Source organism: Marinobacter sp. L-80, assembly GCF_056859395.1.
Window position 1 is genome coordinate 1 of the sequence record NZ_JBSXOI010000064.1, and the last position, 57,671, is coordinate 57,671.

The 57,671-nt window shown below is 53.6% G+C and carries 55 protein-coding genes and 1 tRNA gene (1 of these 56 running past the window's edge); 21 read left to right on the plus strand and 35 right to left on the minus strand.

Translation table 11 applies throughout. The features are described from left to right. From AC13E3_RS09960 to AC13E3_RS09985, 6 genes are all read right to left on the minus strand, one after another. On the minus strand, positions 1-203 hold a 203-nt coding region (locus AC13E3_RS09960; protein WP_482901975.1), incomplete at its 3' end, for a hypothetical protein. Between the two features lie 44 nt (positions 204-247). Then, complete coding sequence (locus AC13E3_RS09965; protein ID WP_482901976.1) at positions 248-463, minus strand: hypothetical protein; 216 nt, start codon at positions 461-463, stop codon at positions 248-250. A gap of 25 nt (positions 464-488) precedes the next feature. Further along, on the minus strand, positions 489-728 hold the full coding sequence (locus AC13E3_RS09970; RefSeq protein ID WP_136630274.1) for a hypothetical protein: 240 nt from the start codon (positions 726-728) through the stop codon (positions 489-491). A gap of 326 nt (positions 729-1,054) precedes the next feature. Beyond that, entirely contained in the window at positions 1,055-1,720 is a 666-nt protein-coding gene (locus tag AC13E3_RS09975; protein ID WP_008175529.1) for a site-specific integrase, read from the minus strand. 566 nt (positions 1,721-2,286) lie between these two features. Further along, positions 2,287-3,030: a hypothetical protein gene (locus AC13E3_RS09980; RefSeq protein WP_482901977.1), complete on the minus strand. Its 744-nt coding sequence runs from the start codon at positions 3,028-3,030 to the stop codon at positions 2,287-2,289. A 250-nt stretch (positions 3,031-3,280) separates the two neighbouring features. Next, positions 3,281-3,535 (minus strand): hypothetical protein, encoded by a 255-nt coding sequence (locus AC13E3_RS09985; RefSeq protein ID WP_482901978.1) that lies wholly within the window; start codon positions 3,533-3,535, stop codon positions 3,281-3,283. Between the two features lie 232 nt (positions 3,536-3,767). Here AC13E3_RS09985 and AC13E3_RS09990 point away from each other — a divergent pair, with 232 nt between their 5' ends. Both AC13E3_RS09990 and AC13E3_RS09995 read left to right on the plus strand, forming a co-directional pair. Further along, positions 3,768-4,463, plus strand: a complete 696-nt coding sequence (locus AC13E3_RS09990; protein ID WP_482901979.1) for a helix-turn-helix domain-containing protein — start codon at positions 3,768-3,770, stop codon at positions 4,461-4,463. Beyond that, on the plus strand, positions 4,460-5,185 hold the full coding sequence (locus AC13E3_RS09995; protein ID WP_482901980.1) for a nucleotidyl transferase AbiEii/AbiGii toxin family protein: 726 nt from the start codon (positions 4,460-4,462) through the stop codon (positions 5,183-5,185). Before AC13E3_RS09990 ends, AC13E3_RS09995 begins: the two co-directional genes overlap by 4 nt. A 59-nt stretch (positions 5,186-5,244) precedes the next feature. Here AC13E3_RS09995 and AC13E3_RS10000 read toward each other — a convergent pair whose 3' ends face one another. From AC13E3_RS10000 to AC13E3_RS10040, 9 genes are all read right to left on the minus strand, one after another. Next, positions 5,245-5,724 (minus strand): hypothetical protein, encoded by a 480-nt coding sequence (locus AC13E3_RS10000; protein ID WP_482901981.1) that lies wholly within the window; start codon positions 5,722-5,724, stop codon positions 5,245-5,247. Beyond that, complete coding sequence (locus AC13E3_RS10005; protein WP_482901982.1) at positions 5,724-6,092, minus strand: DUF7673 family protein; 369 nt, start codon at positions 6,090-6,092, stop codon at positions 5,724-5,726. Before AC13E3_RS10005 ends, AC13E3_RS10000 begins: the two co-directional genes overlap by 1 nt. Then, positions 6,079-6,687, minus strand: a complete 609-nt coding sequence (locus AC13E3_RS10010) for a hypothetical protein (RefSeq protein ID WP_482901983.1) — start codon at positions 6,685-6,687, stop codon at positions 6,079-6,081. The genes AC13E3_RS10005 and AC13E3_RS10010 overlap by 14 nt, the downstream gene beginning before the upstream one ends. Positions 6,688-6,701: 14 nt before the next feature. Further along, complete coding sequence (locus AC13E3_RS10015; protein WP_011783264.1) at positions 6,702-7,112, minus strand: hypothetical protein; 411 nt, start codon at positions 7,110-7,112, stop codon at positions 6,702-6,704. A 114-nt stretch (positions 7,113-7,226) separates the two neighbouring features. Beyond that, positions 7,227-9,950 (minus strand): DEAD/DEAH box helicase, encoded by a 2,724-nt coding sequence (locus tag AC13E3_RS10020; protein ID WP_482901984.1) that lies wholly within the window; start codon positions 9,948-9,950, stop codon positions 7,227-7,229. Further along, entirely contained in the window at positions 9,947-11,917 is a 1,971-nt protein-coding gene (locus AC13E3_RS10025) for a site-specific DNA-methyltransferase (RefSeq protein ID WP_482901985.1), read from the minus strand. The genes AC13E3_RS10020 and AC13E3_RS10025 overlap by 4 nt, the downstream gene beginning before the upstream one ends. A 30-nt stretch (positions 11,918-11,947) precedes the next feature. Beyond that, a complete protein-coding gene (locus AC13E3_RS10030; RefSeq protein ID WP_286715065.1) occupies positions 11,948-12,724 on the minus strand; it encodes an MBL fold metallo-hydrolase in 777 nt (258 codons plus the stop codon). A 257-nt stretch (positions 12,725-12,981) separates the two neighbouring features. Then, a complete protein-coding gene (locus AC13E3_RS10035; protein ID WP_482901986.1) occupies positions 12,982-14,238 on the minus strand; it encodes a tyrosine-type recombinase/integrase in 1,257 nt (418 codons plus the stop codon). A 55-nt stretch (positions 14,239-14,293) separates the two neighbouring features. Continuing rightward, entirely contained in the window at positions 14,294-14,608 is a 315-nt protein-coding gene (locus AC13E3_RS10040; RefSeq protein WP_482901987.1) for a hypothetical protein, read from the minus strand. Between the two features lie 823 nt (positions 14,609-15,431). Here AC13E3_RS10040 and AC13E3_RS10045 point away from each other — a divergent pair. Next, positions 15,432-16,175: a tyrosine-type recombinase/integrase gene (locus AC13E3_RS10045; protein WP_482901988.1), complete on the plus strand. Its 744-nt coding sequence runs from the start codon at positions 15,432-15,434 to the stop codon at positions 16,173-16,175. A gap of 138 nt (positions 16,176-16,313) precedes the next feature. Here the strand turns inward: AC13E3_RS10045 and AC13E3_RS10050 are convergent. Then, positions 16,314-16,389: transfer RNA gene (locus tag AC13E3_RS10050), tRNA-Phe, on the minus strand. A gap of 96 nt (positions 16,390-16,485) precedes the next feature. Further along, entirely contained in the window at positions 16,486-22,029 is a 5,544-nt protein-coding gene (locus tag AC13E3_RS10055) for an LPD23 domain-containing protein (RefSeq protein ID WP_482901989.1), read from the minus strand. Positions 22,030-22,157: 128 nt separating this feature from the next. Between AC13E3_RS10055 and AC13E3_RS10060 the strand changes: the two genes are divergently transcribed. Further along, entirely contained in the window at positions 22,158-23,042 is an 885-nt protein-coding gene (locus AC13E3_RS10060; protein ID WP_482901990.1) for an EAL domain-containing protein, read from the plus strand. Between the two features lie 11 nt (positions 23,043-23,053). Here AC13E3_RS10060 and AC13E3_RS10065 read toward each other — a convergent pair whose 3' ends face one another. Continuing rightward, on the minus strand, positions 23,054-24,661 hold the full coding sequence (locus AC13E3_RS10065; RefSeq protein ID WP_482901991.1) for an EAL domain-containing protein: 1,608 nt from the start codon (positions 24,659-24,661) through the stop codon (positions 23,054-23,056). A 12-nt stretch (positions 24,662-24,673) separates the two neighbouring features. Next, positions 24,674-25,231, minus strand: coding sequence for a hypothetical protein (locus tag AC13E3_RS10070; RefSeq protein ID WP_482901992.1), 558 nt, complete (start codon positions 25,229-25,231; stop codon positions 24,674-24,676). 104 nt (positions 25,232-25,335) lie between these two features. On the opposite strand from AC13E3_RS10070, the gene AC13E3_RS10075 reads away from it, so the two are divergent. Then, positions 25,336-25,824 (plus strand): hypothetical protein, encoded by a 489-nt coding sequence (locus tag AC13E3_RS10075; RefSeq protein WP_482901993.1) that lies wholly within the window; start codon positions 25,336-25,338, stop codon positions 25,822-25,824. Further along, positions 25,821-26,423, plus strand: a complete 603-nt coding sequence (locus AC13E3_RS10080; protein WP_482901994.1) for a hypothetical protein — start codon at positions 25,821-25,823, stop codon at positions 26,421-26,423. Before AC13E3_RS10075 ends, AC13E3_RS10080 begins: the two co-directional genes overlap by 4 nt. A 7-nt stretch (positions 26,424-26,430) precedes the next feature. Here the strand turns inward: AC13E3_RS10080 and AC13E3_RS10085 are convergent, their stop codons facing one another. The 5 genes from AC13E3_RS10085 to AC13E3_RS10105 all read right to left on the minus strand — a co-directional run bounded on the left by AC13E3_RS10085 (position 26,431) and on the right by AC13E3_RS10105 (position 30,213). Next, positions 26,431-27,717: a tyrosine-type recombinase/integrase gene (locus AC13E3_RS10085; RefSeq protein ID WP_482901995.1), complete on the minus strand. Its 1,287-nt coding sequence runs from the start codon at positions 27,715-27,717 to the stop codon at positions 26,431-26,433. A 250-nt stretch (positions 27,718-27,967) separates the two neighbouring features. Next, entirely contained in the window at positions 27,968-28,255 is a 288-nt protein-coding gene (locus AC13E3_RS10090; RefSeq protein WP_482901996.1) for a hypothetical protein, read from the minus strand. Positions 28,256-28,278: 23 nt separating this feature from the next. Next, entirely contained in the window at positions 28,279-28,491 is a 213-nt protein-coding gene (locus AC13E3_RS10095; RefSeq protein WP_482901997.1) for a hypothetical protein, read from the minus strand. Beyond that, a complete protein-coding gene (locus AC13E3_RS10100; RefSeq protein ID WP_482901998.1) occupies positions 28,481-28,738 on the minus strand; it encodes a hypothetical protein in 258 nt (85 codons plus the stop codon). The genes AC13E3_RS10095 and AC13E3_RS10100 overlap by 11 nt, the downstream gene beginning before the upstream one ends. Positions 28,739-28,986: 248 nt before the next feature. Beyond that, positions 28,987-30,213, minus strand: coding sequence for a DNA methyltransferase (locus AC13E3_RS10105; protein ID WP_482901999.1), 1,227 nt, complete (start codon positions 30,211-30,213; stop codon positions 28,987-28,989). A gap of 189 nt (positions 30,214-30,402) precedes the next feature. Between AC13E3_RS10105 and AC13E3_RS10110 the strand changes: the two genes are divergently transcribed. From AC13E3_RS10110 to umuC, 8 genes are all read left to right on the plus strand, one after another. After that, on the plus strand, positions 30,403-30,921 hold the full coding sequence (locus AC13E3_RS10110; protein WP_482902000.1) for an antitoxin Xre/MbcA/ParS toxin-binding domain-containing protein: 519 nt from the start codon (positions 30,403-30,405) through the stop codon (positions 30,919-30,921). After that, on the plus strand, positions 30,918-31,445 hold the full coding sequence (locus AC13E3_RS10115; RefSeq protein ID WP_482902001.1) for an RES family NAD+ phosphorylase: 528 nt from the start codon (positions 30,918-30,920) through the stop codon (positions 31,443-31,445). The genes AC13E3_RS10110 and AC13E3_RS10115 overlap by 4 nt, the downstream gene beginning before the upstream one ends. Before the next feature lie 2 nt (positions 31,446-31,447). Beyond that, entirely contained in the window at positions 31,448-31,690 is a 243-nt protein-coding gene (locus AC13E3_RS10120) for a hypothetical protein (RefSeq protein ID WP_482902002.1), read from the plus strand. 215 nt (positions 31,691-31,905) lie between these two features. Beyond that, entirely contained in the window at positions 31,906-32,973 is a 1,068-nt protein-coding gene (locus tag AC13E3_RS10125) for an RNA-guided endonuclease InsQ/TnpB family protein (RefSeq protein WP_482902003.1), read from the plus strand. Between the two features lie 295 nt (positions 32,974-33,268). Next, complete coding sequence (locus AC13E3_RS10130) at positions 33,269-34,810, plus strand: hypothetical protein (protein ID WP_482902004.1); 1,542 nt, start codon at positions 33,269-33,271, stop codon at positions 34,808-34,810. Positions 34,811-34,817: 7 nt separating this feature from the next. Beyond that, the gene (locus tag AC13E3_RS10135) at positions 34,818-36,602 is read left to right on the plus strand and encodes a hypothetical protein (protein WP_136631071.1); all 1,785 of its coding nucleotides are present in this window, start codon (positions 34,818-34,820) and stop codon (positions 36,600-36,602) included. A 328-nt stretch (positions 36,603-36,930) separates the two neighbouring features. Beyond that, positions 36,931-37,365, plus strand: a complete 435-nt coding sequence (locus tag AC13E3_RS10140) for a LexA family protein (RefSeq protein ID WP_482902005.1) — start codon at positions 36,931-36,933, stop codon at positions 37,363-37,365. After that, positions 37,362-38,648 (plus strand): translesion error-prone DNA polymerase V subunit UmuC, encoded by a 1,287-nt coding sequence (umuC, locus tag AC13E3_RS10145; RefSeq protein WP_482902006.1) that lies wholly within the window; start codon positions 37,362-37,364, stop codon positions 38,646-38,648. Before AC13E3_RS10140 ends, umuC begins: the two co-directional genes overlap by 4 nt. A 5-nt stretch (positions 38,649-38,653) precedes the next feature. Here umuC and AC13E3_RS10150 read toward each other — a convergent pair whose 3' ends face one another. Then, positions 38,654-40,048, minus strand: a complete 1,395-nt coding sequence (locus AC13E3_RS10150; protein WP_482902007.1) for an ankyrin repeat domain-containing protein — start codon at positions 40,046-40,048, stop codon at positions 38,654-38,656. A gap of 292 nt (positions 40,049-40,340) precedes the next feature. On the opposite strand from AC13E3_RS10150, the gene rdgC reads away from it, so the two are divergent. After that, positions 40,341-41,552 carry a recombination-associated protein RdgC gene (rdgC, locus tag AC13E3_RS10155; RefSeq protein ID WP_482902008.1) on the plus strand — a complete coding sequence of 404 codons (1,212 nt, stop codon included), beginning with the start codon at positions 40,341-40,343 and terminating at the stop codon, positions 41,550-41,552. Between the two features lie 376 nt (positions 41,553-41,928). Here the strand turns inward: rdgC and AC13E3_RS10160 are convergent, their stop codons facing one another. Further along, positions 41,929-42,312, minus strand: coding sequence for a hypothetical protein (locus tag AC13E3_RS10160; protein ID WP_482902009.1), 384 nt, complete (start codon positions 42,310-42,312; stop codon positions 41,929-41,931). Positions 42,313-42,424: 112 nt separating this feature from the next. After that, the gene (locus AC13E3_RS10165) at positions 42,425-43,306 is read right to left on the minus strand and encodes a hypothetical protein (RefSeq protein ID WP_482902010.1); all 882 of its coding nucleotides are present in this window, start codon (positions 43,304-43,306) and stop codon (positions 42,425-42,427) included. Between the two features lie 553 nt (positions 43,307-43,859). On the opposite strand from AC13E3_RS10165, the gene AC13E3_RS10170 reads away from it, so the two are divergent. Then, positions 43,860-45,116: a tyrosine-type recombinase/integrase gene (locus tag AC13E3_RS10170; protein ID WP_482902011.1), complete on the plus strand. Its 1,257-nt coding sequence runs from the start codon at positions 43,860-43,862 to the stop codon at positions 45,114-45,116. Between the two features lie 14 nt (positions 45,117-45,130). Here the strand turns inward: AC13E3_RS10170 and AC13E3_RS10175 are convergent, their stop codons facing one another. Beyond that, complete coding sequence (locus AC13E3_RS10175; protein ID WP_153637468.1) at positions 45,131-45,442, minus strand: hypothetical protein; 312 nt, start codon at positions 45,440-45,442, stop codon at positions 45,131-45,133. A 192-nt stretch (positions 45,443-45,634) separates the two neighbouring features. On the opposite strand from AC13E3_RS10175, the gene AC13E3_RS10180 reads away from it, so the two are divergent. Beyond that, complete coding sequence (locus tag AC13E3_RS10180) at positions 45,635-46,003, plus strand: histone-like nucleoid-structuring protein, MvaT/MvaU family (protein WP_136630405.1); 369 nt, start codon at positions 45,635-45,637, stop codon at positions 46,001-46,003. A gap of 124 nt (positions 46,004-46,127) precedes the next feature. Here AC13E3_RS10180 and AC13E3_RS10185 read toward each other — a convergent pair whose 3' ends face one another. Further along, positions 46,128-46,469, minus strand: a complete 342-nt coding sequence (locus tag AC13E3_RS10185) for a YebG family protein (RefSeq protein WP_482902012.1) — start codon at positions 46,467-46,469, stop codon at positions 46,128-46,130. Between the two features lie 122 nt (positions 46,470-46,591). Beyond that, positions 46,592-47,353 carry a DNA/RNA non-specific endonuclease gene (locus AC13E3_RS10190; protein WP_482902013.1) on the minus strand — a complete coding sequence of 254 codons (762 nt, stop codon included), beginning with the start codon at positions 47,351-47,353 and terminating at the stop codon, positions 46,592-46,594. Positions 47,354-47,433: 80 nt separating this feature from the next. Here AC13E3_RS10190 and AC13E3_RS10195 point away from each other — a divergent pair, with 80 nt between their 5' ends. From AC13E3_RS10195 to AC13E3_RS10210, 4 genes are all read left to right on the plus strand, one after another. Then, the gene (locus AC13E3_RS10195) at positions 47,434-48,057 is read left to right on the plus strand and encodes a hypothetical protein (protein WP_482902014.1); all 624 of its coding nucleotides are present in this window, start codon (positions 47,434-47,436) and stop codon (positions 48,055-48,057) included. 143 nt (positions 48,058-48,200) lie between these two features. Beyond that, a complete protein-coding gene (locus tag AC13E3_RS10200; protein ID WP_482902015.1) occupies positions 48,201-49,325 on the plus strand; it encodes a secretion/conjugation apparatus DotM-related subunit in 1,125 nt (374 codons plus the stop codon). Between the two features lie 8 nt (positions 49,326-49,333). After that, positions 49,334-51,913 carry a type IV secretory system conjugative DNA transfer family protein gene (locus AC13E3_RS10205; RefSeq protein ID WP_482902016.1) on the plus strand — a complete coding sequence of 860 codons (2,580 nt, stop codon included), beginning with the start codon at positions 49,334-49,336 and terminating at the stop codon, positions 51,911-51,913. Positions 51,914-51,955: 42 nt separating this feature from the next. Then, positions 51,956-53,383, plus strand: coding sequence for a hypothetical protein (locus tag AC13E3_RS10210; RefSeq protein WP_482902017.1), 1,428 nt, complete (start codon positions 51,956-51,958; stop codon positions 53,381-53,383). Between the two features lie 34 nt (positions 53,384-53,417). Here AC13E3_RS10210 and AC13E3_RS10215 read toward each other — a convergent pair whose 3' ends face one another. The 5 genes from AC13E3_RS10215 to AC13E3_RS10235 all read right to left on the minus strand — a co-directional run. Further along, complete coding sequence (locus tag AC13E3_RS10215) at positions 53,418-53,996, minus strand: hypothetical protein (protein ID WP_482902018.1); 579 nt, start codon at positions 53,994-53,996, stop codon at positions 53,418-53,420. Positions 53,997-54,003: 7 nt separating this feature from the next. Continuing rightward, positions 54,004-54,600: a hypothetical protein gene (locus tag AC13E3_RS10220; RefSeq protein ID WP_482902019.1), complete on the minus strand. Its 597-nt coding sequence runs from the start codon at positions 54,598-54,600 to the stop codon at positions 54,004-54,006. A gap of 214 nt (positions 54,601-54,814) precedes the next feature. Continuing rightward, complete coding sequence (ltrA, locus tag AC13E3_RS10225) at positions 54,815-56,206, minus strand: group II intron reverse transcriptase/maturase (RefSeq protein WP_482902020.1); 1,392 nt, start codon at positions 56,204-56,206, stop codon at positions 54,815-54,817. Positions 56,207-56,721: 515 nt separating this feature from the next. After that, positions 56,722-57,348 (minus strand): hypothetical protein, encoded by a 627-nt coding sequence (locus AC13E3_RS10230; protein ID WP_136631010.1) that lies wholly within the window; start codon positions 57,346-57,348, stop codon positions 56,722-56,724. After that, positions 57,345-57,671 carry the 3' portion of a hypothetical protein gene (locus tag AC13E3_RS10235; protein WP_482902021.1) on the minus strand. 387 nt of this gene lie beyond the right edge of the window, so the window shows 327 of its 714 coding nt (coding positions 388-714); its start codon lies off the right edge, out of view — the gene reads right to left on this strand; the stop codon is at positions 57,345-57,347. Before AC13E3_RS10235 ends, AC13E3_RS10230 begins: the two co-directional genes overlap by 4 nt.

Here is a 57,671-nt window from a genome sequence, read left to right on the forward strand (position 1 = left end):
ACCGGCTTGGAAACCCAAACGCCGATACCGATTGAAATGAGACACCCCGCAACAAACATCAGTCGCACCCAGACGCTGAAATCTGTTTGTAGACCCAGAATCGCCATAACGATAAAAGCGACAAAGTTAATTGGAAACAAAGCTTTGAATCTCGCCATGTTTCTCGAAGTCGGGTTGCCACTACCTGTCAATATTCTCTCCATAGATCACCCTTGTAGCTACCTTTGATCGAATTCCCATCAGAAATTTAGCTGTATGCGCCGCCGATCAGTCGCGTCAAAAGCGTCGATCCATGCAACGCCCAAAACAAGCTGGAACCACCAGTGAGGAGGCATGCTACGGACCAAAAGATCATCGCTTCCGGCAGCAAAGAATCAAATGACTCGCTCAGGAAGAACAATCCTCCGGATATGCCGGCCAGTCCTACTAACACCCCCAGCGCTCGCAATACCTTGTCGAACATATCCACGCTCCGTATTCCCATGCTGTTACTGATTAGGTACGACGCTGGCCTTGCTCAACCAAGCGCCAAACGTGGGTACCGGGGTCGGGGCCATACGTTCTTTGCCGCCCGGTACACGCCAGAAGACCTCTCCTAGCACGGTACGGTGATCAAACTGGCTGATCTCAAGCCCTGATACTCTAGTAACTTCCCGTCGCTTGCCGTCTCGTTCAAACGTCTTTCCAACAAGGGACTCTGCTTCTTCAATGCTTTTCAGCGCCATCATTGCCTCCGGCCCGGTTTCCCATCATTTGCCACAATCCGAACACAAGTGTATTTCCTGGTCGCCCTTGGTGAAGGTGTGGCGGTTAGAGCCCCGGCACAATGGGCACGACTCCAAGACTTGACACCCCGAGCGATTCAGCTTGGCCGTATATCCGTTTGTTCGCATGGCCATAAGAAATGGGGTTCGCTTCATGTCAGTGACAGCATCTGTGCGATCAAACGCTGGAATCCCGGCATCCTTTTCCTGCGCGATTCTCTCCGAAAGCTGCTGTCGAGCAACCTCTATGTCCTCAGGTGTTGGTGATGCGTTTATCATTCTTCGGATTCCTATTGTGACACCCGCACTCGGGCGTAAACGTCTTTGAACACCTTTTCCAGATCCTGGATCGCCGGGCGCGTCTTCCTGTCTATGGTCTCTTTCTGCTTGATGCCTGAGACACGCATCAGGTCTTTGTGGTGACAGCCCGCCTCATACATTGCCTTGACCCAGCTATCACGATACGTGGCTACCGTAGCGCCCTCTATGCCTGCCTTCTCAATGAAAGACTTTAGCTTGGCTGACATTGCCCTGGGCTGGTAGTCCGTCGATCCTTTCTTGCGAGGCGAGAGCTTATAAGGTTCGCCACGATCATTCAGGAAAAAGGCGCTTTTCGGGTCTGACCCCCGGTACCAGGCCTGATTGCTCAAGCAAAGTTCCTCACTCACTCGCCAGTCCATATAGCCCTCGAAAAAGGGCAATACATGATCTTCAGTGTGAAGCTCCCGAGCCTCGCCGTTATAGGCTGTGCTGTCCGGCAGGGTCCAGATCCGGAAGAAATCGCCGGACTGGTCCATCACATCCTCAAGACGGAGCAAGCTGGCCTCGGAAGGCGTAAGTCCCCAGTAAAGCGCCCCCATGATCAAAGCGGCGTTTCGCTTGCCGAAAGGCGGTGCTGAATTCATGTCGATGAGGCGTTGCACATCGCTCTCGCTAAACAGTCTCTCAATGGACATTCATGTTGCTCAAATCAGGTTATATCCGAGTATGTGACATACGATAGCACGGACACCCTATGTGTGCAATACGGCTTATATGCTGTTTTGTGACATTGTAAGAGAGTGATTCTGAAGAAATCGAACCCGAGGCGCAGGCCGACACTCACCTCATGGGAATGTTGGGGAAGGCACAAAAGGGCGCCCAACAAGGAGGTGAACGATGGGGTACGTACAATTAGTTATGCGAGGCGGCCAGAGCAACCAATCCTTCGACATAAATAAGAGACCCGGAGATGATTTCTCGGGATCAATCATTTAACCAGAAGGAAAATTCTATGAATAAAGTATGGATCTATCACAACGGTTTACCCGTCGACATTGACCCCCACGAGGGGTACGAAGCAATCCGAGAGCGTGATCGCAGCCTGATCATCTTTCACTCGAATCGAACCAAACCTGTTCTTGTGAAAGTTTGGCGCGATAACCGAGGACGGTCGACACCCCCTAAACACAGTCGGCAAGTTATCTGGGGCTTCGTCTACGATTACTATCTTCTGGATGGATGTAGCCGACGTTAACCCTCTCTAGCGAGCCCGATGCGCTCGCAGGAGCGAAACCAGATAAAGCCACGCCTCTCGAAGAGAGGTTTGGCTACCCCCACCATGGTCACCATCGTAGATCTCATCAAGGATTTGACCATCCTCAGTAACAATGGTTAACCACCAATGATCCCGACCGCGCCCCATCTGCTCTGGGACAAAAACTCTGACACCCTCAGCCATCAGTGAGTGGAAGGTCAGGCGGTGACCGTTAAAAACGATCGGAGGCCTTCGGCGCTCCAACGTATACCCTTGCAGGGTCAATGCGAGCCTATCCAGGTCTCTCCCAGATTCACCAGATGCATGATCACTCTCATATGAATCCATGATGGCCCTCAAGTCCATAACTGGCGGCTCGGGAACCATCTCAACAATAGAGCCGGGCACATCGTCAAAATGTAATCGTGAAGCTGGATACTCCCCGCGCTCGTAAAAGCTCTCAGCGTAGCGGCGTATCGCCATGGCCTTGCGCAAAAAGCCGGAGAATCGTCGACAAGCATCAAGAGGATCATCCGCCAGCGCACCCTCAAACAGACTGCCAACATAGCGCATGACCGGCTTCGGCTTTCCACCGGGTTGTCCCACCTGAAACGCTGCAGACACCACAACGCGCTTTTGGCCTTTCTTAATCGCCCTGGACACGATTGCACCGGGAACACCAGTGTCGAGCAGCGGATCCCGATTATTTGGACCACCATAACCCTTTTGCCGGGACGGACGTGATTTCATGAAGCGCTCGGAGTTCCTATAAATCTAAGTGCGGGCGTATAACATCGCAAAACCGCAGCGGTCAGCGCAAGCAGAATATCGAAGCGGGAACGGTTAAAGCATGGGAGCCGGCTGGCGGCGACCAGGCACTTGAGGGAAGGGCAGGCGCCCGCCCCGAAATCAGGAAAGGGCCAAAGGCCCGCCAGCGGCACTGCCGCCAAGCGCCCAGCGGCTATAGGAAGCTTTTTTTCACGCACTGTAGCGTCGACCCTCAGAGCCATTCCTCAAGTGCTAAGCAGGTTACAGCAAGGTCTGTAGGCTCGACATAAACAGATCCATACCCGCCAGATGGCGATATGGCATATCTGGCCACGCGGCTTGCTTCCATAACAGAGGGCAGCACTGCAATAACATTTGCAGAGGGCTGCGACTGGACGACGGCACACGGCCCCTCGTAATCAGTAGGCACATGACTAACGGCGGTTTCAGCATCAATTTCAGGAGGATTCTTTTTGAGCAAGGTCATGCGGCCCCCAATTCGCCCGTAGCATTGTAGAAAAGCTGAATCACTGCAGTTGCCCTTGATAAGCAAGCGTTAGCGCACCACTTCTCTGTAGAACCCAACGTATTCGGCTTTCATCTGACTGACATAAAGCAAATATCAGCATTGCCATGGATATACGCCTCAGTGTATTAAGGTGCTCTGTGCAGTATAATGCACAATGGAACGAAAGTGGGCACCAGGAGGACAACCCACAATGCTGGCAATTGACACACCAACGACCGAGAGAACGTCACCAGAACCTGGGGCAGCGATCGGCCTCGCCATTCGCTACGCGAGGAAGGCTGCAGGACTGTCTGGCGAAAAACTCGCAGAAGCAACCGGGCTATCACTCCGCACGATTGTCAAAATTGAGCAAGGCAACGGAGCGGTAGCCTTGGGAAGATACAAAACCGTTGCCTGCGAGCTGGGCCTTGAATGGATGTTCGACGTTTTTGGCCGTGATACCAGCGATGAAGCCCGTGGGACACCGAAATACTATTTGTCTGGCATGACAGCACTATGTCTACCACCGGCTGATGGTCGACCGCCAGCACTCTGGTATACAAGCAGCTTGAGCAACCCCTCAAGCTGGCGGATTGCCGGTAAGCACACAGCACATACAGGCGCACTAATCGGCGTGGCGGGCTTATGGAATGCCACTGCAACGATTGCACAGTACGGCGTGGTTGCGCCGTGTATCTGGGCGGCCAATCCGGAACGCGCGGTATTCGACCTGCTGATAGACAGCTGCGAAATCCGCCAGTGCAGAGTACCTAATGTGCAGGTTACCGATATTGATGATGTGGTTAACCTGGAACAAGTGAGAGAATGGGTAGCGCAATGTGAGCCCTTCCTGTCAGACGCAGCTCGAGAGCGCATCGAGGATTGGCTGAATGGAGGTCACCAGTGAACCTGACAAAACAACAACAAACCCATCGACAAATCATGCAGGCGATCTGCGAGGTCATCCATGACGAAGGTAAACCCCTGGTTTTGAAAGGGGGGACTGCATTACTTCTGGGATACGATTTGCAACGGTTCAGCGAAGATCTGGATTTCGACCTTACAACTGCATTGCAGGGACACCTAAACATAGAGAGGATCTGCAACAGCGCCATCAAAAAGCTGGCCGGAAAGGGAATCAAGGTTAGCCTCTCAAGTTTCAATGAGCCCAAGAAAACTGGAACAACCCACCGCTGCCGGCCAATGTTCGCAACCGGCGAGGGTGAACCACCGATCCCCATCAAAATTGAGATTTCCTCGCGGACCACGCCTGCCCCGGCCAGTATATGCGTGATCAACGGCATACAGATGTACTCCATCAGCCAAATCGCGCACCTGAAGCTATTGGCGGCACGGGAAGACCCAGCCATGCCTTACCGAACAACGGCTCGCGATCTGCATGACCTGGCATTCATTGCGAGTCGGTATTCAGCAGCTCTCCCCCCGGAACTGATAGCGCAACTTGAAGAGTTCTTCAGCGATCCAGCCCACCTAATGGAACGCTATGCCAGCGCGTATGAGGGTGACCCCATACTTAACGGCCGGTTATTTGATGATCTCAGCATCATCGAGGAATGGTTAGACGATCAGAACGATGAAGACACACTTTCCATGTTTGGCCCCTGTTAAGAATGGCAAATATCCTTTGCCGGGGTTAAGTAGCTCGTGGCGACGGCACTAAGCGCAAGTTAACAGGGCGAGGGCCCGCATTCCTCGTAATCTTCTTCCCAATCTGGATTGCACCGCTCGGCATCGACCACACCAAGTTCATTGACCAGGTAACGGCAAAAAGTCGCAACCAACCTTTGTTGGTGCAATACTTCACCTGTATCCAGCCCTGCGGCAAGCGCATCCGAAAGCGAACAAAGCCGAACTGGTACGCCCGGAAGCTCCGCTTGCCATGCGGCAATTAACTCGCGCTCGGTCTGTACCCCCGAGTAGTCCAGATAGATGGCCTCATTCCCATACACGAGCCGGACAACCACATGATCAGGAATGCCCTGGTCCAGTCGACCCACCAGATAGATCTCAGAACCAGAAATCAGTCTGTGCAGGCTTTCCGCCAGCAAACCGCATCCACCGGAAAGCCAGGAACCCTCCGGTAGAAAATCGTAGGCTTCATCGGCATCCAGAACGTTCTGTAGGTCTCGATTAAATGGATGATCCATTATTGAAACCTGTCAGCCAGTTCTTCAAATAGAGTTCCGCCATTTTCGACATACAGGTGAATCTCCATTTCAGGTTGGTGATCCATCTCCAATACCGCCAGGCAATCCACCAGCAACGTGCGATCCAGCCTCCGCAGCTCGGTCATATCCATCGGAAAACGCTTGCCGTTATACAGGCCGAGCAGGAAGCGAGCGACAACGGAAGACTGGCCCGTATCACTGAGGGCCACCGGAAGCAGGCGAAATAGGGCCGCCTGGCCCCGCTGGCGGATCACTGGCAGCTCGGTTTCTATAAACATTCTCTGAGCTGCGAGCCTGGCTGCCATTCGGTCCTGCATCTCTTTGCGATTATTCTCATTGCTCGGCATTGTTCAGTAATCCGGATAGTTGGTGAATACACTGTTTGTGGCTGTCGATTGCTTCAACGATCAAGCCCGATACGTGCTCCTGGGCGCAAACCACCTGTTTCTGCAGGTCGGATTGACCAACCGTGGAACGCACACGAAATGAAAATGGGGCAGTCGTATTGTGCCGAGGAACCCCATTTACGTTTGGACCTTGAACTGGTATCGGCGGCTCAAAACACCAAGCGATTTCCCAAAACCGGGGATGAGCTAACCGTTGCTCGACATCCAGAAAGCCAATACGAACCGATACAACCGAAATAGCCCCAAGAGCTTCCTTCCGGGTACGCTCGATAAAGGCTTCTTCGGCAAGACAAACCTCAACTGCATCAGCCGCAATCCGCCAGCCTTGACCACCGCGCGGACCGGGGGCCGATTCAATCCACGACTTCCGATCCAGGGCCAGCCAGTTGAGAAAATCATCTCGTGGCCAGCTGTCTTGCCCGCCAGCATGGTAATAGGCACCTCGGAACCAACGCCAAAGATCAGCCGGAGTGAAACGGGCATCCCTGAAGATGCCCCAGTAGTGCCTCAGTTTCTCATTAGACGCCTTTGGCATGGGTGCTCAGACCTCTATACCTTTTCAGGGCTGAGATAATGGGAAAGATCTATGACCGCTCGCCGCAATCTGCCATTCCACTGATCAAAAACGACTAACCCTGGCTGTGTGGCTGCCCAATCCACAAAGTGATTACCGGTAGCCTCTGTGAGTTCAATCAAAAGCCGCAAGTCTCCCAGCCAACCATCTCGCGGTGGTTCAGGGTCTCCGTTTGCCTCGGCAATCTGTGCCGATAAACCATTAGCGCCGGTCACCACGAAAATCTGACGAACAGGCACACTCAAAAGACTATGGGCAATTTCATGTGCCTTCCGCTCAGATCCAGACAAGCCATCAAAGGGCCCAGGCAGCCGGGCCTCGTCATAATAGTGAGCCAGCGGGTCAACTGGCTTGAGGCCAAGGAGCGCTCTGAATTTTTCGTACATAGGTCACCTCACAACAAGAGATTATGGAACATCATGCAAGCCTCCTATGTAGCCATGAGGTCGAGCGGCCGTTGCCGGCCACCAGACCTTTCTATGCGATTGACCCAATATCAATTACGGCGCCGTTTTCTGCAATTCGGTACGCAAGGTTTCCAGGTCGCCTAAGTCCACTTCTGGTCCCAGGCCACCGTCATCGTTCACCACATGCAGCTTCCCGCTATCCCGTGTCAGGAACAATACCTTTCCGTAGTGCTGAGGAATGTGCCTGGCCTTTCTCCGGGCATCCTTCACGTCATGCTTGGTTTCGATCAGTCGGGCCATGGGCGTCTGGCCGTCTACATGCTCTACGCACACCACGAAGTCCGGGAAAAAGTAGTTTCGATGCTCGCCGCGAACCAACTGAACCGAATAGAACTTCCGATCCGGGTTTCGGAACCACCAGGCGACAAAGCTGGCCTGATCCAACGCATCGGCAAACGCTCGTTCGTCGCTGTTCAGCGAGAAGGTTGAATCAAACCGGCCGGTCATAAACCGCTCATTGCCAACCTGCCACTGGGTATCCCGCAAAAGCTCCCGGTCTTCGATCACCAACGTTTGCTCAACGGTCGCCAGATCGTCGGTTGAGGGCGGAAGCACCCGATACAGGTTCTTATGACTGGGCTCCAACGCAATGCTCGATGGGAACAACATGGCGGCGGGTAATGGCCCGGCCGGCTCGGTCACGGCTTCCTTGGCAATCTCGGCATACAAGGCTTCCTCAAGGTCACCCGTAAGCTGGCGGACAAGCCAGTACGCTGCGGTGCGACTCATTCGAGTCAGCTCATCCGGGGCAACAGATTCACCGGCATCCATGATCTGCTCATTCAGCGTACCCTCAACGCGCTTGGCGAGGGTTTGCACGATGACCTTATGATCGGCCGGCTCGATCTGGGGAAGCCGATCAAGAGCGGCACGGGCCTCCCTGGCTACTACGTTCCGGTCAACCACGATAAAGGCATCCTGAACGCTTTTGACAACCCCGGTGGTCAACTCGGTATGACGCTCCTTCTCCCGCAGCCTGTTTCGGGCCGCCAGGGCTGCCTCCCGTTTCTGGCGGTCGGTAATGACCACACGGGTAGCCACGCGATCGGCAATTTCTCCCATATTCAGGCCAGTAGGGCGGACTTCCCGTTCCAGGGCAACCGGCACCTCTCGCGCATCGCGGTTAACCGGGTACACTCGAATGCCACGCTCCGCCATGATCGCTTGCCATTCCTCCATGCTGGCGGCGGTCTGCGGGTCAGGCTTTTTCGGTTCTTCATCAGCGGATTCCTCGTCCACCTCGTCGAGATCATCAAAGAGACTGCCGGTTTCCCCGGTTGTGGACTCGTCATTTACAGGGTGAGGCATTGGTGGCAGGGGCGCGCCAGGGCCACCCACTATTCCGCCATTCGTACCGGTGGTTGCCGTGTCCAGCTCATCGGTGTCTGACTGTTCGGTACCGGGAAAGGGGGTTCGGGGGTCAAGCTCCGGCGTTGACACCGGCCGGTTGGTGAACACCGGAGCGCCCGATTGGGTTTTTCGCCGGTACAGCTTTTCGGATTCGCCTTCCAGCGCACTGCGAACCTGCCCTGTGATCTCGACGGCGCTTTGATAGCCTTTCTGGGCATCGGCATTGGCGAGGTACACATAGGCGGTATTCAAGTCAGCCGGTATGGCGTCCGCCTGGGTGTACTGGTTACGAATCTGCCGAGGGACGCGCATGACCCGTCCGATGAATTGCATGGCAAAGTCGGTGTCGGTGACCGATTTCAGGGAAGCCAGCACAAAGGCCCGGGGGGCGTTAAAGCCGGTACCGGCCGATTGCTTGAAGATCAGCACCTTTTTGGATGAATCATTGGCGATGGCATCCATCAGTTCCGGGTTCGGCTCATCCGATGAATGCTTGCCGATCGCCGGCATGGGAATCCCCAGATCAATCAAGGCGCGCTCAGCGTCCTCAATGGTGTCTTTACCATTGTCCACCTGCACCAGTAGCAGGGGCGTCAGATCAATGCCCAGCCCCTGAAGCTGGGTTGCGAGGTATTGATTGCGCAACCAAGCCTGCCTCAAGACGGTACGGTTCAGGTCGGCCACTGCTGCCGTGGTATCCTTGAGCTGATACACCACGGCCTCAATGTACTTCTTGTTCAGGCGTGCCTGCACCACATCATCCCGGGCAACATTGAACCCTTCAAAAGAGCTCAGTCCGGCACTGGCAAGAAAGTTGTTAATCCGGGCACTCTTTGGGGTAGCTGTGGCCAGCGCCAGGCACGACGGATTCAGCCAGCGCACGAACGCGCCAAATTCGGTTGCCTCATCCAGCGCAATGTGGGCCTCATCCACAACGACGCCTACTTCAAGCTCCTGAGACTTCACCAGCGCGATAAAATCGGCCGGCGTGCGTAGCTGTTCACCACCGCCGGCGTCATAGTCCGCCAGCCTCCACGCTCGCCGGGAAACCCCCTGCACGGTGGAAATCAACACCTGACCGGCTTGCGGTTCCTGGTTAATGCCTTGGGTAAACTGAACCGGTGTCAGGTCGGTGGCGTTGGTCACCAGATCATCCAGGGTTTGGTTAACCAGATTGGTGAACGGGACAAACCAGAACCAGACCACCTTTTTCTGGGCGGTGACATTGGATAGCGTTTTGGCCAGTACAAAGGTTTTGCCCGAACCGGTGGGTGCTCGCAGAAGGCAAGGGGGGCTGTTCTCACGAGTCAGACGCTCGGTAAGATTTGTGATCAGCGTTGTCTGGAATGGTTCAGGGATCGCGACATTGTGTTGAGGGGTCGAGACATTCAGGGTAAGCGAGGTCATTGGGACACCTCCTGTTCCGGCTCAGGGTCTCCGACAGGCGCCGTGGATGCCGAGGCCTGATTACCGCCCTGGGCGTATCGAAGGGCGCTCTCGATGGAATAACAGGTCACCGACTTGTCGCCGGCCAAGGCTTCCTGAAGGGAGTCCGGACGGTCGGTGTAGACGATCAACTGGCTAACCGGTAGGGCTTCAAGGGCGGCAACAGCTTCATCGGACAGCCTGGGACATAAAACAATTGCGCTGCTGGCGGTTTGAGCGACAACCCACACGGGCTGATCAACTGGCGGCTCGGAGAGGTAACCCGTTTCGCGGAGACTGAGCAAGCCGAAAGCGTGGCGGGGCTCGGCTTCAAACATCAGGTCAGCCTCTTCGACCTTATCCAGCGTGACGTAGGTGAAGTCACCGCCGAGGCCTGGGGTATCGCCGTAGCCGGACATTACCCTGCGCACACGCTCGGCGCAGACGTCACGACAAATATTCCGGTCAGGAGCTTTGTTTGAAGCTTCTGCGTTTGAACACAAAATAAAACGGCGGTTTCCGTCATCCTCGGCATTCAACTCCAGAACAGCTTGCCCGGTCGTCCCACTGCCGGCAAAGAAATCGAGAGCGATATCATCAGGGCGCATGGCTTGACGTAACAATTCGCGCATCAATGAAGGAGGCTTGGGGTAGGGGAAATCCTTGTTATTGAGGATTTGCTTATAATTATTGGTTCCCTCGCCCGTAGCACCGACAGTAATGACAGTTAATGAATCCAAGGATTCATCAGTTGCTGACTCATCAGCTAGCGCAGACGCCTGCAACCATGATGACACCGGACGAATGTCACGTTTAAGGTCTTTTTGGAATCGTTTGTACCGAGGTTTTCGGGTACCAATTTTCTTGCCAACCCAAAACTCAAGAGGTTCGATATAATCAAGCAAACGCTTAATACGGGCATCAGAGGCAGATTGGCGCTCCAAGTTTTTCAGTGAGTTATAGATTTTTAGCTGCTTTGGAGCATCACCATCCTTGATCGCCTTTTTCAAATCGCCAAGAGAATCGTATTGAACGTAAGCATCCCGGGTGGGCCAGAGCACACGCCGTTCCTCTATCACCACCTCGATAGGGTCTGCTTGGAGAGCCTTTTTCGTGGGCCGAGTGGTAGAGGCAAATCGCCACACGCTGTCGGGATCACAGGGATACCAAATGTCCGTTTCCGGGTTGCGTATGTGGTAGTAGGCTTCCGGGCGCTGCTTGGCGTTATGAGCCTTCACAAGATTGTCGTTTTGCCAAGCGCCTCGAGGATCGTCGTCAGGATTAGTGTAGCTGGACTGGTCGCGCTCATCGCCTTTGAACGAGAAAGCTGGGTTCCCATACACCAAAACATGCTCATGATTCATGGAAAGAAGGGCTCCCTTGGTGTCGTTCCCACCAGACCGAACGCGCCAGACAAACGAACCAACTCGCAATCCTGGCATCACTTCATCCATCATCAGTTCAAGTTTGGAGCGGTTTTCATCATTGATGCACACCATGATCACCCCGTCCGGGGTTAGCAGGTCCCGGGCGATTAAAAGTCGCTGATACATAAACTCCAACCACTTACTATGCCTCCACCGATCATCTTTCTTTACAAAGGAATCGTTATAAACCCAATCAGACCCATTCCCGGTATTGTAAGGAGGGTCAATCATCACAACACGAATCCGCCCTCGATGGGTTGACCTCAGCAATCTCAGCGAATCAAAGTTATCCCCCTCGATGATCAGGTTATTGCTGGCGGACTGTTCCGGCCAATGCGACAGCTCGGGATCAACCCTTGGGAACACCAAGTCCGAATTCAGCGCTTTATCGCGCTCGATCAGGTCTGCCTCCCAGGTCAGCCCGAGCCTCTTGTGGGTTAGCTCCTGCACCAGATACCGCTTGAGCTCCTGCGGTGAAAGCTCGTCCAGTCGGGCGAGAATGGCTTTCTTATTCAACGACATAATGAATCCTTGGCTGCTAGTTGCACCCTGTTAAACACTAACAATAGCGCCACTTTGTGGCTTGACGGCATCAGCACTACCGGTGTGCGGAAAACGATACAGGCTTCCAGGGCGAGCCGTTTGCCAACCCTGCGACTCCGCACTCATGCGCTCAGCGTCTGAACCGAAGTGATACAACACCAGGCGATCCAGAAAATCGTGATAAGCATACTCGCGAGCCAAATCGTCAACCCCAGAATGCGAGGGGTTGGAGGTCATCGTGGCGTCGTGAAAGATAACCTCGCCACGGCCTGCGTGGGCCACCAACTGTTCCGGAATAGGGCGAGTATCACCGGTAAAAACAAACTTGCCAGGCAATGCCAACCCAAATGCCTCGTCAGGATAATGGTGCCGAACTGGAAAGACGTTGAAGCGGAACCCCAGGTGATAGAAGTGGCGGCCAACCGGAATGAGCTGAAAGCAGTCCCAGAAATTTTTGCCACCCTCGGCGACCTGGGTGCCCGAAGAGGCAAGAACCTGATGCAACCGAAACACGATATCAACAGGAACATAAAGCTTGATAAGCGGCAGGTCGGAAAATGCGCGAGCAAAGAACAGCCTTTCCAGTCCACCGATGTGATCAAGATGAGCGTGGGTCACAAACACGGAATCAAAGGGATAATCCATCGCCCGAACGGAAAAGAAGGCTTCCGAACCAAGATCAATCAGCATCCCACCGCACCCCTCGAAACGGAGTAAAGCACATGCGTTACCGAGATCGTCGCTGTGGGCACCGCCAGCACCCACAAACTCAAGCTCAACATTCATGCCAATGACTCCAGCCGAACCATATTCAGAATTACCACTTCATCGGGCGACTGCCCTCGGTAATTATCCGACGGATCAGCCTCCCTATGAGGGCGAAGGCGCTGTCGAATGTAAGCCGGAATCTCCCCGGGTGAGACAGACTCAGGGAGATCAACCGTTGCACTCTGGGGAATCAATGACTCTGGAGGGGTAGTCTGGAGCCGTCCACGCTGCCGAACGATATAGGTTACATAAATCTCACTGCTTGAGGTCATAGCCTAGATACTCCGATTGCGACCGGCCGCACGACGGCGGGCCTGGTCTGCATTAACATAAATTTGCTCGGTAAACGCTGCGCTGGCGTGCCCAAGCTCTTCGGAAATATGCCGGATATCCGCGCCGGCCTCGATGGCCTGACTGGCCCCGGTATGGCGCAGATAATGGGTTTCAGAGGCAATGGCTTCCAATTGGGCCGCCTCGTCGACAAAACCCTCATCCTTCATCTTCTGGACTGCCAGCGTCAGGCCTTCTTCGCAAATTCGCTGAATTTGTCGGGCACCCAGGCCACCACCTCTGGCAGACGGTAGGATGGGGCGGGATTCATTGGGCAAGGGTAGGGGAGAATCGCATTCCAGGTATGCCCGCCAGCGCTTGAGGTAGGGAAGGTACGCATCAGGACAGGTAATGGTGCGCCCCTTGTCGCCCTTGCCAAAGACGTAGTAGGTCCAGAATGCCTCGCCACCGGCCACCTGCTTCTGAAAGTCCGAAAACGTCGGAATGCGAAGTTCGCCATCCACTTTCCGAACGGCCAACTCGCCGACCCGCAAAAACAGGGATTTCATGGTGACGATGATGAATAGGTGACGTTCATACTCCGGGTCCTGGTCGGCCGCCTGCTCGATGGCCTCCCGAATGAATGACCACTGCCAGTCCGTATACCGGCGCACCGACGCTTCCTGGCGCTCCAGCAAGGCATTGGATTTTGCCTTTGTGTCCCGACGACGAACCTCCAAAAACGGGTCCTCTGCCATTATTTTGCGCTGGCGCAGAAACCGGAAGTAAGAGGCGAGGGCAGTCCGCGATGATTTCAGGCTCGCCGGGCTGGCGGTGTAACGCTCGCCTTGGGAGCGTTGACTCGTGAAGGGGCGCCAGCGGGGATTAATGATCCGCTGTCCTTGTTCATCCAGGAACCCCGAATGAATATTGGGAGCCACCCAGGCGGCTGGCGGATTCTTGAGGAACTTGAAGTAGCTGGAAACAACCTCGGCATCCACCTGATCGAGCGTCCGGCTGGCCACAACCCATAGGTAATTCAAAAACCGCTGCACTTCGCTCCGAAAGCGGTTGTAGGTGCCCGGGACATTGGAGTAGTCCGTCAAGTACCGAAGGCTGACATCCAGATCGCGAAAAGCCTTATCCTGATCAACAGACAACGCCACAATAGCATCGCGAACAGACGCATAACCTTGTTCGTCCAGCTGATCGTCAAGCTGGCTGGCGGCATCAAAAATGGGGAATCCGGGGAAGCGACTCATAGGCAAACCTCATGGGCAACACCGCCAACGAGGCAAGAACAGACGCTATGTTGGCTCATTCAGTAGTTACCAGCCGCGGAGCCCAATCACAATCCAAGCCACCGCCAGCAGTGTGCCCGGAAATCGCCAGGCAGCGAGTACCGTCATTAAGCTCGAAGAGGTAAACGCGACGCCCTTCGATTTCTCCTACCTCCGAATGCGCTTTAAATGACGCAGCTGGCGCGCTATGAACATCAACAGCATTGGATTGACCCTCATGAGGCCGTGATAACCACGATGCAATTCCAGCCACAGCAACAACAAAGAGGCCGATGATGATGCCAATTCGTTTCTGGCGGTCAAAGTCCCGCTCAATTTCCTCACTCGCCATACAAATAACTCTCCACAAGAATAAAAATACAGATGCTCAAGCGATCAATAACGCCACAAGAAGAATGCGATCAACAACCAAATTCGTCGGCAATTAGCTGAACATCAGCTTCAGTCTCAAGATAAATCTGTCTTTGAGCACTTACCCGGCGAATCTCATAGACGACCACGCAAAGTGCTTAATTTCGGCAATCCAGGAATCAATGGTTTAGGACCGAGATTCCGCGCAAAGTGCTAAAAAAACTTAAAGTCGATTCTGGGATACGGCGTAGAAGACCAGCTTATGAAAATGGCTAAGCCATAATAGCCCTTTGATTTCATAACCTTGCGTGACCTGGTTGTCTTGTTTAGCACTTTGCGTGGAAATGTTTAGCACTTTGTGTGGTCGTCTAGCGTATCAAGATTACGGGGCGGGATATGCTATGTCAAATACTGCTAAGTATTTGATATAGTATTATTGCAGTAAATCCAGGAAGATGGGCCCAAATCTAATGGCGAGCCGAATAGGCTTAGCTAATTCGTCAACGGTTCTCGCCTACCGAAACCATTCTATCAAGGCAATAAGACAGTTCGCCTTCGTTCAAGCCCACCCCCAACGTATCTGCAATTCTTTGAACGCTTGAAAACAGATCCTTGTCGTCAGGAGCGTCGGTAGCGTCAAATGCCGTGGTACCAACAAAGTTCGCATCACCAGTCTGCAGACCATCAATCGAGATTATCCCAATATGGTAAACCTAGGGGATCGCTAATCTCACCACGTTTCGGTACTGCGCTACTCTGTGAAAGGTGAGGGCGAGAGCTCTTGGATAAGCGGAGGCTCAGTGATGGGGTTCAAGCAGGACAACATGCACGGTGTGTATCGGAAGTGGCCCGGCCATGCCAATATCGTCAGCGCGGACGATCCCGGTCCGGTACCGGATATTCCGATACAGTCAGTCAAGATTGACTGGGATCGGCAGATCCAGAGGCGGCCTCGGGTCCTGGCGACCGGCGAAATGAACGGCTACTTACTCAAACCCGAGGTATTGGAACTGCTTGAGTCCGAAGAAGACTTACAGCACCGAATGGTTCTGGACATCATGTGGTTAACCGGGGCAAGGATTTCGGAGGTGCTTGCGTTATCCAGGGCCAGCTTTGTTCAGGAGCCTGGCCATTCCGGTGTATGGCTTCAGCCGATTCGATCCGGCCCAGGGCGGCCTTCAAAAGCAAGCCTCGCCCGATCGCCTCGGCGCTTTGTTCCCATTCATGACAGATTCATTCTAAAGCAGATTCACGACTGGGGCTGGTTCCGAAAATGCCGCGTGCATGACCGGCTTTTCCCGCTTACCCGGCAAGCGGTATCCCACCGTCTCAGTGAGCGTGTTTGGATACAGGGCGGGCCTCCAATCCCAATCACTTGCTCAACGCTTCGTAGGTCATTTGCTGTCCACCTGCTACTGCATGGACGCCCCCTTTCTTATGTCGCGGAATTACTGGGTATAAAGGATGTCTCGGGTATTGAGGCGTATGAGCGGGTACTCCGGCTGGAAGATGATGATTTGATTCAAGGAATCAACTTCCATGACTGACCTCCACCGCTACATGGGATGTTGAGGAAACAGGCGCACTGCGGGGGAGGGCAGGTATGCAGCCGGCATCGAAAACTGTCCCATTTAACCCAGAGAGGGAAAAGCCCGCTTGAAAAGCGGGCCAAGTCATTGAATTCGTGGTGCCCGGAGGCGGAATCGAACCACCGACACGAGGATTTTCAATCCTCTGCTCTACCAACTGAGCTATCCGGGCATGTCGCAAATTGTACTAACCTGTTGCAACGGGCGAGCATTAAACCGGGTGCACCTGCCAATGTCAAGTCGCCTGAAAACTCCTATCTCCAAAGTCTTACATCGCAAGATTGCGTACTGGCGCCTTGAGCTGAGGATTGTGGTCGACGTTTTCCAATTTCTGCTCGTTAGCTGCCTCTGGCTTCGTCTTTGGTTGATACCCCGGCTTCACGCTTGACCAGTTACCCTCAAGGTTGAGGGTTGCTGCATGCGCGAATCTGGCAGCCCGCTCCAACGGCAATCCTGCCAGGAACTCAGCGTCCGCAGGTTCCAGCACGGCAATATTCTTCTCGACCACTTCACGGGGTACAGCGTCCAATCCCTCACATTGATTCACGATGCTCTCAATGACCCGCGCTCGGTTCTGTTGTGCAGGGGCATTGTGATATCGAGCCCGCTGTATGGTCGGGTCGCCAATACGCTCGAAGGTGTTAACAGCCTGGTTCACGCCTTTTGTGAGGTATGCCCCCAGCTCCATGGAGGACAGGTTGGGCGGCACGGTTATGGTGCCGCTGCTCTTGTCGAAGCGTGTCTCATGTCTGTCAGAGCTTTGGGTGACCATGACGTCTTCGAGCTCGGGGTAAGCGGTAAACACTTCATGATTGCCCAGCAGGGCCTTTAGGGGAACGTCCTGACGGGTGATCTGGTTGTAGATGCTGGTTACCCGGGTAACATCAATCTGACCGGCCCTGACGCCCTCAGCGAGTTTCTGAACGTCTCGGGCAATGAACTGGCCCAATGTCTGTTTGGCGCGAAGATCCGGAACTGAAAGCTCAAACCTCAGATGCCCAGTATCATCGAGTGCCCAGCCTGTCTTTGATTTCAACTCCTCATTAATCTGACCGGCCAGGCGACCGAATCGCTGCCGAAGAGCACCCCCAATATCACTGAAGTCATGCCCCGCCAGCGCATTGAGAACCTTGGGGTAGGCCTCGCTAACTCCTAATGCTTTCTCAGATACGAGCTTGGCTGCAGTCTCAAGCGACGCCAGATTCACGCCCCGGGCATTGGGGCCAATTTTCATGGCCACGGTACCAGCCCGGCTAACAATCTGCTCTACGGGAGCGACGTCATAGCGGGACATCGGATGGACGGACTTCAGTTCCGGGTTCCGGTAGGTCGCTTCTACCGCTCTGGCCTCTACCTCGCCGGCTGTCCGGTAATAGGTGCTGAGCGCATCCCCCGTCTGCTGCTTGTACATGGGGGTGGTAGAACCCCTCAGGTCCGCACGAAGTTCGTTCGTGATCGCTACTGAAGGGAATTTCTGGTCGCTCGGGGTATCGAGGTCCGCATTGATTGATCGCCACTCCACTTGCTGGCCGTAGCTCTTCAGCGCCTTATTGATGGCTTTTGGTAGCATATTGTCGTAGAAGGTCTCGAACCCCTTCGCATCCGTGGTAATGCTTGGGCTGAACATGCTGCCAGACTCCTCCGAGAGAATGGCTTTGGCTGTTTTGCTGTCGAACAGCTTCTTGATCTCGGCCACGGTAAACGCATCACTGATGACGTGATCTTCACCACGCTCGGCCGTAACGAAGATCTTGTCCTCATCATGGGCAGGATGCCATTCCACTTCGTCATACCGCTGACGCTCACCGCCGGCATAGCGCTCAGCCTGAACAGCTGATGGAGACCAGGCCACAGAGTCAAAGCCATTTTCGGCGGCGTAGCGAATGAGGCGTTTGGCCACCGTAGCGTACCAATCCTTCCCAAGCGGGAATGCTTTCGGTGTGTCAGATGCATTCATCAGCGCTCTCGAACGAGCTTGGTCGACATCCTCATACTCTGCCTTTAGAAGCTCGATGTCAGTCACCAATCCCAGGGAACGGTGCACTTCGGCGTCGTAGGCGTCGGCAAGATACTGGTCATCGGACGTTAAATCGCTGTAGGACAGATCTCCCTCATGGAGATGTTTCACGCTTTCGTTTTGGCCAAACTCAGCAATTCTTCGCTGACTTTGCTCCAGCTCTTTCTCGGCGTCACCAAGCCTAGAAGCAACTTCATTCAGTTTCGCGGTCACATCCTCATAGGCTGCCATAGCGCCATTGGGGTCAGATGCATCGCCCATCTGTTGGACTCGAGTACGCCAGTCACTTTGGATTTCTTCGATCAACAGTGTTTTCTGACCACTTTCGTTGATCGTCTGGAACCGGGCATGGGCCATCACATTGCGTTGCCCGGGCCAATGCTCTGATACGAAGTCCTCTCCAAGCTTCATGCCTGTAGACTGATCGTCCGCCAGCATGAGGAATTCTCGGTACTCGGAACCGCCACTCAGAATGTAGTCCTCATACTGGGGGGAGGTGCCAGGGGCTGCCAGCTCAGCAGAAGACTCAAGGTCATCTACCTTTTTGACGATCTCCAGGAAGTCTTCGTATTTGTGATGCTCGAGGGCATCGAAGATCTCACCAAGGCCCTCGTATTCGGAGAGTGGTGGAATCTCCAAGTCAGTTGAATAGCACCAACCCGCTCGAGACCGGGCCTCGTGGATAAGCTCCAGAGGCTCCTCGAAACCAAATCCATGTTCCGATGCCTCTTTGGCGAAGGATTCGCACCAGTCGCCCAGTTCTTTGCGCAGAGTACGGGCCGCTGAGAGGCCCTGAGAGTCAATGAAGACTTCCCGGGGGCTGAGTCCGGCTTTCGTAATTTCTTGGGCGAGATCGGCCTGAGCGACAGGCCCATCAGCATTTGCATCGGCCAGCCACTCACCAAGATCCAACCAGTCCAGCTCGGCTTGCTTCACGCCCGGCTGCTTTTGCAAATACCCCATCCATTGATCAGCGCTCGCTTTTTCAAAAGGCGCGGTTTGTACAGCACGAAGCACCGCGGAGTGATACTGCTGGCCGGGATTTTCTACTTTAGCTGCGACGGATGGGGCCCCCGGGGAGGTGCCCAGGGCAAAGCCTTCAATTGTCTGTATGGCATGCTGGGTTTCGTGAAGCAGGGTCGGTATGAGCTGCCTGACAGACTGGGGGAACAGCACGATCTTCTGGCGCTGGCTATCGCAGAACGCAGAGCTGTTTGGGTAATCCTCTGATTTTGGATGGAATACTACGTCCCAATCCTTAAGCTCAGGGTACGCCTGGAACAGTTCCGGGTGGTTGATAAGGCGATCAAGCGGCAGGAAATTGTGCTGGTCGTAGGTGAAATCGGTATCCAGCTGCCGGCCATTAGGTTCATCTGTCTCAAAATCGAAATAGTCGAGTTTCCCGCTGCCTTCCATGATGCTGAACGCAACAGGGACGGGCAGGTTCATCATGAGGAACGATCTTGAAACGCCTTCGAGCTGGATGATGTCGCTGACCCTCGTTGCGTCTACGGGGATCATCTGGACATCGAAGCCACCATTTGGGTTCTTGCGATGGACCACCCGGTCAATGCGTGGAGCTTCGAGAGTGTTCCATGCAGGCTTGAGGATAGAGAGCGCGTCCGGGTTCAGGGATGTCTGGGAATCGTCAATTTCGAATCGCCACAAATCATCGACGCCACGGAACCAGCCGGTCTGATCCAGAATGGTTTCGCTATCAATGCCGGCTAACTCCAGGTCATGGGCTTGGCTGAGCCGACCGGGATTTGCCGTGCGGGCCCTGGCGCCAAGGAACATCGCCTGCGGCACATCCTCGAACTGATGCACGACGAATTCATTTGGCTTCGGGTCGGTACCGTAGGGGGCAATGTTCCTGCGCTGGCCTTCCGTCATCGCGGCCCGGGCCGCGGATTCATGAGCTTCTATCTCACCAAAGGCCTTGGTATAGGCCTCCGGATCAGCGATTAGTCGGAGGCGTTCGGCCAATTCGTTCATACGCTGGATGCTCGGGCTATCCTCTTCGAGCACCTGCATCTCTTGCTTGGTCAACTCTGGGTTAACACCGGTTCGCCCATCAAACAGCTCGGCATGGAGTTCCATGTAGATCTGGACGTCCGGATCCGTTTCAAGCAGCTCGTTAAGCTCATTTTCCCAGCTTTCACGGTGGCCATTCATGAAGGGGCTCAACCCCTTGGCAAATCCCTCGAGTCGCTGCACCAGATGCTGGGTCTCGTGGATAAGGGTCTCACGCAGCAGATCAGAGTCTTCCAGATAGCTTTCCGGAATAATGATTCTGGGGGTGTTCGTTGTGACTTCAGGGTAGGGCGCATTCGGGTCGATAATTACCCGCATGGACTGAAGTTCCGGATAGGCCTCATACAAAGTCGGATGATTCAGGTAAGCCGGCAGGGTGCCGGGTTCAGCAGAATCGAAATGAGAGCCGATCTGGTCCATCCGCTCCATGTAATACGCGGTTTTCCTCGCCGCTTCTGCCGATCCGATCAATCCATCCGTGTGCTGGCGGGTTACATTGTTCAGTTCCTGCTGCAACCAGGCAGTTTCTTCCATTGCCTGAAGATTGGTTGTTGCATCGCGATCAGAAATCTCGAATCGCCAGGCACCGTCCGGACCTTCAAACCAACCCGTCGCGGCCCATATTTCCGCGCTGGTGCGACCTTCCATTCTCAATTGTGTGGCTTTCTTGAAGGTTTCAGTACGACCAAGCCGCTCGGAGGCCTGCTCGCCGAGATACATGAAACGGAGCGGGTTTGCACTATCTTGGGCGGCAACTGCCAGCGAAGGTGACACTAGCGCAAGCCCATCGCGATCCATGAGATTGCTCAAAACGGTGACTCGATCAGTGCCATCAATATTGACGATAACGCGCTGGTCTCCCAGCAACTCGGCGCCGACATCGGAAAGAGAGTGAACTCGAATCGAGCCATCGGCTTCAACTTCGATGCCCCGGGACTCCAGATACTGGGCAAACGCCGTGCTGAGTCTTTCGGCAGAAGCATAATTTTCAGCAAGCGAGTCCAGCTTCCCCTGTCCATCTTCCATCAGGTGTTGGTCAAACTGATTCCACAAAGCATCTGGCATGCTCTTCATCAGGGTATTGAGTTTGGACTGACGTGGGGTAAGGGCACCGGGGCCACGAATAGATAGATCTGCGTTTGGCTCAAAGGCAGCCTTCGACCTCAGATAGTCACGACCTCTCTGGAGAAGGACTCGAATATCATCGTCGGTGTAGACGATGTTCTCGCCGGTCTGCGAGCTGTACTCCTGTTTTGCAGCCAACTGGATCTTATCGAACAGAGAGGGCTTCTCTCCTGACTCGGCAATCATGGCCACCAGTTCTTCCGCTACCAACATCTGATTCTCTTCAAAGCTCAAATCCAGTTGGTAGCGATCGGCTATCTCTTGAAGCCGAGGATCAGACTCGAAGGATTGATAAATTTCACGGAAGGTTTGATCTCTATCGGCGCCCAGGGTGGCCCTGACCCCGTTATGGCCGGTGATCTCATGGCGGTAGGTCATTACAACGTCGTTGGCGCTGTCGAGCCTTGACGCAATCAGGTAAACCCGGTTATCACGAGTGTCGAAAATGCCTTTGGCATTTTCTTTCCTGTACCCGAACTCTGCCATTTTTCTTTGGATGTGCTCCGGCAAAAGGCTGACATCTTCAACCAGCTCTGTCTGTGTGCCGAAATACCTATCAAGCCTTGAAATTGCTTGTCTGGCGAGACTTTCCGGGGCGCAAATCGAAGCAGCTTTACCGAAATCTTCTGGAGTCATAACTCATGCCAACATGATCACTTTATGACCTAATTTAGCATTCTGGCTGTATACTTGACCAGAAAATAATATAGAATTAATCCAGACTTGATTGAAGCAAGCATTAGATTTATTAAATGAGGTCAAAGATGAAGAAATGCCTGACGTTGCCGGCTATCCGAAAACTTGAAGCCAAGGGATTTCGAGTGGCGAATCAGCCTATAGTTACCGGTGACATTCAAGGCATTCCACAGGTAGCAGGGTATGAGCTTCTCCCTAGATTTCTGGCGGAGGATCAAACCATTCTCACTGCTCGTGATTTCGAGCAGCAAATGGGTATTGAGGATTTGACCACGCTCGATGCGTTGATGGTGCAAGAGGCGATTGGCGCCTCTGTTTCTGCAGAATCCTCTGACCTGTTTTTCAGCTTTAATCTTCGCGTCTCTAGCTTGTCTGACTCTGGCTTCGCTGATTTCCTTATCTCCCGATTGGCCGTCATGAATACCGTGGAGCGCTCTCGCTTGGTCGTTGAGATAGATGGATCACACCTCGCCGATGGTAAGTCTTTCTCCAATTACTTACCCCGACTTAAGAGAACCCTGGTCGAGCTTACAAGCATGGGTGTGAGAATCTGCGTCGATGGCTTTAACCATCGGACCAATGGATTTCGACTTGTTAGTCAGTTGCCTGTTGATGCAATCAAGTTTTGCCCTGAAGCAGTTAAAGCGGAGTCCCGCTTCCTGGAAGGAAAGTGCTCAGACTCGGAATCAATGGATCTTGAGGTAATGCGCTCATTTGGAGTGAGCATGAGAGCATGGGGGTGCTTGGTCATTGCCGATGGTATTGAGGCAAGGGCGCAGACATCGGCCGCCAAAGGCATGGGGGTGACTCACTACCAAGGATCTGCATTTGGTCAAGCGCTGGTCGAAGCTGACTTGCCGGACGTTCTTGATGCTCCTGCCAGCATTAATCGCTCTTATCGAGGAGGAGACACAGAAGTTAAGGATTTTTGCCAGGCCATGGCTAGCGGCTAATCAGATAGGGTCTAATTCTTCTCAGAAACCTTCAGTTTGTCTGCCAACTCGATAATCTTTCCCTTCTCAGCGCCTACCCCCCACGTTTTTCCGCTTGCAACCAACTCGATAAAATCGGAGGAAGGCAACGGGCGACTGAAGTAAAACCCCTGCCCATATTGCATGTTAAGGCTTTTAACGGCCGCCAAATTCTCAACCGTCTCGATGCCCTCAGCAACGATCTGAAGACCAGAATTATCAGCAATCATCGGGATATAGCTAGTCAGAGAGGCTTTCGCGTTCTCTGGAGTCAGATGGCTAATCAGGGATTTATCAACCTTGAGGTAGGAGAGGTGAGAGGATTGCAAGCGACTCATGTTGCCATATCCAGTTCCAAAGTCGTCTACCGATATTTCAATTCCTATGCGATTGAACTGCTCAATCGTTTTTTGATATTGAGTGTCTGAAATAGAGCTGTCCTCAGTTACCTCAAGGCATACCTGCAAACGATCATCGGAAAGGGCGGGATGCGTCTTAAAGAATTGAACCATCTCGGAATTGAGGTTGGCGGGGAAGATATTGAAAGAAAGCTTGAACGGTTTTGTCTCGGACCACTGGATACCTCTTATTCCCGAATAGGCCCTATCAAACATCATTTTGGAAAAGTCATTCATCAGTTCATTTTCAGCTATTACTGGAATGAACTCTGCTGGAGACAATGGGCCGTACCGGTCCTCTAGCCGGGCAAGAACCTCACAACCAACGATGCCGCCGGTCCCAATATCCACTATAGGTTGGTACGCGCAGTGGAAGGACCCTTTGCTTACAGCAGATAAGGTCCTCACAGATGCTGTAGTAGAGCGGTCAAGCAGCCAGCGAATCAGGGAAGATAACCAGAACCCCAGCATGAGAGCAACCAGCGATAGCACTATCAGCACAACGTAATGCTGGCCGAGAATGATCTTCCAGGGTCTCATGACAAGAATGCAAACGTTCAGGCTTTCTGAGCACTCTGCGGAAACTATCCCTGAGAGACTACCGTTTTCGGCTGTGAAGTTCCTGTACAGCCCTTCGGTGCCGCTAATCGTGTAAGGAGAATCCCCGGTATAAACAATCTCCCACAAGAATGAGGAGTCCTGACTCTCTTCTATTGGTAGCGGTTCTATAAAGTAAATCAGCTGGCTGGTTGCGATTGCCAGCGAGGAGTCGATGCCATCGTCCTCCAAGAGGTCGCGGGAAGGCCATATCCTTCCATTTTCTGTGATCGGAATGTAGTTATCGGGATCAATAGCCTCTGCCGGAAGGTTTCCGATCATGGCAGTGCAAGCCACGCCTCTTTCTCCGTAAATCCCAATGTCCGAGATTCCGGAGTTTTCGAAAACATGGCCTCTTAGAATGCGCCGACTGCTAGCACTGCAATTTTGGAGGGAAGGGTCTGACAGGGCCATTGATGTTGTGTTGATTTTGCTTGAAATCGACTCAACGTCCCGGATCGTCTGGCTTGCGATGTAGGAGTTTTCGAGGGTTACATCCCGGTTAAGGTACAGATAGGCGGCTACCACGCACAAGACGGCCGCCAATAGCCATGCAGATGATGAAATCAAGAAAGCCTTTAAGGTTACAAGCGCAATTCGACGCACAGAGGGGCTCGCTTAGTAGTAGTAGTATTCGCCTTCAATACCTGCGCCGGTAATGCGAACAAATCGCTTACTTTTCCTTTGACACTCAGTCCTTAAGTGGTACATGGGATCGCTTTGCCCGTCACGGGCTGCTCCGTAGCGCCCACCCGGGATTGGAAACCATTGACGGCAGGTTTTCCCGCTGTGATCGTAGTGCTCCTGTATGACTTTTTCCTTACGGCAGTACTTGCCCACAAAATCGCCTCGCTGGTTGATTTTCCTATCCCAATCGAGACAGATTTTGTGTTGTGGGATAAAACGGGCGATACCTCTCTCCGGTTTAGGCAGTGCTGCGTTTGATGCTCCTCCGCCAATGTCGGGACCTGATTCCATTTGGCAGCTAGGAAAGCCTTTGCCTTTGGCCAACCTCTTGTACAGCTTTTTCAGGATAGGCTTACATTCCTGCGGTGTTCCCTGGTTTGCGGCAAGACACAGTAATACCTCACAGCCAAAACTGGCCTTGCTGGCCTTGGCCTGGGGGGCGCCGACAAACAAGAAAACGGCAACGCCTAGACTGAGCAAAATTTTCACTGCTGATTGCCTCTTTTTTGCGCTATGGTATAGCTCTAGGATATTATAACTCTACAAGGTAAACAAGTTGCCGGTGTCGAGCCCTTAAAATTATAGGTTGATCAATGCATTTATCCGAAATCGCCAAAGAAAGTGCGACTGAAGACCAAATTTCATTTCTGGAAACGGAGTTTGCAGACCGGATCTATGCTGTTGGAGGTCGCTTCTATAAGGACGAGAGGGGCTATTTGTATCCAGGGTTCCAATACCCGTATACCACGAAATCCGGCGCCCAGCTTACCTTCGACATCGCATTCCAGACTACGACAGGTGAAACGCCGATCTCGATTGATGACACCTGCGTTGTCTTATTGGCGGTGCCTGAGGAACCCATCTTTACCAAGACGACCAGCTCTGTCTCTCTTCGCAAAATGATGAGCACCCCCAACCGCTACATCGTATTCGCCACCATCTCGACAGTGCTGGCGGAGAATGAGCGGATTGAGCTGCTGTCCCGTATCGAGAAGGAACTGATCGATGATCTGTTGGTCGATGATCTTTCGAATGTCGACCCTGACGATTTGAGAGAACAGGTATGGAGAGCCCACAAGTGAAAAGCACCGTCGCGGCCGTCCTTACAGCCAGCGTTCTCTGTGCACAGCCGGTGGTTGCCGGCTGGGATGTGTACCAACATCTGTCATCACAGGGCGGAAGCTGGACAGTTCATGACCGCAAAGCCGGTGTAACAGGGGCAGATAACGGCCAATCTTTCCTGTTGGCATCTGTTCACTGCGCGGGCGAGAATGCAGATGCTTTGCGCCTCAGCTTCGGGAGCCAGATATCTCAGTTTTACCGGCTCTATTTCGTGAGTCAGCTGGTCCCGGCTATCCAGGCGAATAAAGCGGATCTGACTATCTCAGTTGACGGCACGCATAGCTTTCCCCTGCAATACCACAACGCTTCCATCGACAACCAGAATCGACTAATCACTTCGGGGATGGTCATGAGCCATCAGGCTGAATCAAAAGCTATGGACGCACTCATGGCAGGCCGACAGGTGACTTTCAATCTCAGCTACAACGGCAGTCTGCTGCTGACCGAAAAGTTCACGCTCTCTAACTCGGCCGATGCCCTGAACAGCCTGCATTGCCCGGATTCATCGACCACTGTGGCCGACACCCGGGACGCTGCTGCCACTGACCAGGCGCTGTAGCCGGATTTTAGAGAATCCCTCGCACGTAACCACTTTCATATCGCTTTGCCGTGTCAGCGTCGATGTATTCCGCTTCAGTGAACGCTGCCGATTCGTGGCCGAGATCTTCTGAAACATCCCGCAATGGTCTCCCGTTCTCGATTATGTCCATGGAAGCACCGGTATGACGAAGAATGTGCGTTTTCTTTGAGGTCTGCAGTAACTCATCTGAAGCCTCAGGCATTCCCATGTCCAGGTACCGGTTAGCCGCCAGCACCATCGATTCCTCAACAATCCGCTCAATTGTCCTTTTGCTCATAACTGGGTCTGATTTCCCGCGTTTGGCAATCAGAGGTGCGGTTTCGCCGGGAGAAGGCATCGGCGGGAGGCCACGGTATTCCCGGTACCGTTTAAGGTAGGGGATATAGGCCTTGGGTAGTGGTATAGCACGGTCCTTGTCCCCCTTGCCTGAGACGTTTAGCTCCCAATAGCGGTTGTTCCCCAGGGTTGTGATCTGGAAATCCCCCATTGTTGGTGCCACAAATTGCTCGGAATCCGGATCGCCGTGGGGCGCCAGTTCAAATACCCGTAGGTAGAGCACCTTCATGGTGACGACAATGAAGAGATTTACCTCGTAGTAGTCATCTTTGTCAGCGGCCTTGATGAGCGTGTCGTGAAGGTGTCGCCATTGATCGGAAGTCAGTCGCGGGGCGGTCGCCTTGCGTGCCTTCGGCGCGGTTGGTGATCGACTTGCTCTTTCGGCCTTGCTCGCTTTCTGAACCCGTTTGGTGGCATCGAGCATGGGTGATCGACTCAGGTAGCCGGAAACCGTCAAGCGCTTGAAGAAGATCGACATGCTGGCCACGGCTGCATCGATCGTACTCTGCTTGCGGACTTTTCCTGCATCATAGAACGGACGCCAATCCGGGTTTGCTTCCCGGCGACCGGCGCGGGTGACAAATCCCCTCAGGCGACCCTGTTCAGGTGTGGTAGACCACCCCTTTGGTGGGCGCTTGATCAGGTTGATATAGGCGTCGATATCATCGCCGTTCAGCTCTTTGAGTGATTTGCCCCGGATACACCAGGTGAAATTTAGGAGCCTTTGCACTTCACCGCGGAACTGGGCAAAGGACCCGGGTGTAGCCGCATGCTTAGTCAGGAATTTGGCCGCGGCATGCCAGTCTTCTCTGGCCTGGGGGTGCTGTGCATCCAGAAACTGTGCGAGGGTGGGGTAGTCCTCCAGGCTTTCGATCTGCCCATCGAGCAGCTTCGCGGTATCGAACAGCGGGTGCCCCGGAAACGTTTTTCTGCTCATGGTGTGGATCTCGAATCTTGTTGTTTTGCTTTCATGGCCGCGATTCTGGCGTACGCAGCCCGGCCCCGGGAAACGTATTCATGGCCACAGGTATTGCAGCGGCACAGAACCCCCTGACCCCGGACCTCAATCACTTCGACGTTGAACCAACGCCAGAATGTGGGGCTGTAATTGCTCCGGGCGTACATATAGCTCCACTTTGCCTTGCACTTGGAGCAGTAAAGGGCGCGTACAGGCGTTGAACGTCCCATTATTTCTTTGGCCTTCTATTGGCCCGGTTTTCGATCTTTCCTTCTCGGACCATTTGCTGAAGCTCCGTGATACATACCGGCCGGGTTTTCTCCAGCTTGGCCTCGAGTTCTGTCTTCTCCCCCGGGAAAAGCCTTTTCTTTAGCCGGTGAAGAGCCCGAATCTGGCGTTTAACTTCATCTTTCTCAGCTTGCGTGCAGTTGCTGATGGCGTCGAGAAAAGTCTCACGATCCTTCAGGGCCCACTCAATGGCCATAAACATGGTGTCGCCGTAGGAGTTCAGATGCATAGTTACCTCCCGCTGAGCGCGGTTTAGTGCCGGACTGGCTCAAAGACCTCGTAGCCGGCGAATAACTTGATTGTCCGATCGCTGCTATCCCATACAGCTACCGGTGTGCCGTTGTTGGCCAGTGACATCTGCCTGGCCTCGGCCTCGGCAGTTTCCCGGCAATCAACGACCGGATCCTGTGGCTGCGGGTTCAGAAATAGCCCGTAGCGGAAACCTCCTCTGAGTTCACTCGCCACGCTCCAGCCCTCCATCCATTGTCGACGTGCCGCCGTCACCGCCATCAACGTGACCTTCGACGTAGGCCAGTACCAATTTTTGGCCTTGGCCATCATCAAAGCGGAGGGAGCCGGTACCCGAACCTCCGAATAGCTCAATGCCAAGACTGTCGGCCTCACGCAAATACCGGCTAAGCCCCTTTGCAATTCGCTCTACCTTCTTGGGGTCGAGGCCGGCGTGCACACACTCGGGGACGTTTACAAACATTCCGCTACTCCCATACTGTGCCAGACATACCCATAACTCTTTCCTCTTGCGGTTACTTACCGTCTCGAACCCAGCGGCGAACACGCAGTTCGCAACCGGATGTCAGGGCTACACCATTGGCCATACCCACATGGGTCGCACTTTGCTTACACCCGCAGCTGCAAATCTGGCGACTCCTGCCGGGCGCTTTGACCATGTACCGTTCGTGCTCAGATGCGCTACCCCAGATCACCACTTCAACACTCCCGTTAAGCTACGCAGGCTAAGAACTCAGGATTAACCATGAGAGATGGATTACCGGCGAACCGAAACGATCCACCGTGGACGTATTCATGCATGCAGTCGGTAATCAGCCATCTCCGGTTGGTGTTCTCAGCCCCGACCGCCGTCGTCAGGCTCCCGCCAAATGGATCTACCACCAGGTCACCCTCCCGCGACATCAGGCGAATCAGAAACTCTGCGAGGCGCAGTGGGTACGGGGCTCCATGTACCGGTAATCCTGCGGCCTTCGATGCCTTCTTGTAGGCAGACTGAGAAGGGCAGTTGTGAGGAAACCGGAGAATGTTCTTCGGAATCTTTCCCGGCGTCTCATTTGAAAACGCTCCGGCCGGGCGACTGTAAGCCCCATCAGAATAGGATTTGGCTTCTTTGGTACCGCCAGCACGAATTAGCGACAGGTGACGCTCTGAATGCGGTTCCAATACCCTGCGGTTATCGGAAATGAGCTGGGCCGGGTCATTACTGAACCAATATATCGGCTCCCAGGCTACGTTCAGTTGCTGGCGGGTCTTACTGGCCCATTGCACCGGCCCCGGCGGCTTGCAAGGGTTCTCCCAGATCAATTCGTCAATTTTCCAGAGCCCCAGCTCTTCCGCCAGCGCAATCACCATCTTTTCCCGGTATAGCGATCGGGCGGGGGTGCCGGGCTCAAAAATGTCATTGGATACGTTCAGACAGATACTGCCGCCGGCCACCAGGTTCTTTGCGATTGGGCGAATGCTCTCAACAATGAAGTCGATGTATTCGTTCAACGAGGGATTACCGTAAGCCCGGGATTCCCGGAGCGGGTAGGGCGGTGAGGTCAGGCAGAGTGTGATTGGAGTGTCTATGGACTCAAACACATCGCTGCTCAAGGACCAGAGGGCGGCGCCAAGCTTTGTGGAGAATGCCACCACGGACGCCTTGGGCTGGACCTTGCGAAGCTTGGTCTTACCCTTGCCGGTCAGAACCCATTCGCCGCGGGTTTCAGTGCGTTCGAGCAGACCTGCCGCCTTCAGGGTTTGTTGATGCCACCGGATTTCACGCTTGAGCGTGCTTCTGGGGGTGCCGTCAGCGCCAATCGGCTTACGCTCATTCAATGCAGCGAGGGGAATCCCGGCTTCCCGGGCAACTCGGCGATAAAGGCTGGCATTATCGACAGGGCCTTCCGCTTTGCTGTAGACGGTCTTTACTGCATTGAATAGTGACAGCTGCATTGATCATTCCTGATTCATCCTAACCTGAGATTATTGTTTCACAATATTAATGCGTTATCAAATGTCATATAATTATTTATAAGAGTGGCTTAAGGAAAATCAGGCTGCATTTTCCCGCCATCACCATAGGCAGAGCGAGTTATTTGTACTAGGATAGTATCGTATTAGGTACGAGCTACGAGGTAAGTCATGGCCACCGAAGCCGATATCAGGGCAATGGGCGAGGATGTCATCAAAATCAGTTTCTCCGGCGAGAAGCGCAACGAAACATTCGTGATCGACAACATTGATGACCTGTTGAGATTGCGGGTAAGCCGGGAAGTGAAACAGCCAATTTCCCGCTTGATGACAGCGATGCTGATCTCCAAGAAGCCCGCTTCTGGTGAGACCCTGAAATACATATCAGCGACAATCCCAAAAGACGTGGTTGCAGCCTCTCTTGAGATCAATCCGACGAATCTTTCGAAGCTATACCGGCGGCCGGCTCTGTCCCGAACACAAACGGAAGAGCTGAATAGCCTGACCCTGGTATGGAAGGACGCCTTTTACGGCCTTTTCTCTGGCAGCTCAGAGGCTATGACCCGTTGGCTTGAAACGCCTGTACCGGCCCTCAACGGAGTCACCCCCAGGAGCTTGATGGGTACCTTGTCGGGGCGCCGGGTGCTGGAGGGTTACATTCAGGATCTCAAGTACGGAGATTATTCTTGATCCTGTTTAAAGCCGGTCACAAAGATTACGTGGACAAGCTCGATGATTACCGCAAGACACGCAGCTTTCGGGAGGGCGGCCGGTGGAATAGTCCCGGTACCCCGGCATTGTATTTCAGCAGCAACGTACAGAACGCCATGTTGGAGCTGAGTAACTATCTACCTGACCCTGTAGTGGCGAACACTGTGAACGTCATGGGGGTGTTTCAGACACCACCACTGCGACTGATTCACCTCAGACCTGATGATCTTCCCAGCGGGTGGCATCAATACCCGTACCCGACACAGACCCAGATTACCGGTGACCGGTACTTGCTGGATGAGAACTACGACGGTTTTGTAGTTCCCTCGTGTGCGATTAACCATGACCTTGCAGAGTCAACCTACAACGACGTTCGCCAGAGCATCTATGCAAACGTGGTCGTGAATCCTGAGCGCCAGGCGATTCAGGAAGCTTTTCTGCTAACGAAACACACTCCCATATACTCGGCTCGCGCATTCGCCGCGCTTGAAGGAGATTTTTGACCATGAAAACGCCCGTATCTTCGATGATCGTTTTTCTTGTTGCGGTCTTTATGGTTTCTGCCCTGATCGGAGCCTCTCTATGGGACAGTTTCGTTGATGGATTCCGGCTTATGATTGAGGGAAATCCCAGTGACACTGAAAAGGACCGGTTTGTTGCTGCCAGCTTTTGGGTTCTTGCTCCGGTTGCGATGGTCGCGGTAGCGATTGCAATTACTTTGGATGAGAAAAATGATGTTAAGCAATGAGCGTAGAGGTGTCAGATGAATTCTTCAGTCACGGGACAGTTAAGTCCCTACCACCTTTCCCGGGACTACTCGAAGCTTTATCAAAATTCGCGGAATACCCCACCTACAATGCGCCAAGCGGTGCTTTGCGCCCACTCTGTCATTTAGGTGGGGATGGATAGCGTGGCTTCGGCAGACGCCTTGTGTCATTGAAACCACTGTGCAAATATACAGTTATGGCCACTCTCACCAAAACCCTCAAAGTGCGCGTTCGTGATAAGCACGCCAAAGCCCTGCGCCGACAGGCGGCAGCGGTGAATCGTGTCTGGAACTACGTGAACGAGATAAGCAGTCGGGCGATTCGGGAGCGTGGTCGGTTCTTGTCGGCTTACGATATTCACCCTTACACCAAGGGCGCTGGCAAGCTGCTGGGGCTGCACAGCCAGACCGTGCAGGTCGTGACTCAGGAGTACGTAGTTCGTCGCAAGCAGTTCCGTGCGCAGCGTTTGGCTTGGCGCAAAACGCTGGGCGCTCGACGCTCCCTGGGCTGGGTGCCGGTGAATACCGGCGCCGCCCAGTGGAAGAACGGTCAGGTCTTTTTTAACGGCCAGTACTATAAGGTGTGGGACAGCCATGGGATGTCCCAATACCGATTCCGTTCCGGCTGTTTTGTCGAAGACGCCCGAGGGCGCTGGTATTTCTGCGTTGTAGTGGATGCAGCGCCCTATTGCACGTTGGGCAAAGGCTCGGTGGGCGTGGATCTGGGCCTGAAAACCACGGCCACGCCCTCGCAGGGCGAGCCGCTGGAAGCGGGTCGCTTCTACCGCGATCAGGAAGAGAAGTTGGCCATTGCACAGCGAGCCCGAAAGAAAGCCCGAGTGCGGGCGATTCACGCAAAAATCCGCAACCGGCGTCACGATGCGCTGCACAAATACAGCCGGAAGCTGGTGGACAATAGCGCCCTGATTGTTGTGGGCAATGTCTCCAGCTCGGGGCTGGCGAAAACCAAGCGGGCCAAGTCGGTGCTGGACTCCGGCTGGTCAACCCTGAAGACGCTGCTGAGCTATAAATGCGAGCACGCAGGTGGCGTCTTCCTGGAAGTGAACGAAGCCTATACCACCGTGACCTGTAGCGCGTGTAACAGCCGCACAGGCCCTTCGGGCCTGGAAGGTCTACGAATAAGAGAATGGGCGTGCGGGGTGTGTGGTGCGCACCACGAAGACCGTGATGTTAACGCGGCACGGAACATTCTCGCCCTGGGGCATCAGGGTCTCGCAGGAGGAATCCCCCACCACAACGCTTAGGCGTTTGGTGGAGGGAGGATGTCAAGAGCTAGTCTGCCGCGGCTTCAGAATGGCGGGCTGGGCAAATTCATTTAACCGTATCGATTCAGATGATACGCCTCTCCGTGACATCTGTGAGATTCGAAGAGAGGGTGAATACCAGATCATGTTTTCTGCTCGTGGAACCGGCTACGGGAACGTCTGGCCATTCATGAAAAACGAGGGCGAAGAAAGAGACCTATTCATCAAGATATGCGAGTCGTGCAATCTCGAATGGATTGATCCTGACCCCGCTGAAAATAGTTACGGAGCCTGAATGCGCACTAACATGATTTCCATCGTCGACATGGCCCCGATCTATCCCCAGGAGCCATACCTTGAAATGGTGCAGCGACTCCAGGATCAGGTCGAGGGACTGACCTTTGAGTCAGCCTCGGAGACTCTGGACTCTTTGTTCAATGTCGGCGAATCCGACTCGCTTGTTGATAGCGAAGGGCTCATTACAGAATATGAGTTGGAACCAGCGATCAACCAGGAAGAACTGTCGACACTGGCCGCCCGCCTCCAGAATGCTCTGGCGAATCATGTCGATCTTGATCTTGATACCGCGAAAACCGTTACGCGCAACGCCATAAATTGCGTTCCTCGGAGCCTTGAGGATCTGGTGGACTATGTAGAGCCGGAGACCATCGGATTCATCAATACCGGTTTTTTCATTGAGTTTCCGGAGATGGCAGGTGGAAACAAGAAGCTGCAAATGTCGTTCATCGATAGTCAGGTGGCTAAGGTCGATCCCGGTCGTCGTCAGTTCATTCTGGGCATGGCCCATGAAGCACTGGTTGATCAGCCGCTAGAGACACATAAGGGGCTGACCCAGAGGCAAAAGCTTTTGGAGAGGGCTGGCATCTATTACGCCTTGCATCGGTATGGCCATCCGGTGGCCAGCCTGTGGTTAGCAAGGTTCCTGAACCCATTCCTGTTCTGCTCGTGCCCGAACCACGACTGCGGCGCTCGCCATTTCGGATTCACAGATCCCCAGTCATCTGCCGTTCTGGTTCTGGAGAACTTGCCTTATGTTGAGTCACTACTGGCTGAGAGAGACCAATTCACCCCCATGAGGGAGGAGATGTGTTGTGAGCAGATCTGCAACAACCACCTCTCAGATGTTCTCTTTGGCGCTGAGGCTTTCATGCTCATTGATCAAGATAGGCTTGAGGGGGCGAGCATTACCCCGATGCTGGACCTGGTGGGAAAGAATTACGAGTTGATGGATGACCTGCTCCAAATCCGGTTCTTGAAGGTCGTTCGGATATTCCAGCAAATCTATGGGGGTGGCCATGGGGAAATCGGCTTTCTTAAGCAGCCGCCCGAAGAAATCCTGGTCGAGTCTATCAAGCGGTTTCAGAGCTACGTTGCGGAACACCCGGGGCGCCCCAGCCTCGAGATGCTGACACTCTGGGACGCCAACAACTTTCTCGCAGTTGGGCAAGACACCGGTGACATGAAGATCGGCATCAGCCTCCATGACATGTTCCTGAGGAGCATGTATGAGCCACAGGCTTACGAGGACATGGCTGAGAGCATCATCGATATTGTCCATGAATACCCCGATCTCAACGATGCGAGTGTTCGAATCTTGCAGGGATTCCTCACCAATTACAGCTATGTCCTGGCACGGCTGTTTTTCGCGACCTCCGCATACTGCGACTCTTTGTTCCAAATCACCAATGAGCCTAAAGTGGTCAACCTGCTGGCGGAGTTTGGCTACTGGCCGGCAATGAAGATGAGGATGCAGGAAACCTCAAACCCTGCGGAGGTAGATTATTGGGCTCGACGCCTGACGGTTGAGGCCTCCTGATCCAACCATGCGGGACGATTATAGTGACCTGAACCTCAAGGGGCGGGGCGCCTACCTTAGCTCCCTGTCTCTGAAGGAGCCTCATGAGCCCGTCAATTACCGCGGCCATAAGATCAGCTTCCGGCCTAAAGTCATTTCCGAAACCCAGCTTTACCTACCAACAGGGCTTACAAGAGGCCCTGGCGAATGGCGGCTAAGGGTGCCGCATTCCTCGGGCATCGCAAAGGAGTCTGTTCGGGACAGTCGGTTTGCTAAATCTGAGCACGCAAGCCTTAAGGCCGCTTTGTTAAGGCTCATCTATCTGTATACCGCACACGACGCGCCTTCTCGGAAACAGAAGGAGACCGGCATTCTTATCAAGACTGGCCATTCGGGAGTGAGTGTTCAGGCATATAAGCGCGAAAAGAGGGGGTCGGTACCAACTTGGTCATTTGCCGTAATCGTCAAACAGAAAGACGGGCAGGGTGGCTATGACCGCCAGCATCTTGCCGAATGGACTCAGTACAAGGTTACCGAAGATCTGATTTCAGAGGCGGTGCGACATGGTGTCGCTATGCTCGAATACCGATCCCATTTGGAGCAGGTGAGGGGGCATGAGCTGGAAGAGCCGGTAAGCAAATTCACTCGGATCCCAGATGAGTTTTGGAAGAAGAATCCGCCACAGCCCATCACTGTTGGCACCCTGGTTCAGGCTGTTTATAAGGCTAAGGGCGAGCGCGTGCGTACAAGCCGGCCCCTGTTTCCGATATGGACCGGGATAGAGGGCTTAAGCTTTCAGTTTTCACCGACCACGCGCAAATCTGGAAAGGTATTGTGGCGTATTCGCCTTGTTGCGGCTCTTCCCGCTGTGAATAGCAAAAGGCACGTTCAGGTCGCGTCGACAAATCATGAGGCCATGACTCAGCAATGGGTTGATACGGCCGTCGCTGACGGCATTCGCCTCCGGTCATTTATTCTCGACTGTGCGGCAAAGCGAGAGTCTGTGCCTGATGGTTTATCGCTGGCGGATATCCCGGGAGATTTTGAACCTCAGCATACAGCAGCAGAAGTTCCCCTCGAGCACCTTTATCTGGCCATTGTTCGGAAATCTCAGGCGAGGGGAGAAGAGCCTCCGTTTTTCGATTACGGCATGCCCACGCCGGACGCGAACAAGCTTTTGTCGCTTGATCTGAGTTTGCCGCAGCCAATGGTAAACATAAACGGCATCTGGATTTCCTTCAGACCAAAAGAAACCAGTGAGGGCATGCTTTATGTGCCCACCAACGTCTCGCTTGATACCAGAGGGAACGGCTGGCGGGTCAGGATTGCCCGAAAGCATTCAAGTGTCGATCGTTACCATGGAGACGTACACACACCGCTTGAAAGCTCGCTTTTCGACGCCTGGCGGACTGTTGTTCTAAAACTTAGCCAGGAGGGTTTTGAAAGACCCGGCTCGAAACCAAAGCGTGATATGGAGTTCGATACAGGATTGGTGGGAACTCGCATCAATTGGGGTGTTTCATGGGGTGGTGAGGAACGGATTTTCCTGCTTCGAATGACCCAGGCTATCGAAGATGAACCCCGGCACAATGAGATCTTCTTCTCCAGTGCCACTGACACCATGACCGAGGCTAGCTTCAACAACGCCTACCGTCGTTGCCTGGCAGCCCGGCGTTACTATGAGTGGTTAAGACTGACTCATTACCGGTTACGGCGCCCCATCACCAGAAACACCACAATACCGATCGAGTTTTTCAAAGAAGAACTCCCGACTCCTGATCTCTATCAGAGGTTGGCAGGCGAGCTTGGTTAACGGTGAAGCACTTCACTATTGGCTTCTGGCCTGCACTCATGCCGAGTCATACAATTTAGATTATATGACTGTATGCCTTTTTTCAGATGTGCCTTTAAACCCTCCCCGGCCGACAAATGCAGCACTTGTTGTGGAAAGCTGAACAGGCATGTTGAGTCCTCTGTGTTTTGCCTATTCCATGGCGCCTAAAATTTGCACAAATGCTATTTTAATTTTTGACTCAGGACAAGAAAGATTACTTTTAATTGTGTTAAATGGCTTAAAATTCCCCTCGGAAACGAGGATCCTGCCCTTTATACTGTATGCATAAACAGTAAAGGAGCAGGCAGTGAACCCCCCGTTTGATATCCCCGCAGTCGATACTAAAGCCGTTTCAAACATGTATTCGGACAAAGTGCCGGCAGGCTTCCCTTCTCCGGCGGCCGACTATGCAGAGCGACCGTTAGACCTGAACGATTACTGCATCAAGAAACCTGCGGCCACGTTCTTCGTTCGCGCCCAGGGCGACTCCATGCGAGGCGTGGGCATCTATGACAACGACCTGTTGGTAGTGGACCGAAGCTTGAGCGCAGCTCACAGGCGGATCGTCATTGCGGTTGTGGATGGAGAGTTCACCGTGAAAAGGTTAGACCTTTCTGATCCTGAAAGGCCGGTCCTCAGGGCTGAGAATCCCGACTTCCAGGACATCTACCTGAAGGACGGCAACGAACTGCAGATTTTCGGGGTGGTCCGTAACGTCATTCACTCGACTCTGGATGTATGAGCACCCCCACAAAAACTGTCTGGGCCCTGGCCGACGTCAATGCCTGCTATGTCGCCTGCGAGCGATTGTTCAACCCGCGCCTACGGGACATACCGGTAGTCGTTGCCTCGAACAACGACGGCTGCGTGGTGGCTCGAAGTGATGAAGCAAAAGCCCTTGGGATCAAGATGGGGGTGCCTGTATTTGAGGTGAGACACCTTCAGAAGTCCCATGGCCTGGTGATTTGTTCCTCTAACTATGCGCTCTACGCAGACATGTCGAATCGCTTTATTCAGACCCTGGAGGAATTGGCACCGGCGGTCATGCCTTATTCGATAGACGAAGCCTTCATGGACCTGACCGGGGTCAGTGCCGCAGTAGACCTCACGGAATTTGGAAAGACGGTTAAGGACACGGTTGCACTCTATACGGGCCTGCCCATTTGCGTGGGGATCGCCCCTACCCCGACATTGGCAAAGCTGGCCAACCACGGAGCCAAGAAGTACCGAGGGACGAAAGGCGTTGTTGACCTCACCAGTCGGGAACGCCAGAGAAAGCTGCTTCACCTGACACCGGTTGAGGATATCTGGGGTATTGGCCGTAAGCTGAGCGCCCGGCTGAATGCAGCAGGCATCAAGACTGGCTTGGAGCTGGCGGATGCGGAAACAACGTGGATCCGCAAAGAGTTCTCTGTGGTAGTTGAGCGCACAGTCAGGGAGCTGAACGGGATCGCCTGTCAGGAGATGGAGGCGGTACCACCCCCAAAGCAACAGATTATATCGAGCAAGTCCTTCGGTGCTCCTGTGACAGAGCTGGCGGACATGCTGGATGCAGTATCGAGCTACGCCACCCGGGCGGCCGAAAAGCTCAGAGGTGAGGGGCAAGCGACAGCCCATATCACCGCCTTCCTATCCACCAGTCGGTTTGCTGGCGTCGAGCGGTACTCCAACTCAACCGGCACCCCATTGGCGCATGCCACACAGGACACCCGAGTTATTGTTCAGGAGTCCCTGAGACTGATCCGGAAAATCTGGAAGCCGGGCTTACGGTACAGCAAGGCTGGAATCATGCTTGGTGACTTCCGCACGCCAGGCAACGAACAGGAGGACCTTTTCAGTGAGGTCTCTGACTCGAGCAGAGATGAAGCGCTCATGCAGCTGATGGATACCATTAATTCCAAGAATGGCTCCGGATCTTTGAAGCTTGGGAGAAATTCGGGAGGCAAAGGTCAGTGGGTTATGAAGAGACGAAATCTGTCCCCGGCCTACACGACACGATGGAGCGATATTCCAAAAGCTCAGTAACGCGATCATCTGCCCTTTCGAATCGCCTGGATCACTGCGAAGTGATCCTCCACCAAGGCAATGTATTCGGCATTCTCCCCTCGGTTGTTCTGTAGGGTTGGATCGGCTCCATTCGCCATGAGGACTGCAACAAGACGGGCATTCCCGGCACGAGCCGCTTTCATCAATGGAGTCTCAAGCTGGGAATCCTGCGCGTTGATAGGCGCTCCGCTGTTAATCAGCATTTCGGCCAGCGCCGGCGCTCGCTCCGATGAAGTTTTATCACTGCCGCGGGCGAGATAATGGAGTACGGTTCTCCCCTGCGCGTCTTTAAGCTCAGGATCAGCGCCGTTCGATAACAAGGACTCCATAGAGAGTAAGTCTGTTATGGCGGACACCATAAGCGGGGTAACACGATTCCCCGGGGCCCGGTAGTCTGGATTTGCGCCACCTTCGAGCAACACCTTTACGCCATCGGGCATGGCGTTATAGGTAGCCAGAAGAAGAGGTGTCATCCCATCGTCCGTTTGAGCTTCAAGCGGGGCGCCATTGTTAATCATTGCCTGTGCCAGGCTGCGCCTCACAGGCTCTTCAAACATGAAATCTTTGTGGCTGTTGTAGACAAAGTGCAGTGGGGTCCAATCACTCTGGCCTGGCACCGAGAGTGCGTCGGGATAGGTTTTGGCAAGAAACAGGGCGACATCAACCTGCTTACCTACCAGCGACAGAATAATGGGGGTGTAGCCGCGCTTGGAGCGACTGACAGCCAGTTCCGGATTGGACGCCAGAATGGTTTTGACTGCTGGCAAGTCTCCGGAAAGGATTGCCTCAGCAAGGCTTGTGCTTGAGTACTCCTGTTTGGAGTCTTCCGCCGGCGCCTGCGCTCTCAGCATGGCCGCTATATCAGAATGGCCAGCTTCCAGGGCCGCAATAGCGGCTGTGGTACCCACATTGCTTTTGATCCCCGGGACGGCACCGGCATCCAGTAGGGCTGTTACCACCTCGCTTGCGCCGGCGTTGGCCGCCCAAAACAGCGGGGTAGCCCCGGCGCTGTCCCGGGCATTGACGTTTGCCCCTTTCTCTATGAGGCGGCGAACCAGGTCTTTTTGCTCGCTCTGGGTAACCAGCCCTGCCTCGATCTCTTTGCTGGATAGACCGGACGCCCAATGCAGCGGTGTGGCGCCATTGCCCGGGATTGATTTATTGACCGAGGCTCCCGCTTCGATCAAAGCCTCGACCATATCGACGCGCCCCCAGACGATGGCCGTTGAGAGTGCCGTCAACGCCGGTTCACGCCCAGCAACGGCGTCAGTCGCGTCTGGGTTGCCGCCCTGCTCCAGAATCAGTTGAAGCCGGGTTTGATCCCCCGCCATGACCGCCTGCACAACCGGACTCAGCTCACCGGGTTCGCTCTTCTGCACCTGAACCTGCATTGTTTCGTTTGTTGCGGCATCTTGGCCTTGCCCGGCTGGCGCTGATGCACAGGCGGTCAGACCTAAGGCGCAGGCTACGATCATCAAGCGACGAGCTGTCTGTAGTGTCGGCATATTTCCCCGGCCTGGTACGGCCTCTATCTATTGCCCAAGGGGCAAGCAATCAATATTTGATAATACAAGTATGGCCTAAAGCCAACTTGTTTAGTATTCTCTATAATCATATCAAATGCGACGAGAGAATCGTTGCAGCCCTCACAGCTATCGAAGGACACCGTACATGATTTTCAAGCACGCCCGCGTATTCCGCTTCACCAAGCCCGTTTCCATCGATCCTGACCAGCTTGAGCAAAAGCTTCAGGCTGATGCTTTCAAGCCGTGTGGCCCGCAGGAACTTTCTCGCATGGGCTGGGCCTCTCCCCTTGGCAAACACGGCGAACATCTGGTCTATGCCGCTGGCGGTTGCATCCTGATTTGCCTGAAGAAGCAGGAAAAGATTCTCCCTGGGCCGGTCATCAAGGAGATGGTAGAAGAACGCTGCGAGGATATCGAGGCAGAGCAGAACCGGAAGGTTCGTAAGAAAGAGAAGGACGAGATCAAAGACCAGATCATGCTGGAGTGTCTGCCGAATGCGTTTTCGCGCACCAAGCGTTTCTTTGCTTACCTTTCCCCGAAGGACGGGTTCATGGTGGTTGATACCCCCACGGCGAGCGTAGCCGAAGAGCTGGCCAGCGCACTCCGTAAGTCTCTGGGCTCTCTGCCGGTTCGCCCCCCTGTTGTTGAGCAGGCCCCGGCCTTCACCTTTACCGGCTGGGCGAATGAAACCATCGATCGGCCGGAGTCCATCACTCTCGGTACTAAGGCCACTTTGATCGACCCCTCAGAAGAAGGCGGCAAGATCAGCGTTGATGGTATTGATCTTGGCAGTGACGAGATCCGGAATCACCTCGAGGCCGGCATGCAGGTCACCAAGATCTCTCTGGAGTGGGATAGCAACGTCAAGTTCGTGCTCAATGACGAGTTGGCCATTACCGGTTTGAAGTTCGGTGAGACCTTCCAGGAGAAGCTGGATGATGTCGATGCCGACGATGCCCTGGCCAAGTTCGATGCTGCTTTCGGGTTGATGACGCTGGAACTTTCCCGGATGATCCCCGGCTTGCTGGAGATCCTTGGGGGTGAAGACGACTCAGCCATCATTACTGACGTTCCGGAAACAGAGCTGACTGCCCACCAGAAGGACAGCGACTCGAGCGAACCGGCGCCAGTGCAGCATACCGGTGATCACGGCCAAACCGACAATCTTTACCCGGAAGTGGAAATGTTTGTTGTGGATACGCAGCGTGCCTCGATCTCTGGCGTTCAGCGAAAATTCAAGATCGGATACAACCGTGCAGCGCATCTGGTGGAAGAGCTGGAGCGAAAAGGCGTGGTTGCGCCGGCCGGGAATGACGGAAGCCGTGAGGTTTTGAAAGCTCCGGCCATGGCATCCTGAACACTGAATGAAATTCACCCTGTTGTAGTGTGAGAAGAGATAATGACACCCAGCATTCCCAGATCAACATTTGCCTTTTTCGGGCACGCATTTATGACGACGGGAAAGGTCTATTTGATTCTTTTCCTGATCGTCGGGTGGGTCGTTGGAGGCCTGACGGAGATCGACGGTATTTGGGCGCCGGTATGGATTGCAGGCACCTTTCTTGCCGTTCTCTTGACGGCATTCCGGGGAATGCTTCTAGTTGTCGAAGAACAGTCGATGCGACCATTGAATTCTTACAGTCGCATCTCGATAACGTCGATTACTGGTCGATCACCCGCGGTTCGGGTGTGGCCATTGATATCCGAGCAGGAAAACTCGCGATTGAAGGCTCTTATAATCGCAAACGGGTAAAACGGCTTTCGTCCAGCTTTTCTATGGCCCAGCCATCGGGCCTGCCATTGCCGGGCTTGCGATAAAGAATTGATACCGGCGTCTCCCCTGCTTTGTTGATAGCGAATGGAAGCGCCCCCTCCCTTTCTAGCCTATCCAGGAAGTAATAGGTCTCTGCTTCTGCTGCGACGTGAAGCGGGTGATTTCCTGTTTCATCGAGAGGTTGCGAGAAGTCAAAGTCACCGCGAGATGCTTCAGAAATGGTTGGAGAGTCCCCGAGGATAATTGCTTTCTTGACGGCTCCCGGGCCAGGCTGCAAGAAGGCACAACCGCTCAAGAAAACAACCATGAATGCGGCTAGCACAAGCCTTGTCTGGATTATCATTTTATCGTCCCTATTTGAGCTACCAATCCCGCAGCGTCATGCAACGAAGCAGGATTCTTCAATCAGACACCCCCACGTAGGCAATGATTCTAGTTGTGAACTTCGTATAAGGTTAGCGCCTATTTGCTGGACAATGACGCTCAGGGTACACCGGGCGCCTTATAAAATGCCTTCTTCGTTGGATCTTCTCAGCAACAATCTCGAAAGCAGCCATTACAGCATGCGAAACCTCCCAACCAGGATTTTCGCAAACTCCCTTGGATCGAATGAAAGACTCAATCTCGGTCGCGATTGAAAAGATAACTGGTGCTGATCGGTAAGGGTTGATTGAAGAATCATTGAGCCGATTCTCAACGACCATTCGATAAGCAATAGTCAATGCATTGGTGTGGTCTGGCACACAGGTAACCATGGTGTTGCAGAGACTGTGCTCCTCTACTACGTGCTGGTATTGGTTCAGCAAACCGTTAACCTTCGATCGATCCGTGACAGACAGTTGGCCGCGCATGTCACTGATTGACTGAATCTGGGGAGATAACAGGTGTTTGAAGAAATGAACTGCCTGTTCAATTAACTCGCTTTCGTTCACGGCCCACTGATCCCCATCTTTGAGGTTGGCGGGACTGTCAACCAGGTAGATCGATTGGCAGAGATCTGCAAACTTTATCAGAAGGATGCTCCAGCCATCCTGGTATGCCTGAGCTGAGTCCTCTATTTCACTGATCAGTTGTGACGAAGCATTCTTGGCAAATCGATTCAGTTCGGCTTCACTGTTGCCCACATTGAGCTTTGCTGCATCGGCAGTTCTCCCGGGAGATTTTATTGCGGTCACCAGCTCTTCATGGCTTTCGTAATCAAGCGCTTCTGCGAGCCACTCCCCCACTTGCGATAACGTCAGTTTATTTACCTTACTGGCGGCGAAGTGCTTGTTGGCTTTTGACTGAAAAGTTTTCACGAGCGCTTTCTTGGCGCTGTGATCAAGAATTACAGGCATAGGTCACCTTTAGTGGTGTAGTTGAAGTGCTGACGCGCACTGAGAACGTCTTCTATCTAGCGCTTGGGTTCGGTGACAAGGAACAAAGAGGTCCGACCGGTTTACTAAGTTCTACAGATATCTTCATATCTGAGGGAAGCTGATTGAGCACCTCAAAAAATAATAGTTTATTTTTTAATTATAACCAAGCCCGATCAACAGCCTTCGTGGTTAATACGGCAACTCTATCATCCCCAGGAGCGTTTGAGGCGGCGTGCTGATAAATCACCTCTACCGAATTAACCGCGGGTGATGCAGCAGGTTTTTAGTGAAATTTTCATGTACCGGGTCCAGCGATTCCATTTGGTGCCCTTTCCCGGCCATGCGCCACAAATTTTTCCAAAGATGCGTATACTTGAGGGTATATGCAGGTCCCGCGATTATTCCGCCTTGGGGGTGAGAGTCTGGCTTCAAAGAAAATGTGGAAGTAACCGGGGTGTTTCAGGTGGGATACCAGAACTATACCCGCTAACCGAGCGAATGCAATGACCTTTGGAAGAACCGAAAATACCGAATGACAAGCAATCCCCCTCACCTGCTACACCCGCTTTTTGACACGGCCCGAAACCTGATCGACAGGAACTGCGAGCTGGCGGACTACCCATCCCTCACCAGTTTTCTGGATTCGTGCCCGGATGGTGCAATTGAGGACTGGGAGAAGGCGGCCCGGTTCCTCATCGATTACAGCGCGAGCTCCGGGACTTATTCTCGCTTCCGGGGAGAGATCCAGCGTTTTCTGTTGTTCCTCTGGCGTGAGCAAGGCCGCTCTCTACAAAGCTGCAATGAGGAAGACATCAACGCCTATATGCGGTTTCTGAAAAGCCCGCCTTCTCACTGGGTAGCCGGGAACCCTGCAAATGCTTTCAAGACACAGGATGGAGTGAGGGTTAATCGGGCTCAATGGCGGCCGTTCTTCAGTAGCGGTGTTGCTGGAATGAGGCAGGCAACACTGGATGCTGCAACCCGCGCACTAAGCGTTTTTTTCAGGACAATGGTTGCCCGTGGGTATCTGGATCGCTCACCCATGGCCAACGCCAGGCGATCAGAGCAAAAGGCCAGTCGCACCCGGCTTGAAGATGAGGACGCCGACGTCCTGGCACCGCGGTTCACTGATGAACAATGGAAATACATTAAAGAGACCCTGTTGCTGGCGGCCGAGGAAGACGATAAGTACGAGCGACACCTTTTCATCGTGATCACGATGAAAAGCCTTTACCTCCGGGTGTCTGAACTGGCCCCGCAGACAAACGAGCTGACCAATGAAACCTACTATCCGACCATGGGGGCCTTCCGGCAGAGAGTGGTTGGAGGGGTCAGGTACTGGCATTTGAAAGTGCTTGGTAAAGGAAACAAGGTTCGGTACATCCCCCTGCCCTCCGGCTACCTTTGGTATCTCAAGCGATTTCGCCGCTGGCGGGCATTACCCCCTCTTCCGGAACGGGGCGAACAGGTTCCAATGATTCCCCGCCGGCATGGGGGTGGTCAGATTGGTAAGCGAGCCATTGAGAATCTGGTGAAAGAAGCATTCCTGCTTGCAGCCGATCGCCTGGAGAAAAACGGGCAGATGGAGGAAGCTCGGGAGATGCACCAGATATGCGATCGAACTCATTACCTTCGTCATACTGGAGCTTCAATGGACATCGAAGCCGGGCGTCCAATTCGCCATGTATCGGAGGATCTGGGGCACAGTTCGGTGGCATTTACCGAAGCTATTTATGTCAGTGCGAGCAGTACGGCCAGATATAAAACCGGATTGGGGCGCCAAATATAATCGAGCAGGCTTCATTAGTGCCGTGCTGTTGGTACAAGCGTCCCTAGCTGTTGCTCAAACTTGTGAGTCTCTTCTTCTATTGAGTTTAGATCGAATAAAAATCCCTGGTCGATAAACTGCTCAGATGTTTGTTCTGCGGAATTGGCTTTCTTCTCAAGATATAACTTCGACTGATATAGATCTCTCTGTTTTTTGTTAAGTCCTTCGAGCAGGCCTGAATCTTCAGCGTTGAAATCTCTCAAGAATTCTCCAAACTCAGATAGCTTCATTCCAACTACGTATAGCCGGTCTTTGATGTCATCGATTGAGACCTTGGTACCACTCATTGGTTGCTCCTTTGATAGATTGCTTCACGATACTATCACTATCAAATACTCGCGAACGGGGCGAACCCAAAAAAGATCATAATAGCGATTCCGACAAATGTGACAGGCACAGCTTTGCATTTTTAAACCTGACTGTGTAATAGTCGCTTCGCAACATTGCACCTAACTAACGAATCTGGAGTACGTTTAAAAGTGGCAAAGATCAACGATTATTATCAGAAGCGTCAACTGATGGATCAACTGGCGCAGGAACTTCAACAGCTCGAAAACGACCAGGCGCTTCAGAGCGAGCTTGAGTTTGAAAAGAAAGTAAAAGAGCTGATGGATGAATATGATAAATCGCCCAGGGACGTGCTTCAGATCCTTGTTGCTATCGACCCCAGCGTGGCCGCCAAAGCCGGTACTTCCACCAATGCTGGCTCACGCCCCAAGCGCCCCCTGATCACCTATAAAAACCCGCACACGGGCGAAGTGGTCGAAACCCGCGGCGGCAATCACAAAACCCTTAAGGAATGGCGAAAAGAATACGGAGCAGAAGCAGTCAAAAGCTGGGCCTCCTGATCGCAGGGCTGTCCCGGGCCTGCTGGGCAGCCCTTACCCACCATTGATGCCTTAGTTTCTGGATCTCCTGCCGGTTGTGTAACCTAACAACGACATCAGAAAGCTGGCGCCATGTTGTTTCAACTCATACCTTGATTGGCTCTTCTTTTTTCTTTCGCCCTCTCTTCGCAGGCTTCCCTTGCTCTTCGGTTTTAGCTTGCTGGATGTTCTTTTCGCTTAGCAAGCTGGGCTTGGTCATCGCCTTTTTCATCAGATCCCGGTTTTCAGCAATCACCATTGAAACTTTGTCCGCGGTGTCTTCATCCAGACCATTGCAGTTACGAACCAAGAAGTCCCGCATTTCATCTGCGAGCTCGAGGAGTTTGTCCCGGGCATCAGCTTCTGCCTTGGTCGAATACACCCGATTTTCCTCCATCGCTTTTTCCAGTCCATCTCGATCAGAGTAAAAAAGCGTTTGAACGCTCATGCTTCCATCCTTTCTTTTGTCGATTAATGCGCAGGGAACTCTCCCTACACCTTACATGGTGCATCATTCTTAACGCTAACCAATAACAAAGCAAGGCCACGGCAAGTCTTGCTTAGAATTGGTCACCAGAGCTTGTCCGCGATCCGAGACTCCAGGTCGTTCTCCTGTGAATCCTCGAGCAGGGACATGAAATCTAGCCCCGTCTTCCTTTCAATGTCATCGATGCTGGTGAGGTAGCTGACGACTTCGTACTTGGCGTCTTCCTTGTGGGGAATCCAGAAGGCGATTACCTCCGGTCCAATTGGTGAAATAACCACCTTGTAGAAATGAGTTGGTACGCGGACGCCATCACCAATCGTTTGGGCGCCCTCGCCCACATGTGCCCCGCTGATGACATAGACCTGATCTCGCTCCCGGGCCCAATCCCTGATTTCGTTCTCCAGATATCCCCACGCGCCTTTGTGACCAAACATGTCACGATTGAGCCCCGGTTTCTGAGGAAACATGTTTGTGTAGAAGAATGTCTCCTGGTTGGCCTCGGCGCTGTAGTCGATAGAAGCGCTTGGTGCGCAGTGACCCCGGTCATACCCGCTTTTCGAATAGTCAGACCGTGAAGATGAGTATTGCTTCGGGACCTGGGGGTGCTCGACGAATCGATCTTGCCGCTCAACATTCACATCCACCGTTTCCCTTTCAATCCAGTAAGCGCACCAGACCGGAATCTTGTGCTGGTAGCTATAGCCCACTGCATACCCGTCATGACAAAGCGTCAGGTCGCTACCGCCTGGGTTCCCGAGCTCCATATTGGTCGGGCACGATTCGCTGGCGGATGCGCCAATGGTGGCACTGGCAAGCGCGACAAGAAGAACAATTCTTACAAGCATTGATGGGGCTCCAGAAATTTTTGGGAAAACGGACTTGCATAAAACAAGTTTTACATTTAGGATTCATTAAAACATAAAACTTGTTTTACATAAAGGTGGCAGGCATGTGCAATCCAACTCAAAAAGACGTCTCCGAGATCGTGTGCCCTTCGTGCACAGAGGTCATGGTTTCCTCCAGGGTTGAGATCAACACCGGCAAGGTGCGGGTTAAGAATTTTCCAGCAATGAAGAACGTCTTCAAGACTTCAACGTTTGAGTCTTCCGAAGAGCTGGAGCTGGCTGGCCTTTCCTTTTCGCGGGAAATTCGGCGCCGTCATACGGCTGGGCGAACCTTCCTATCTGAATGCACCGGCGTTTGTCTGGCCTGCAATAATCCTTTTACTGTTTACCGTATTGTTCACACCTCTGGCCCCGTTCCCTTGCAGCATTCTGCAGCCGACTTTGAACACGGGTACCGCAACGCGACGATCTATGACGCTGACCAGCCTGGTTTTGCTGGAGGCCATTTGCTTGAGGATGTCATGCACCATGGCGCCTACTATGGCTACTGGCTGGAATGCTGGTCGAAGGCATATCCATGGTGCACCATTGAGCAGAGTGAGATAGCCGACCTGGCCGAGCGTTCACTCGATGTTGCATCAGCCATTGCCACCCAACACCACGAATCAAACAAGCTGTGCCGGCTTGAGGCCCGAATTAACTGATAAGCACTACCGAGGCGACTTGGAGGCTCCCCCATGGAGCCTCCCTTTTTTCACGTTAAATCCTCTCTTTCTTTCCAGCAACTTGCCCTGAAACTTTAATTGATTTATATTTTCTCGGTAAATTTCTTTGCTGAGAAATCTTTGTGGCCCAAGAAGAAAACCGCATCGACAAAACCAATACCTTTTTAACCGGCGTGATTATTTTGGCCATGCTGGTTGGAATGGTTGCTTTCATTATGTGGGCGCTGCAGGACCAGATGATCCTGGTCTGGCGTGTGCTTCGTTACTACCAGTATTCAGCGACTGCTTATATTCCTTTGATTGGACCACCGGCAAGCGAGCTTCCCCAACTTCTCGAATTCCTGAAAAACACTCCCTCAAAAGATCTCTTCGTCTCAACGATGTGGGAGATCGACCAGCATTACGGCCGGAACTTTGGAATCCTGCTGGCGGCACTATTCCTAACAATTGGTATCAACAGAGTACGGGCAGGTAAAGGCGCCACGGGCCCGGAGTTAACCGTCGAAAGTGTACTGAAATCGATGTCCCCTATTTTCCCGCATCTTCGGTACATCGAAGAAAATAGCCCCGTTGGTAAGTCCATCAAGTGGGACCCGACGCCAGGTGCGGATAATCGATTTGCAATGCCACTGCAGGTGTTCGAGTTTGCAGAAATGAAGCCACCACCAGGGCTCGAGAAGGTTCTTACTCCGGAACAACTGAAGGCATGCCGACCCATATATGAGCCGGACACCAAAGATTTCTTTGCGGCCTTCGACAAGAGTCTTGCCAGAAAAGCATTTGAGGCCCAAATGGGTCCTCCCTTAACAACTCTCAAGGATTTCTCTGAGGACGAGAGAAAAGCGTTCAATTACTTCCGCAAAAAGCTGGAGAAGAAGGTACCGAAGAAAGAGGTTAAAGCTCTGATTCTCAGGTTGGAGCAAAAACATGGTTTCGTTCGGACCTTCCTTATGTCGATGTTCGAGGAGGCTAAGCGCGTCGGGATTGTGACCATGAACGATGATCTTCTCCCTATCATGGACAGCGATCGGACTTTGTACTGGGCGCTTGATTCGGTAGGAAGAGATACCCCGTGGATTGAAGCAGCCGGCCCCTATGTCCACAAGGACATGGAGGATCTGGTTGGCATCCGTATTACCGAGCCAGAAGTGACTGAGGCCGTGGAAAGCCTTGAGCGCTATCTGAAGCTGGATCGCGAGACCGCACGAGAAATCGCTGAGTCACAAGGCGACGGCGGCATGGAGTAAACATTTAGATGTCAGGTGTAATTGGCGTACACGGCGTTGAGCGCAACGAAGATCTAAGCAAGAACCTGTTGCAGCGCGAAATACGGCCTATCAGCATGCGAGTGCTTGATACCCTCCGTAATTCTGGCGGCGTTTGGATGATCCTGTTCGCGATCCTCCCCTTAACCCTGCCCGCGCTTAACGAACTCTGGGTTTTCACCGGTTTCCTTCTCTGGCTTATTACGCGGAAAAAGGCGAAGCCCTGGGCCCTCGAACAACCAAAAACTGTGAAACGAACCATTACCGGTAAAGAAAAAACCGTTGGTAGTGGAATATTCCCAGTTGGTTATGACATGGAAGGTGGCAAACGCCGTTATCTCTGGCTGAGTGATGATGCTGTCAGGACGCATTTCATGGTGTGTGGAAGCACCGGCTCGGGCAAAACGAGATACTTGCTTTCCCTAACTTATCTGGCGCTCCTGGTGGGTTCAGGGGCTTTATACGTCGATGGTAAGGCGGATGTCGAATCATTCTGGCTTCTGTTCGACTTGATGCGGCGATTGCGACGAGAGAAAGACCTGCTACTCATGTCCTTCCTTACGGGTGGGCGCGAGAGCGTCCAGCTCCGTAACATGAGGCGGCGCCTGTCAAATACCAACAACTTCATGGCTGTTGGTGCCACCGAAGAGCTTGCAGAGACTGTCTCGGGGTTGATGAGAGACGTTTCGGGCGACGCTGAGATGTGGAAGGGGCGAGCCAGGGTCCTGGTTTACAACATCATGCGCGCCCTGGTTAGCCTTCGAAATCGCAAAAAGATTTCGCTCAATATCCGCGAGTTCACCAGTTACCTGCCCTTGCCGAAAATTCTTGAGCTCGCTAATCGCGAAGATATCGATGAAGACACCAAAGGTGGGCTTCGGGCCTATCTGAACGACCTTCCGGGCATGACGATGAATGCCATTGAGGCTCAGGATGCCTCCAGCGAAAAGGCAAATGAGCAGAACCAATACCTCCAGATGCAACTAACTGAAATACTTGGAGAATTGAACAACACGTACGGTCATATTTTTAACCCCATCGTCGGGGAAATTAATATGAAAGACGTTATTTACAATCGCCGGGTGCTCTTCGTCATGTTGCCGGCCTTGGCCAAGACGCCGGACGCTCTGGCCGGGTTGGGTCGACTGGTCATTTCTCAAATCCGGGCCGCATTAACGCCTGCCTTGGGTTCAGACGTGGAGGGTGAGCGCTCTTATCTCGTAGAAGCGCGACCATCCGGCGCATTAGTTCCCTTCCTAATGGTTCTTGATGAATATGGTTACTATGCTATACGTGGCTTCGCCGCCGTCGCCGCTCAGTGCAGGGGCTTGGGCATTTGGGTGTGCTATGGTTTCCAAGATATCAATAGCTTGCAGATGAATGAGGGGGCGAAGGCCGAGTACAGATCCATCATGGCCAACACAAACTTCAGCGTGGCTATGAAGTGTGAAGAACCAGAGGAAACCGCCAAATACTTCGAAGAACGTGCTGGCGTGGCGCGTATTTCCCAGACCCAGGGCTCAGAGCGAGAGCGTGGTTCAGCCTTCAATAAAGTGTATGACAAGGGCGATATTGTTATCTCCGATCGCAACCGTATCAGCCCTCGAGACCTTGCGGCCCAGGAAAAAGGTGGCGCACATTTTCTGTGGGGTGATCAGCTTTACCGCGGTCAAACTATGTTCTTTGATGCGGCCAAGAGTCCGGAAGCACGTCTGAACCAATTCTTGCCGGTATTCCCGCCCAAAGTTACCAGGGCCAAGCAGTACAAGGTTATGAACGAGCGGATGTCCGGCCTCTTCTCAGGTGAGTTCACTCCGGATCCGTCTAAAGCGCCACCAGTCCCGGAGCATCTTGAAAACCTGATCAAGGACATTCGCTCAGCAAGACTGCAGAGCAACTCCATGATCAAGTCGTCGATCATTGGTATTGGAATGATTGGAATTCGGTTGCGCCAATCAACAGGTCAGTTTGGTCACGTAGCAGAGCCGGAAACCAAGACCCGGGCCGGCGATAAGGTCCTGCAAGGTTTGGCGGCTGGCGGTGCAACAAAACCAGCTCCAACCAAAGAGGAACCTGCCACCAAGAAGCCGACGCCCGTTGGTAAGGTGCCGAGTGACCCTGCAGAAGCCGAAGAGCTAGATCGTGAGCGGAGGAAGGCAGAAGCTCGGAAGAAGGCTCTTGAGGCGCAGAAACGCAAAAAGTCAGAAACCGCTGACGGCGAGACTGACACTGAAACTACCTCAACAACGAGTTCCGGTACCAGCGGACTGGCCGGTGGCGTTGGTTATGAGAATGCGTTCAAAGGCGCTATCCGTAACGTCGTAAAGGCTAAAGCGGGTGACCAGACCGATGCGATAGCCGATCCTAAGAACCACTTCGAAAACAGCGCAAAAGCTATGGGTCTGTCCGATAGCGAATCATCTGAAAGTGCAGAGCGCAGTTACCGGCGTCTTGAGGAATCTCACAAGTATCCCGCTAAGCCTGTACCGGAGAAGCGGGCTAAGGAAGAAGTCCGCTCGGAAGCTGATCGGTTAAAATCTAAGCTGAAAGGTCTTGATAGACTCCGCTAGTAAATATAAAATAAGTTTTACTATTTGGTTGGAGGCAGAACAATGGCAGAGTCCCTTCAGGAACAGGACGGCGTTTGTGTCGTCGCGTACCCGCAGGAATACGTGATCGGCCAAGATGTTGATGATTACGTGATCGCTAGCGACCCATCGGGCGGCCTTATCAAGGTTTCAATGCCCTCCACAGCGGTCATGGATGAGCTTCGCTCGAAATATGATGTCGATCATACACCGTCGATTGCACGCTTTGCGGATACCCGCGACAGCAACCCGATGGCATGTCAGCATGCGCCGGACAACGGCCCGGATAATCCCCAGGGGCAGATCCTTTTTCAGCAGAGCTTCCTTGTTGGCTATGAAGACGATATGCCGCACTTCCGGGCTGGCTGGGGCTCAGTCATTTGTAAAAACGCTCAGAACCTGGCGCCAGAATTCGGCCTTGGCTATATGGAGATCGACTACAAGCGTCACATGTTGTCTCCAACTGAGAAGTCAGAGCTGACCCAGCTGGAGCAATCCTATAAGGCGATCAACAGAAAGCTCTTCGCTGCCGGCGATTCCCCTTCCGGCAAGAAGCTTCAAGAAGAATTGAAGACCGTTGCCCGTCGCATTGACGACTTAACAGATCCGGCTTTCCGAGCAGTCATGCTTCATCCGGAAGAAACGGTCAGCATGCCTTTGAGCGGAATCAAGAACATTGAGCGAGCCATGGAGCACGCGGTTGACCGGTATAGCCACCAGGGGCGTCTGGGCGGCTTCATCCTGCGCGTAACAGATGAGGGTGGTCGAATTGTTCCAGGGCTGAGTGGCGAGGGCTATGCCTGGCGCAAAGGCAATGCAACCCAAGAAGCCAAAGAGGTTTCTCAGGGTTACCTCTATGCGATGGACCGTGGCCGTCTGCTGAAGCAGTACCAGGGGCAAGGGTATACCGTTGATATCGTGCCAACACAGCGAATCAGTTGCGGTCCCGGCGGCAACAACACGTACTCACGGCCCGCTCAGATCGACACTCTGCGCAAGATGTACATGGACAAGCGCACAGGGGCTACCCTCGCTTACCCAATGGCACTTCGTCTTGCCACAACTCGCGACTTCCAGAATCACCTTCTGGCCCGAGCCTACCCGGTGGGTCCGGCCATGGGTCACCCGATGCAGGTTGATCCAGAAGGTTCGTTCTCCTACCCACTGAAGTTGGATGGTGCCGACCTCTCGCTGGCGGATCAGTACAAGAACATGCGGACCAACCGTGAGTACTCCACTGACATGGAACTTCTGGTTGAAGGCGAAAGCTACCGCGTACGCGATTCCCGAGGAAGTGAGTTCACGGCCACTTGCGAGGCTATCAACGGCCAGAACCAGCTGGTGGTCAATGGATTTGCACTGCCAGAAGGTTTCGAGTTCTCTCCGCAGTCAGGCCGCTTTGAGAAGAAGCCCGAGCAAGCCCAAACTGCAGAAATGAAAGCGGCGCCATAAAAGGCGCCGCGGTTTCAGTTACAGACCTATCGAGTTACTTGTCGCGCCATCCTTCAGTGAGGGTGAACTCTACCCCACTCTTCTCCTCGTGCTCTTTTGCGAGCTTGCGGAGATCCTTCAGAAAGGCGCGATACTCCTTTCCTTTGCTGGACTTTCTGTGAAACCACAGAACGGTTTCGTTTTTTCCTACTGCACCAAGTACCTCGGTGGAGAACACGGAGCTCTCTCGCATACGCTTGTTCCGACGTGAAAGCCGAAATACGATCAGCGAAAGGCCAATCACCAGGACAGCCAGCACAATGCTCGCGCCGATGATTGCTTCGTCCCGCCCACCTTGCAGCATATCTACCAGCGGATCCGGTGTATCGGCAACGGTGTACGAGGAGGTGTCAGTGCTCGAGACGCTATTGCCTGAAGAAGCCTCTTCAACAGCACGAGCGACTTCCTCCGGGCTTGCCCCGGATTTCTCGGCCGCAATGCGGGCCTTTGAGCGTGCGATCGCTTCTGCGGCTACTTCTTCCCGCTCCTCTTCGGCGATGCGCTCGCTTCGGGGCTGGGGAGGCTCTCGGCCCAGCATCTCTTCGGTTGCTTGAATGAGACTTTTGTCAGACATGGTTCAGTTACCTCGACGGCGAAAAATCAAATCCTACGATTGAGTAGATCTCGCTTGCCACTGCCGCCTTTTTCTTTTCTGATAGACCTTTTTTATTGAACTCAACGCCCAGACACTCAAGGATGATATCCAGGTGCTGTGCGACGTAAGCATGCGTGCTCACAACGGCCTTTGCCGCTTGATTCACGCCCTTTTCGTCCTTTACTTGATTCGACATACGCTGCTCAACAACAGCCTTGATTGAGGCCTGAATGAGCGCCTGAGGGTGATACCAGATCGTGGCCAGCTCTTTTTGAAGCTTTGGGTCTTCCGATACGTTGTTTGCCTTGAAGATTTGGGCAATACCACCGTTTTGGGCCATGTACTCCACAACATCGATGTGGATAGCGCGTTCTTCATCAGCCTTGGTTGTTGGTGACCTCCACCGGATAATCTGCCAGGGCCGCATGGATGTTTTGAAGTGTGCGTTCATGATCTCGATGCTTTTCTGCTGACTATAGCCGTGGTTGTCCGCACCGAACTCCACCCAGCGGCTAATCAGCTTCCGATCCTTGGCCTTGCTGACCGGGGCCGGAAGGTAGTGATCTTTGGTTCTACTTGGCATCCGTAGTGACTCCCTCAAAAAATACACCTATACTGGCAATATTACACCTTGGTTGGTGTACCTTTCAATACCAGAAAATAAAAAGTTCACAGAAAAAAGAAGCGGTTTGCAAATGTAGTAAGGAAGGTTTGGCAGGCTCTGAATCGAGTAGGAGGGGGAGTTACCTCCCCCGTCCTCTCACACCACCGGGCATACGGTTCCGTACCACGGCGGTTCATGGTTGGCTCTGAAGCCGATTCATCGTATCCAGCAAGCTTACCAGAGACAGACCGTTGAACACCCTTTTGGGCAGCGCCGCATTCATGTGAGAGGCGCCACTGTTCCACCAGGGTCCGCGGCCATTCGTGGCACCCATCCAGGCCCTCGGCTCTGGCAGACCCAACCGCATTAGACAGCGTACCCGCGTGCGGGGTCGTTTCCATTGCTGCCACAAGATCAAGCGGAGCCGTCGGCGTATCCAGCCATCCAGCGCTTCCATCGGGCGCTTCGAGGCCGTCAGGCGATAATAATTCGCCCAGCCCCGCAGTACCGGGTTCAGGTTTCGGATGGTCATTGGAAGCGACTGCCCTCGGGATCGTTTCAGCAATGGTCGCAGCTTGGTCATAAAAGCCTTCAGGCTCTTCGGTGCAACCCTCAACCTTACCTGTCGCTTGTGCCAGCTCACGCTGTACCCCAGAAAGCTCCGACGCCAAGGGCGGTCGACGGCGCTTTTCGCCGTGTTCACCTTCAAGCGCAGGCGCGTTTCCAGGAACTGGGTCATGCTGGCCATGACCCGTTCTCCGGCCCTTTTGCTGCTCACGTAGATGTTGCAATCGTCCGCGTAGCGGCAGAACCTGTGCCCCCGGCGCTCCAACTCCCGGTCCAGCTCGGTCAGGAGCACGTTGGAGAGCAAGGGTGAGAGAGGGCCGCCTTGCGGCGTCCCTTCCCGTCTCGGGCTGACCAGCCCACCTTCGAGCATGCCGGCTTGCAGATAGCGTCGGACCAGGATGAGTATCCGTCGGTCGGTGATGCGACGGGCCAGCAGGCCCATCAGCACATCGTGGTTGAGCCGGTCAAAGAACTGGGCCAGATCCAGATCGACCACCCAGCGGTGGCCATCACTGATGTGTCGCTGCATCGCCTTGACCGCCTGATGGGCGCTTCGCCCGGGGCGGAACCCGTAGCTGTGGTCCGAGAAGGTCGGCTCCAGCATCGGGCTCAACACCTGATGAAGCGCTTGCTGGATCAGGCGATCCTGTACCGTCGGAATACCCAGCACCCGTTCGCCGCCTTGCGGCTTGGGAATACTGACCCTGCGTACCGGCTGAGGGTAGTAGTCTCCGGCCAACAGCCGCTCGCGCAGCGTTGGCCAATGCTGTTGCAGGTGGCCCTTCAGGGCAGTAACCGGCATCTGATCGACGCCAGCGGCACCCTTGTTGGACACCACCCGCTGATACGCACGCATCAGGTTCGGGCGCTCAAGCACCTGTTCCATCAGCGTGTTCGGCTCCGCGTTCGTCCACAAATGAGCCCCCGCGTCTGCCTCGACACGGGCTCCAGTCTCTGCCGGATACCGTCCGACGCCTCCCTGAATGCCCTGACCCATCCGGGTCGCTTCTGTCTTCATAAGCACATCACGAGAACTCATCGCCTAATAGCGGCCAACCATGTTCGGCCCTTCAGTACGCGGTAACGCACCTACTATGACCTCTGCTGAGTTCTGACTCCCCATCCCCACCTCTCACGAGGTGAGTAGCACCGTGGCAGAGAGCCAGACTTCCCAGGGTAAGACGCGTGATCTTCACACTTATGCCCGCCGCATTTACGTCCACACCTTCTGTGCAAGTACAGGGCTTCGACGATCGTTGCCGTCTCACCCGGTGTGACCGCCTCCTATGCGATTCCTGTTCGTCAGGCCAGTGCTTTGCCTGCGGCTTCCTTCAGATTCCACCTCGCGGTGGACACCCTTGCCGTCCAGCTAGTGGTTCCCCTTGCCGGGCCCACAGGGGACTTACACCCCCAAGTCATCCGGTCAGCACCACCTGGACCGGAACAGCGCCGTCAAGGCGCTACGCGCCATGCCTGGCGCACAACAAAAAAGCCGGGGCTGAGCCCCGGCTTTCAACGCTTACATTGGCTGCTCTATCGATGATTGACCATGATGAGCTTCAGATCTTCTCTCACCTCAATATCGATTTCCGGCCACTGCTGTTGAGCGATGACTTCCAGATATTTGACGTCTTCCTTGAAATCTTCACCGAAAAATTCAGTGATGTTGTTAAAGTAGTAGTGCTCCCGATTGAGCTTTGGAGACCACAGCATGCGGTATCCGCGGTCGGCCGACATAATGAAAAGGATATCGGCAAGATAGTTGGGCAGTGACATGTAAGGCTTACCAACGTATTGCTCCGCCTCAGTCTGGCCAAGTATGGCTGGCTGCTCACCGTCATAGACGTAGTAGGTATACGCTGCCAGGCGCTTCACATTGTAGCCGGCCTGGGACAGTGCGTAATTGATGGCATCGTCCTGATAGCGCTCGCCCTTGAAGCTGATCGGCTTGTTGATGTTCAGTCCCGGCTCATAGAAAAACGTATCGTTCTCGTGCTTGATCCGCTGAAGGAAGGCGGCCAAGGGTACGTAGTCCTCGTTTACCGAGATGATTTGTTTCTTACCCTCGGGGTGGTAATAAAGCTCCTGCTCAGGGTTTGTCTGAGCGGCAGCAAGACCCGTTACCAGGCTGAGTGTTACGGCGGTCAGTAGTTTAATCATTTTGGTCCCAGCTTCGCTGAATAGTCGAGATTGGATTCTTCGTTGCGCTCGATCTTCACTTCCTTGTTTCTGAGATGCGCAAAAGGGTCTGCCTTCTGCTGGCGCTCCAGGTCGAAGGACCGGTTGTTGGCCAGCTCGAAGGCACTTCGAGGTTGATTCATTTCCGCATTGCACTGCGTCGTCTTCTGCAGTGTCGTAACTGCTTTTTTTCCAAGCATCTGACTGGACACATCGTTTAATCCGTTAATCAAGGTCTGAGCTGTGTCACGCAGAAGCTGTTGAGGAGCGGAGTTCCCACGGAAAGCATCTTGGGCCCGGGGATC

Bases quoted from the DNA above. Each gene is read 5' to 3' on its own strand.
- AC13E3_RS10160 (WP_482902009.1), bottom strand. From the start codon at position 42,312: ATGATAATCCAGACAAGGCTTGTGCTAGCCGCATTCATGGTTGTTTTC.
- AC13E3_RS10110 (WP_482902000.1), top strand. From the start codon at position 30,403: ATGGCCACCGAAGCCGATATCAGGGCAATGGGCGAGGATGTCATCAAA.
- AC13E3_RS09975 (WP_008175529.1), bottom strand. From the start codon at position 1,720: ATGTCCATTGAGAGACTGTTTAGCGAGAGCGATGTGCAACGCCTCATC.
- AC13E3_RS10040 (WP_482901987.1), bottom strand. From the start codon at position 14,608: ATGGCGAGTGAGGAAATTGAGCGGGACTTTGACCGCCAGAAACGAATT.
- AC13E3_RS10085 (WP_482901995.1), bottom strand. From the start codon at position 27,717: ATGAGCAGAAAAACGTTTCCGGGGCACCCGCTGTTCGATACCGCGAAG.
- AC13E3_RS09980 (WP_482901977.1), bottom strand. From the start codon at position 3,030: ATGAAATCACGTCCGTCCCGGCAAAAGGGTTATGGTGGTCCAAATAAT.
- AC13E3_RS10100 (WP_482901998.1), bottom strand. From the start codon at position 28,738: ATGTTTGTAAACGTCCCCGAGTGTGTGCACGCCGGCCTCGACCCCAAG.
- AC13E3_RS10015 (WP_011783264.1), bottom strand. From the start codon at position 7,112: ATGTACGAAAAATTCAGAGCGCTCCTTGGCCTCAAGCCAGTTGACCCG.
- AC13E3_RS10090 (WP_482901996.1), bottom strand. From the start codon at position 28,255: ATGCATCTGAACTCCTACGGCGACACCATGTTTATGGCCATTGAGTGG.
- AC13E3_RS09990 (WP_482901979.1), top strand. From the start codon at position 3,768: ATGCTGGCAATTGACACACCAACGACCGAGAGAACGTCACCAGAACCT.
- AC13E3_RS10215 (WP_482902018.1), bottom strand. From the start codon at position 53,996: ATGTCTGACAAAAGTCTCATTCAAGCAACCGAAGAGATGCTGGGCCGA.
- AC13E3_RS10125 (WP_482902003.1), top strand. From the start codon at position 31,906: ATGGCCACTCTCACCAAAACCCTCAAAGTGCGCGTTCGTGATAAGCAC.
- AC13E3_RS10075 (WP_482901993.1), top strand. From the start codon at position 25,336: ATGCATTTATCCGAAATCGCCAAAGAAAGTGCGACTGAAGACCAAATT.
- AC13E3_RS10220 (WP_482902019.1), bottom strand. From the start codon at position 54,600: ATGCCAAGTAGAACCAAAGATCACTACCTTCCGGCCCCGGTCAGCAAG.
- AC13E3_RS09965 (WP_482901976.1), bottom strand. From the start codon at position 463: ATGTTCGACAAGGTATTGCGAGCGCTGGGGGTGTTAGTAGGACTGGCC.
- AC13E3_RS10005 (WP_482901982.1), bottom strand. From the start codon at position 6,092: ATGCCGAGCAATGAGAATAATCGCAAAGAGATGCAGGACCGAATGGCA.
- AC13E3_RS10030 (WP_286715065.1), bottom strand. From the start codon at position 12,724: ATGAATGTTGAGCTTGAGTTTGTGGGTGCTGGCGGTGCCCACAGCGAC.
- AC13E3_RS10055 (WP_482901989.1), bottom strand. From the start codon at position 22,029: ATGACTCCAGAAGATTTCGGTAAAGCTGCTTCGATTTGCGCCCCGGAA.
- AC13E3_RS10230 (WP_136631010.1), bottom strand. From the start codon at position 57,348: ATGATTAAACTACTGACCGCCGTAACACTCAGCCTGGTAACGGGTCTT.
- AC13E3_RS10060 (WP_482901990.1), top strand. From the start codon at position 22,158: ATGAAGAAATGCCTGACGTTGCCGGCTATCCGAAAACTTGAAGCCAAG.
- AC13E3_RS10210 (WP_482902017.1), top strand. From the start codon at position 51,956: ATGGCAGAGTCCCTTCAGGAACAGGACGGCGTTTGTGTCGTCGCGTAC.
- AC13E3_RS10170 (WP_482902011.1), top strand. From the start codon at position 43,860: ATGACAAGCAATCCCCCTCACCTGCTACACCCGCTTTTTGACACGGCC.
- AC13E3_RS10175 (WP_153637468.1), bottom strand. From the start codon at position 45,442: ATGAGTGGTACCAAGGTCTCAATCGATGACATCAAAGACCGGCTATAC.
- AC13E3_RS10205 (WP_482902016.1), top strand. From the start codon at position 49,334: ATGTCAGGTGTAATTGGCGTACACGGCGTTGAGCGCAACGAAGATCTA.
- AC13E3_RS10010 (WP_482901983.1), bottom strand. From the start codon at position 6,687: ATGCCAAAGGCGTCTAATGAGAAACTGAGGCACTACTGGGGCATCTTC.
- AC13E3_RS10025 (WP_482901985.1), bottom strand. From the start codon at position 11,917: ATGTCGTTGAATAAGAAAGCCATTCTCGCCCGACTGGACGAGCTTTCA.
- AC13E3_RS10000 (WP_482901981.1), bottom strand. From the start codon at position 5,724: ATGGATCATCCATTTAATCGAGACCTACAGAACGTTCTGGATGCCGAT.
- AC13E3_RS10020 (WP_482901984.1), bottom strand. From the start codon at position 9,950: ATGACCTCGCTTACCCTGAATGTCTCGACCCCTCAACACAATGTCGCG.
- rdgC (WP_482902008.1), top strand. From the start codon at position 40,341: ATGATTTTCAAGCACGCCCGCGTATTCCGCTTCACCAAGCCCGTTTCC.
- AC13E3_RS10135 (WP_136631071.1), top strand. From the start codon at position 34,818: ATGCGGGACGATTATAGTGACCTGAACCTCAAGGGGCGGGGCGCCTAC.
- umuC (WP_482902006.1), top strand. From the start codon at position 37,362: ATGAGCACCCCCACAAAAACTGTCTGGGCCCTGGCCGACGTCAATGCC.
- ltrA (WP_482902020.1), bottom strand. From the start codon at position 56,206: ATGAAGACAGAAGCGACCCGGATGGGTCAGGGCATTCAGGGAGGCGTC.
- AC13E3_RS10045 (WP_482901988.1), top strand. From the start codon at position 15,432: ATGGGGTTCAAGCAGGACAACATGCACGGTGTGTATCGGAAGTGGCCC.
- AC13E3_RS10190 (WP_482902013.1), bottom strand. From the start codon at position 47,353: ATGCTTGTAAGAATTGTTCTTCTTGTCGCGCTTGCCAGTGCCACCATT.
- AC13E3_RS09970 (WP_136630274.1), bottom strand. From the start codon at position 728: ATGATGGCGCTGAAAAGCATTGAAGAAGCAGAGTCCCTTGTTGGAAAG.
- AC13E3_RS10165 (WP_482902010.1), bottom strand. From the start codon at position 43,306: ATGCCTGTAATTCTTGATCACAGCGCCAAGAAAGCGCTCGTGAAAACT.
- AC13E3_RS10130 (WP_482902004.1), top strand. From the start codon at position 33,269: ATGCGCACTAACATGATTTCCATCGTCGACATGGCCCCGATCTATCCC.
- AC13E3_RS10105 (WP_482901999.1), bottom strand. From the start codon at position 30,213: ATGCAGCTGTCACTATTCAATGCAGTAAAGACCGTCTACAGCAAAGCG.
- AC13E3_RS10185 (WP_482902012.1), bottom strand. From the start codon at position 46,469: ATGAGCGTTCAAACGCTTTTTTACTCTGATCGAGATGGACTGGAAAAA.
- AC13E3_RS09985 (WP_482901978.1), bottom strand. From the start codon at position 3,535: ATGACCTTGCTCAAAAAGAATCCTCCTGAAATTGATGCTGAAACCGCC.
- AC13E3_RS10035 (WP_482901986.1), bottom strand. From the start codon at position 14,238: ATGAGTCGCTTCCCCGGATTCCCCATTTTTGATGCCGCCAGCCAGCTT.
- AC13E3_RS10120 (WP_482902002.1), top strand. From the start codon at position 31,448: ATGAAAACGCCCGTATCTTCGATGATCGTTTTTCTTGTTGCGGTCTTT.